Consider the following 54,598-nt stretch of genomic DNA (forward strand, 5'->3'; position numbering starts at 1 on the left):
GGCGACTGGGTCGCCGGCGAGGGGCGGGTCCACGCCGCGCTCGCGAACGGGCTCGACGTGGGCGAGCGGGTCGCCCGGGAGGTCTGAGTCGCCTACGATATCCGGTCACCGGACGAGGCCAGGTGTCGTCGAAACGCGTCCTCGGGGGCCTAGAGGCCGTACAGCTCGCCGTACTTCGCCTCGACGTAGTCGGTGAAGGCGTCTGCCGAGAAGTCCTCGCCGGTCGCCCGTCGCACCAGCTCGTTCGTCTCGTAGCGTGAGCCGTGTCGGTGGACGTTCTCTCCGAGCCACTCGCGGAGCGGGTCGAACTCGCCGTCGGCGATGGATCCCTCGAGGTCGTCGACGTCGTCCTCGGCTACGTCGTACAGCTGGGCGGCCATGACGGACCCGAGCGAGTACGTCGGGAAGTAGCCGAAGTTACCGTGGCTCCAGTGGATGTCCTGGAGACAGCCCTCTGTGTCGGTCTCGGGACGGACCCCGAGGTACTCCTCGTACTTGTCGTTCCAGGTCTCGGGCACGTCCTCGACGGCGAGGTCGCCGCGTATCAGGTCGCGTTCGATCTCGAAGCGGACGACGATGTGGAGGTGGTAGGTGAGCTCGTCGGCCTCGACGCGGATGAGGTTGTCCTCGTACACCTGATTTACGGCCTCGTAGGCGTCCTCGACGGTCGCATCGGCGGTCTCGGGGAAGCGGTCCTGGAACGTCGGGAGGAACAGCTCCCAGAACGCCCGGCTCCGGCCGACGTGGTTCTCCCAGAGCCGCGACTGCGACTCGTGGACCGAGAGGTCACGCGACTCGCCGAGCGGGGTCCCCCAGTGCTCCTGCGGGAGTCCGAGGCTGTACTGGGCGTGACCGAACTCGTGGATCGTCGAGCCGATCGCGCCGAGCGGCTCGGACTCGTCGAACCGCGTCGTCACCCGACAGTCGAACTGGTTGCCGGCGGTGAAGGGGTGCGAGGAGACGTCGAGCCGGCCGCGGTCGAAGTCGTAGCCGACGAGTTCCAGGGCGTCGCGTGCGAGCGCCTCCTGCTCCGCTGGGGGGAACGTTCCCTCGAAGGTGTCGACGGCGAGGTCGCGGTCGGATGCGCGGATCTCGTCGATCATGGGAACGAGCGTCTCCCGCAACTCTTCGAGGATCGCCTCGGTGCGCTCGATCGACAGGCAGGGCTCGTACTCCTCGAAGAGCACCGCGTAGGGGTCGCGGTCGGGGTCGACGTGCTCGGCGTACTCGCGTTTGAGCTCGACGTGTTTCTCCAGGTACGGCGCGAACGACTCGAAGTCGTCCTCGGCTTTCGCCTCCTCCCAGGCCGCGAGCGCCTCCGAACTCGTCTCTGAGATCTCCTCGATCAGTTCCCCGGGAACGGCGTCGGCGCGGTCGTACTCCCTGCGGACCTCGCGGACGACCGCCGCCCGTTCGTCGGCCAGCTCGGTCCCCTCGAGTTCGTCGAGGAGCTCGCCGGTCTCGTCGTCGGTCAGCATGTCGTGGCGGACCGACGAGAGCGTCGAGAGCTGTTTCGAGCGGGCGGGCGTGCCGCCCTCGGGCATCATCACCTGCTGGTCCCAGCCGAGCACGCCGGCAGCGCTGCCGACCGCGTTCCAGCGTCTCGCGCGCTCGAGGAGGGCGTCGTACGCGTCCGGCGCGTCGGACCCGTCGTCGGATACGGCTTCCGTTGCCATACCGCGTGGAACGGTCGGGTCCGTTAAGAAGGGACCGAACCCGGTAGCGCCGGTTCGGGCGGGTCGTCCGCTATGGGGTCGTCCTCAGCCCTCTCTCATCCATCCGTTCCCCCTCAATTCGTTCCGCCTCCATCCCCCTCCTTGCTCCGATCGACCTGTGGTCCGGCGCCATGTCCCGGCGCCGTGTCCGGGAAACGGTTCGCGGATCGAGAGCGACGAGTCGCGAGTAGAAACGGTCATTAGCGCGCGGATCCGACGCCGGGCAATGGCCGAGCGCGTTCACAGCGTCGACGCGATGCGCATCGTCGCGGTCGTGTTCGTCGTGTTGATCCACACCGACCCGTTCCAGGGGCTCGGGACCGCCGGCAACGCCGTCAACTTCGGGATCAAGACGACCGCGCGGTTCGCGGTGCCGTTCTTCTTCGTCGCGTCCGGCTACTTCTTCGCGCGCAAGGCGGCCGACCGTGATCCCCGCGCATATCTCGCCCGCCGAGCCGTCGCGCTCGGGTCGGTGTACGCCTTCGGGCTCGTCCTCGCTGTGCCGGCGTTCCTCGGGGGACGGATGGCGCGCGACGCGACGGCCGGACGCTCGATCGTCGACACCGCGTTGGGCGAACTCCCCGCGTTCTTCGACCCGGTCGAGTTCCTGTACTACGGAACCTCCGTCTCGGAGGTCCTCTGGTTCCTCCCGGCGCTCCTGTTCTCGCTCGCGTTCGTGGCCGCGTTCGCGGTGGCCGGACGAACGGACCTCGCCCTCCCGGTCGCGCTGTGTTTCCACCTCGTGGGCCTGCTCGGAACGAGCTACACGATGGTCGTCGACGTGCCCTTCGAGGTCCGCGACGGGTTGTTCTTCGGGTTCTTTTACGTGAGCCTGGGCTACACCGTCGGCAGGCGGGGATGGACCCCGGCGCGGGACCGGAGTCGGGCACTGCTCGGGCTCGTCGCGTGTTTCGCCGTCCTCCAGCTGGTCGAGTTCTCGTTGCTCGGGTATCCCCTACGTGGCGAGCCGTTCGGCTCGTACGTCTTCGCCCCGAGCTACGGGGTCTCGACGGCGCTTCTCACCGTCTCGTTGTTCCTGTTTCTGCTCTCGAGACCTCGGCTCGGGGCCGACACGCCACTCCCCTCGTGGGGCGTCTACGCCGTGGGGATCTACGTCGTTCATCCCGTGGTTTTGGAGGCGGTTCGGGCGCTCCGCGACGCGTTGACAGCGGCGGGATACGGGGTCGGCGCGGAGGTGTTCTGGCACCTGGGCGCAACGCCGGCGACGCTACTCGGCGCGCTCGCGCTCTACCGGCTCGCCCACCGGCTCCGGATAGTCGAGATCGGCGGGACCCACCTCCCGGGCGCGCCGCTATTGTCCTCGCGCTGGCCGCGGTAACGGGGCGCGGTCGTCGCTCGGAGGGACCGGCCTCGAGCGCGAGCTATTTCACGCCGGCCGCGAAAAGGCTCCCAAGGAATGTCCACCGACGACTTCATCGACATGCGATCGGACACCGTCACCCGACCGTCCGAGGCCATGCGCGAGGCCGCCCGCGACGCCGACGTCGGCGACGACGTGTACCGCGACGACCCGACGGTCAACGAGCTGGAGCGCCGCGCGGCCGAGGCCGTCGGCATGGAAGCCGCCCTCTACACTCCGTCGGGGACGATGGCCAACCAGATCGCCGTCAACGTCCACACGGAACCCGGTCAGGAGCTCCTCTTGGAGCGGGAGTCACACATCTACCGCTGGGAGCTCGCCGGCGCGTCGGCGCTCTCCGGGCTCCAGACCCGGACGATCGACGCCGGCGACCGCTGTGTTCCGACGCCCGAAGAGGTCGAGGAGGCGATCGTCGAGGAGGACCTCCACCGGCCGGGGACCGGTCTCCTGACGCTCGAGAACACGCACAACTACCGCGGCGGGAGGGCCGTGCCCAAAGACCGGATCGACGCCGCTGCTACCGCCGCACGCGACGCCGGAGTGCCGGTTCACCTCGACGGCGCGCGCGTGTTCAACGCGAGCGTCGCGCTCGACGAGCCCGCGCCCGCCCTCGTCTCCGAGATCGACAGCGTCACCTTCTGTCTCTCGAAGGGGCTCGGCGCGCCGGTCGGCTCGGTCCTCGCCGGCGAGGAGGCGTTCATCGAGGACGCCCGGCGGGTGCGCAAACTGTTCGGCGGCGGGATGCGGCAGGCGGGGATGATCGCCGCACCCGGACTGCTCGCGTTGGAGAACGTCGATCGGCTCGCCGAGGACCACGCGAACGCCGCCGACCTCGCTGCCGGACTCGACGACCTCCCGGGCGTCTCGGTTCCCGACCCCGACACGAACATCGTCGTCGCCGACACCGAGGCCGCCGGGATCGAGGCGAGCGACTTCGTCGATGCCTGTACCGACGCCGGCGTCGGCTGCGGGGAGTTCGACACGTACACGACCCGGTTCACGACGAACCTCGATATCGACGCCGAGGACGTCGCCGACGCGGTCGACCGCGTGAGCGCGGTCGTCGAGGACCTCTCGGCGTAGCCCACGGGGTCGTCCCGTTCTCGTCCCGCTCTCGTCCCGTTCACCCCGACCCGGTCGCGACCCACATCAGCCGGACGTTCGAGGCCGTGAGGTATAGCCCGACGGCGGTCAGGAGGACGGGTGGGAAGTAATACAGGAGCCCGTCGCCGTCGCGGGCGCCGACGACGCTGATCCACAACATGACGAGGTACACCGCGATCTTGAGCGCGACGAGCCCGGCGAGCCCGAAGGAATCCAGCGCCAGGGCGACGATCGGATTGGCCTCGTCGATCTCGGGAACGTACGTGAGGAAGGCGATCGTCGAGACGATGTCGCCGACGCCGTACGTCGACGTCGCGGCGATCCAGAGGGTGTAGAACTCCCTCGGCCGCCGCAGGTACGCGGGATGGCGCCGGCGCCGATCGCGGGATCGTGACACGTCGGCTCCTCCATCGGAGGGACCCTGAAAGTATCGCTCCGCGGGCGTGCCCGGACGCGTCCGTCTACCTGTTTGAACGACCCGGGACGGTTCCGGATCGTTTTATGTCGACCGGCGACTGCGACGCGTATGGGAACGCCGCTCGAACCGCGCGAGGCGCAAGTCGAGGAGGTTCTCGAGAGGCTGTACGAGGAGTACCCCGACTCCACCATCTCGCTGAACTACTCGAACCGGCTGGAACTGCTCATCGCCGTGATCCTCTCGGCACAGTGTACCGACGAGCGCGTCAACGCGGTCTGTGCCGACCTCTTCGAGACGTACCGGACGCCCGAAGAGTACGCGAACGCACCCCAGGAGGAGCTGGCCGAGGCGATCGACTCGATCACCTACTACAACAACAAGGCGAAGTACATCCGTTCGGCGTGTGCGGACATCGCGGAGAAACACGGGGGCGAGGTCCCGGACACCATGTCCGAGCTCACCGACCTCGCGGGCGTGGGACGGAAGACCGCCAACGTCGTGCTCCAGCACGGTCACGACGTCGTCGAGGGGATCGTCGTCGACACGCACGTCCAGCGGCTCACCCGCCGGCTGGGGATCACGGAGGCTGAGCGACCGGCGGCGATCGAGGAGGACCTCCTCGGGATCGTTCCGGAGGAGGACTGGCAACAGTTCACTCATCTCATGATCGACCACGGGCGCGCGACGTGTACCGCGATCAACCCCGACTGTGCGGACTGCGTGCTGGCCGACCTGTGTCCCTCCGCGAAACCCGACGCAGTCGTCGACCTGGCGAGCGGTGAGGAGTGGTGAACACGGGACACAGTGACTGGGGACGTGCGGGTGTGCCAATAAAGACCCCGCCGACCGGGGGAGTCGGCGGTTTCCTTCCCCGGACCGTGGAACCCGCTTCCCCCCTTATGTGTCCGTCCGGAGTATCCGGAACCGGAGAGAGACAATGTCCACGAAAACCACGAACGAGTTCGGTGGAGAGTTCGGCGGGATCACCCTGCTCGGGAAGGCCCACTCGCTTTCGGCGCTGTTCATCGTCCTGCTTCGGGCGGCCATCGGCGGAATGATCCTGTTCGCGGGGCTCGGCAAGGTGACGGAGTGGCCGTTCGACGCGGCCGGCTACCTCGCCAACGTCGACCCCGCGAGCCCGGTCAGCGGCCTCTACGCCTCGATGGCGTCGATGCCGGCGCTCATGGAGGTCGTCAACGTCGTCGTCCCGGTCACGCAGGTGCTCATCGGCGTGGCGCTCATCGCCGGGGCGTTCGTCCGGCTGGCCGCGCTCGGCGGGGCGCTCCAGATGACGATGTTCTACCTCGGCGGCTGGAGCGGCGACGCCATGGCGCTGTTCGACTCGACGCTGATCTACGCGGTCGTGTTCCTCACGGTCGCCGCGTTCGGCGCGGGTCGCGTGCTGGGCCTCGACGCGTACATCGAGCGGCTGAACGTCGGCGGACAGGCGCTCGTCGAGCGCGTCCCGAAGCTCCGGTACGTCCTCGGATAGCTCCGACTTCCCCCGGCAACACCGACGTCAGCCGGTTTCTATTCCGTTCTCGAGTGTGCATGTACTCCCGACACGTAGCTCGGGTATGACTCGATCTCTCGCGACACCCGGGATCCACCACGTGACCGCGATCGCCGGCGATCCGAACGCCACCCACACCTTTTATACCGAGACGCTCGGCGAGCGGCTCATACTCCCCGAGTGGTCGGAGGACCGACGCGAGGAGATCGAGGCGGGGCTCCCGGCGCTCGAAACGGAATCCCCCTCGGTGGAGTGACGGACGGTTTCACCGAGGGTCGGACGGTTTCACCGAGGGTCGGACGACTTCACCGAGGGCCGGACGGTTTCACCTAGCGCAGACACGCCCACCGCACGTCGACGAGTTGGTCGCGCTCTCCGCTTATCGTCGGCTGCGTGAGGTGGTCGTTGGCGTCGACGCCGCGCTCGGCGAGCCCCAGGAGGGCCTCCTCGAGCGAGCGGTCCGATCGCTCCACGCTGGCGTCGCGGACGTACGGCACGTCCCGCGGCTCGTCGACCGAGTTGGCCGTCTCTATCCGGTCGGTGAGCTCGCTACCGAACGCGTGGGGGGGCTGGTGGAACTCCCAGCCGTTGACGGTGACGAGCAACCAGACGTCGCCGTGGACCGCGTGGTACTCCCCGGAGACGGCGGCGGGGTCGCCGGCGACGATCCGGTTCAGTACCTCGGTTTTCGTCCGATACAGCGCGTCCTTTCGGGCGGAAGCGACGTTGCTGTCGGTGACGTCGTTGCGGTCGTAGGCGGCGGTCGCCTCGTTGGCGAGCCGTTTCGCGACCTTGTTCACGACGTAGAGCGATTCGAGCAGGTCGTCGTCGGGTTCGAGCGGTTCCACGGTCTCCCTCGGCGGATCGACGACAACTCCGCGCGTCGCGGGCAAATACGTTTCGGGCCGTCGAGATATCGGATACGTTTCGGGCCGTCGGGGTCACGGATCGACGGCAGTCGACCCACGATCGCGACCGCCGGTTCCCCGGATGGTTAATTCTTTAAGCACGCGGACGAAGGTGACTCCAAGAAATGTCGTCCGACTCCGTCAAACTGTACTCGGCGATATACGTCGCGCTCCTGTTCGCGGCGATCCTGAACTTCGTTCTCTTCGAGGTGGAGTTCTTCGGCTTCTCGTACTGGGAGGCGTTCGCCGGGACGATGATCATCTCCGTGGTCAAGACCGTCCTCATCGTCGCGTACTTCCAGCACCTGCGGTGGGAGAACCCCTCGTTGACGTACCTGATGGGACTGGCGCTCGCGTTGACCATGTTGCTCATGGCCGCTGCGGCGTACTCGATCTCCTAACCGGACGACGAGGCACGTGATCGTCCCGTCGCGGAACTTTTTGTAGTCGTAGCGACACGGGTCGGTATGGATCTGCGACCAGCCACCGCCGACGACGTCGGATCGATCCGTGAGGTAGCGTTAGCGTCGCTCACCGCCTCCTACGGCCACGCGGTCGACGAAACCTTGCTTTCGGAGGCCGTCGAGAACTGGTACGGCGCCGACGACGTGGGCGAGGACATCGCCGACCCGGACACCGTCTGTCCGGTCGCGGTCGTCGACGGCGAGGTCGTCGCGTTCGCGGAGAGCTACGTCGTCGACCGCCGCGAGCGAGTCGGCGAGATCGACTGGCTCCACGTCCACCCGGACCACCGCGAGTCAGGGATCGGCTCGGCGCTGCTCGAGCGCGTCGAGGACGAACTGCGCGACCGCGACGTCGACAGCATCGAGGCGAAGGTCCTCGTCGACAACGAGGCGGGGGCCGCCTTCTACGAGCGCGAGGGGTACGAGCTCTCGGGCGAGCGCGTCGTCGACATCGGCAGTGAGGAGTTCGACGAACGGCTCTACCGCAAGCGGGTCGGGACCGACGGAACCCTCCGCGAAGGGATCTACGAGACGGCCGACGGCGAGACGGTGTACGTCGCGTTCGACGAGGTCGAGCGCGGCTCGAAGGCGCCCTTCTACGTCGCGTACGCCGACGCCGACCACGCCGAGCGGTACGGCTACTTCTGTGGGAACTGCGAGGGGACGAACGTCGCGATCGACACGATGGACGCCATGGAGTGTCTCGACTGTGAGAACCGGCGGAAGGCGGCGCGGTGGGACGCGGCGTACTGAGGGACGGAACGACAGCGTACGGACGTCGCCCGCCTACAGCGTCTCTTTCACGCCCAACACGCGTTCTTCCGCCTCGCGTCCGGGATCCCACTCGCTCCCGTCGCGATCCGACTCGCGGTGGTCGGCGACGCTCCGTGCCATCGCCTCCTCGACGGCCGTCGACTCCCAGCCGAGGTCGGCGAGCGCGCAGGTGTCGAGCAGGTGCGGGTACTCCCGGTAGAGCGTGAAGTCGGTCGGCTCGAGCCCGCCCACTGCGAGCGCGTCCGCGCCCGCGGGGACGACGGTGACCTCGGTGTCCGCGACGTCGGCGATCGTCTCCAGCGTCTCTTCGAGAGTGAGCGCCCGGCGGTCGCCGACGTTGTACGCCGTGCCCGACTCGCCGCGCTCCGCGACGATCCGGAGCGCCCGCGCCACGTCCTCGACGTACGCCCGGTGCCAGAGGTTGTCCCCGTCGCCCGGAACGACCACCCGGTCGTGGGTGAGGACGCGGTCGATCCAGTAGTCGAGCCGCTCGGTGTAGTCGTGCGGGCCGTACACGATACACGGCCTGACGGACGTCGCGTTGACGCCCGCCTCGGCGGCAGTGAAGACCGCCCGGTCGCCCGCGGCCTTCCGGTTGCCGTAGGTCGCGCCGCTTTCGTCGACCGCCTGTTCGGGCGAACACGCCTCGAGGGGCGTCTCGCCCTCGCGTTTCGGGACGTGTTCGGCCGCGTAGGCGGCCCCGGAGGAGACGTACACGTAGCCGTCGACGTCGGCGAAGATCTCGGTCGCCGTCACGACGTCGGCGGGGTGGTATGCCACGCAGTCGATCACGACGTCGGGGTCGACGGACAGCTTCGCGGCCTCCAGGTCGCGGTCGTTCGTTCGGTCGCCCTCGACGTGTGAGACGCGCTCTTCGTCCGCGAACGGGTCCTCGCGGTTCCCGCGGGTCAAGGTCGTGACCCGGTAGCCGTTCTCGAGGAGGTCCGCGACCGTGTGCCGGCCGATGAACCGCGTGCCGCCGATGACGAGCGCCGTGTCGGTCATACCGGACCTCCGGCGGGGGACGTCAAAAGGGTAGTCGAAGCGGAAGCCGGGGGAGGCGGTCGTTCGCGGATCCGTGTTCGGCAGTCAGCGATCGTCGGCAGAGGGTCGGCAGTCGGCGGTCACTCGTCCGCCTCGCCGTCATCGTCGGTCTCGCGGGGTCCGTCGCCGCGCCACCGCCTGTACAGGAGGTACGCCACCACGAACCCGCCCCCCCAGTAGACGACGGCGAAGAGGGCGATCCGGAGCCCCGTCAGTAGCTCAGTCGTCGGGATCCCGGCCATGATTCGACTGTGTGTCTCGGAGGCATAAACGCTCCGAGGGAGGGACAACTACACGGGCCCGGAGTCCGTACCGCCGAGACATGAGCGAGATCCGTCGACGGCGGCCGTGGCTCGCCGTTCTGTTAGCGCTGTTGATATCCGGTCTCGGCCACGCCTATCTCCGACGGTGGGCCCGCGCGTTCGGCTGGTACGTGGCGATAACGGCGACGCTCGTCTTCCTCGTGCCGGACGCGGCCGTCGACAAGCTGTTGGCCCGTGAAGCGCCGCCGATCGCCGACATCGCGCCCGGGCTGCTCGCGGTCCTCGCCAGCGTCGTCGACGCGTACGTCCTCGCGGTCCGGAACAACCGGCGCTACGACCGCAAACAACGTACAGCCGACCGGCGCATGGACAGGGCGGGGACGAGGTCGGCCGGGACGGACGCGGTCGAGACGGGGGACCCGGGGGTGGACCCGACCGGCGGAGCCGACGCCGAGCCCGCCGTACGGGACGACGAGCGACCGGCCATGCGGACCGGGTCAGACGATACCGGCGGGAAACCCCCGGGGATGGCCCCGGACACGGTGGAGTGTCCACACTGCGGGAAACGTACCGACGCGGAACTCGACTTCTGTCACTGGTGTACCGAGCCGCTCGACGCCACGAACGGCTCGTTGGGGTGAGGCGGCGTCACACGTCTCCCGTCGCGTTTTCGCCGGCGTCCCGCGTTTTCGCCGGCGTCCCGCGTTCTCGGTGATCGCGGTCGCGTGCTCACTCGAGTCGCGCCTCGACGAACGCGACCACGTCGGCGAGCTCCTCCCGACCGATCCCGTGGCCGGTCGCGTACGTCCCGTAGGTCACGTCCGCGCCGAGTTCGGCGAACCGCTCGACGGCCGTCTCGGCTCTCGATTCGGGGATCACTCGATCGCCCGTGCCGGCACCGACGAAGACGGGCTTGCCCTCGATCCCGTCGGGGCTCAGATCGGCGTGTGAGTCGGCCAGGTAGCCGTGGAGCCCGACGACCCAGTCGTAGGAGCCGGGGTCCTCCACGAGCAGCGAGAAGCTCGTGATCGCGCCCTGACTGAACCCGAGCAACCCGATCCGGTCGGCGTCGAGGTCGTAGGCGTCGGTCGCAGCCGCGACGCTCTCTTCGACCAGATCGAGGCTACGCCGGAAGTCCGCGGGGTTCGGCTGGCTCTCGTGGAGCCCGCCGCCGGAGAGGTCGAACTCGTACCACGTGTAGCCGCCCTGGAGCCGGTCTGGAGCCCGGAGGCTGATCACGTGGAGATCGTCGGGGAGCGACTCGGCGACGGGGAGGAGGTCCTCCTCGTCCGCACCGCGACCGTGGAGCACGAAGACGGCCGGCGCGCCGTCGAGGTCGTCGCCGGGAGCGACGTGAACGTGTTCGAGCGGGATCTCGGTCATGGGGAGCCGTTCGCCGGCTCGGCGGTTGTATCCGTCGACCGCGGCAGTGGGAGGGGGGGTGGGATGAGGAGGAAGAACGTACGGCGCCGGTCGTCGGACCCTCACTCCTGATAGGCGACCCGAACCTGATCCCACTTGCCGACCTCCTCGAGGTGTACCTGGAGCTCGTCGGCGTACTCCTGGACGAGTCGTTCGGCCGCCTCCAGCTCCTCGTCGCTCACGCCGTCGTTTCCGCCGCCGAGCCCGAGCGCGCCCTTGATCGAGGCGACGATTCCCCCGCCGGAGCCTCCGGATCCCCCAGAGCGATCGCCACCCGAACCGCCACCGCCCATCGCGGCGACCTGCGATCGGACGTTCTCCAACTCCGGCATGATCGCCGGCAGGCTCGAGGTGTCGGCGACGATCCGTGCCGTTTCGGGGTCCTCGGAGTTCTCTATCTCGAACTCCGTCGCGGTCATGATGAGCCCCCACTCCTGGCTGGAGAACCGGGAGGCCATCACGCGGTCGTTGAACTCGTTGTCGACGGTCATCCGCTCGCCGACGATCGCGTCGGTCCACTCGCTCATGTGCCCCCTTCGACACAGCAGGTGAAAAACCCGTTCCCACCGCCGGGGAGTCTCCGAGACGTTTTACCGGATCCACACCCTCCGATCGACCACATGGTCGAACATAGCCGTCGCGCGCTCGTCGGGTCCTGTGGTGCCGCCTCGCTCGCCCTCCTCGCCGGCTGTGCCGGGCTGACCGGCGGATCGGGCGGGGGCGGGACCGACGCGGTCGACGCGGATCAGGTCGACCGGACCGGCCGGGAGGCGGTCGAGGTCGCCGTGGGGGCCGGCAACGGACTCGCGTTCGAGCCGGCGAACGTGCGGGTCGACCCCGGAACGACCGTCGTCTGGGAGTGGACCGGCGAGGGCGGCGGCCACAACGTCGCCGACGTCGACGGCGCGTTCGAGTCCGAGCTGACCGACGAGGCTGGCCACACGTTCGAGTACACGTTCGAGGAGGCCGGGACCGTCGAGTACGTCTGTACCCCACACCAGACGCAGGGGATGCGCGGGGTCGTCGAGATCGTGGAGTGAAACGCGCGGGGATCACGGGCTACCCGTCCGGCCCCATCTCGCCCCGCAACCGCGCCACGCCCCCCCGACCTCGTCGCCGGCGACGCCACCGCACGGATCCGACCGGTACCTGGGTCACGTTCGGATCGCCGGTTCGCCGGTGATCCGAGCCGCCGCCCGAACCGTTCCGAGACCCTGCCTACCAGTCGTACTCCTCGCGCGGGTCGACCGCGTCGCGCTCGCGGTCGAAGACGTGTTCGCCGTCGACGAAGACGTGTCGCGTCCGGCTGTCGGTCTCGTAGAAGACGCCGTCCCAGACCGCCACGTCGGCGTCGGTGCCGACCTCCAGGGTGCCCACGCGGTCGTCGATCCCGAGGATCTCGGCCGGGTACCGCGTGACCGCCTCCAGCGCCTCCTCGGCGGGGAACCCCTCGCGGACCGCGAGCCCGACGCAGACGTCGAGGTGCCGTTGGGGCAACACGGGCGCGTCCGTCTGGATGGCGACCTTCACGCCGGCCTCGTGGAGGATCCCCGGCGTCTCGAAGGTGATGTTGCGCAGTTCGTACTTCGCGCCGGAGTACAGCGACGGGCCGACGATCGCCGGCACGTCCCGCTTCGCGAACTCCTCGGCGATCAGGTGGCCCTCGGTGGCGTGCTCGATCGACAGCGACTCGATGCCGAACTCCTCGACGATCCGGAAGACCGTCATGATGTCGTCCGAGCGGTGGGCGTGAACCCGGAGCGGGAACCCCTCGGTGAGCACGCGCGCGAGGTTCTCCATGCCGAGGTCGCGCTCGAACGGCTCGCCCTCGTTGCGGGCGTGCTCGCGCCGGTCGACGTAGTCCTCGGCCTCCATCAACGCGGAGCGGAGGGTGGCCGCGACGCCGGGACGCGTCGAGGGCTGGCGACCCTGCTCCTCGCCGTGGAAGCGCTTCGGGTTCTCGCCCATCGCGGCCTTCATCCCGTCCTCGCGGATCAGCATGTCGTCGGCGGTCAGCCCGTGGGTCTTCATCGAGCAGATGACCCCGCCGATCACGTTCCCGGACCCCATGCGTGCCGACACCGAGGTCACCCCGTTCTGAAACGCGTGTTTCAGCTCCTCGTCGCGGGGGTGGAAGCCGTCGAGCGCGTTGACGTGGGGGGTGACCGACGACGTCCCCTCGTTGTAGTCGCGGTCCTCGGGCTCTCCCCACTCGGCCATGCCGGCGTGGCTGTGGGCATCGACGAGCCCCGGCGTGACGTGGAGCCCCTCGACGTCGACGACGCCCGCCTCCGCGGGCGGATCGACGTCGCCGAGGGCGACGATCTCGCCGTCGTCGATGACGACGGTCGCCTCGATCGTTCCCCGCTCCGTTGCCGTGTGGACGGTCCCGCCGACGAGGGCGTACATGGAACGGCGTTCGACGGCGCGGTACTAAACGGTTCAGGACGTGGACCGGCCGATCGGTGGACGCCACCGGGTTCCCGGAGCGTCGCGCACCGAGCCTTCGCATGCGAACTACCGAGCCTTCGCATGCGAACCACCGAGCCTTCGCATGCGAACCACCGAGCCTTCGCATGCGAACAGTACTCTCACACACGCGCTCCCTCTCGCGTCGCTTTTCACGTCGGACGGCTCACTCCGGGTAATGAGTTACCGGATCGGTCTCGTCGGTAAGCCCTCGGTGGGCAAATCGACCTTCTTCAACGCGGCGACGATGAACGACGTGCCCGAGGGAGCCTATCCCTTCACGACGATCGACCCGAGCGTCGGCGAGGCGTACGTCCGCGTGGAGTGTACAGCGCCGGAGTTCGACGAGACGTGTACCCCGAGCGTCGGCATCTGTCGCGACGGCACGCGGTTCGTCCCGATCGAACTCGTCGACGTGGCCGGGCTGGTCCCGGGCGCTCACGAGGGACGCGGGCTCGGCAACCAGTTCCTCACCGACCTCAACGAGACGGACGCGCTGGTCCACGTCGTCGACTTCTCGGGGACGACCGACATCGAGGGCGAACGAACCGAGGGCCACGACCCCCGCGAGGACATCGACTTCCTCGAAGCGGAGCTCGACGCCTGGTACCTCGACGTGCTCTCGAAGGGGATCGAAAAGTACGAGACGCGTTATCAAGGTTCCGAGGCCGTCATCGAGGAGGAGCTCGCCGAACAGATGTCCGCGTTCGGGACCACCAAAGAGGGGATGAAGCAGGTCATCCTCGCGCAGGGGCTCGAACTCGACCCCGAGACGTGGGACGACGGAGACCGCGAGGCGCTCGCCCGCGAGATCAGAAAGCGCACCAAGCCGATGGTGGTCGCAGCGAACAAGACCGACACCCCCGAGGCGCGGGAGAACTGGGAGGCGATCACCGCCGACCCCGACTACGACCACCTCTCGTTCGTCCCCGTGAGTGCCCACGCCGAGAAGGCGCTCAAGAACGCCCACGAGGCGGGCGTCGTCGACTACATCGCCGGCGACGACGACTTCGCGGTCGTCGGCGACGTCTCCGGCGAGCAGGCCGCGGGCCTCGACGCGATCCGCGAGCACATGACCGAGTACGGCGGGACCGGCGTCCAGACAGCGCTCGAGGCGGCCGTCTTCGACGTGCTCGGCTGTATCGCGGTGTTCCCGGGCTCGGCGAACGGGTCGAGAGACGAGAAGGGCGTCTTCCGCGACTGCTTCCTCCTGCCGGAGGGCGCGACGACGGAGGACTTCGCGTATCACATCCACTCGGACATCGGCGAGGGCCTGCTCCACGGCACCGACTGCCGGAGCGGACGACAGGTCGGGGCCGACCGCGAACTCTCCCATCGCGACGTGATCGAACTGATCTCGACGAAGCAGGCCGCGCCGTAGCCGCGCCGCCGACCCTCGTACGTCCGTCCCCGCACCCGGCCCGTCAGCTCAGTGCTCGTCGGGCTCCCCGGAGTAGACGTCCTCCTCCGCGAGTTCACGGAGATCGAGCCGGTCGAGGAGGTCGTCGGTCGGTCGCCCAGTCTCGTCCCACTCCCGAACCGCGTAGTACTCGTCGAGGAGGGCCTCGAACACGTCGGGATCGATCGGGTCCGCGGAGCCCGATCCATCGTCGTCGCTGGGGTTCGCCCCGGCGATCGCTGTCGGCAGCGCGTCGTCGTCGCGGTCGAACCCCTCCCGGACGTTGTACAGCCGGGTGAGCGTCCACACCCGCTCACCGAGGGTGGCGAGGTCCGCGGGGTCGTGGTCGTACCCGCGGGCAGCGAGCCACTCGGCGACGACCGCGGGGTCGAACACGTCCTCGAGGAAGTCGTCGGCGACGAGACACCACAGCCCGGCCCGGCGGTCCTGCTCGGCTGTGACCGCCGCTACGACGTCGCCGGGGTCGCGTGTACGGGGGGCCATCGCGTCCACCTCGACCGGCCGGGCCCGACGATGGCACGCGCCGCGGTCGCTGGTGGCGTACGCCAGGGCCATCGAGGTCGCGCCGCGCGGGTCGTACGAGGAGAGCTCCATGCCCTTCACCGTGGGGATCAGGTCGTCGCCGCCGAGACCCGTCGCGGCGGCTGTAACGCCGTCGGCGAGGGCGTCGCCCAGTCGGCCCTCCCGCCGTGCGATCTCCTCGATCAGCGATCGCGCGGCCGCTTCGTCGCCGAAGGCGACCTCGCGATCGATCAGTCCCTCCTCGCCGGCGCGGACCGCCCAGGCGACCGCGTTGCCCGCGGAGATGACGTCCATGCCGAGCCGGTCACAGACGCCGCCGAGCGCGGCGACCGCGTCGAAGTCGTCGATCCCGAGGCCAGCGCCGAGGACGATGGGGGTCGCGCCCCGCGGGACGCTGTCGGCGGGAGCGGCGACGTCCTCGCCGTCGTCGGTCCGCGCGTCCCCGTCGTCCGTCCGCGAGTCCCCGTCGTCCGTCCGCGCGTCCGTCTCACCGGCGTGCTCGGTGTCGGCGGGGATCCGGAACCCACCGGGAACCGAGTCATCCTCGCGTTCGCGGCCCGTCGCGCGCTCCCTCGCGCGTTCGATCCCGATCGCGTCCGCGCCCTCGAACCGTCGCTCCTGCCAGCCGCGGGTCGGGAGCACGCCCGCCTCGTTCGCGAAGTCGACCGTCTCGAGGGTGTCGCTCGCTGCCAGCCAGCGCCCCGCGTCGCTGTCGGCGAACGCCGCCCCGTCGCGCTCCCTGAGGGCTGCGAGCCGTCCGGAGGGCTCCGGCGGTGGGTCGCGTGCGACCACCGCCTTCAGGCGTTTCGACCCCATCACCGCGCCCGCACCGCCCCGTCCGGCGTGGTGGTCGCCGCCGTCGGAGGCGATCGTCGCGTACCGGACCGCGTTCTCGCCCGCCGGACCGATACAGGCGATAGCCGCGTCCGGGAACCGGTCGTCAGTCGACGCCGTGTCGAGTCCCCACAGATCGCCCGCGGGCTCGATCGTCGCCTCACCGCCCGAAAGCGAGAGGACGACCGGCTCGTCGGCCGTGCCGGTGACGAGCACGCCGAGGTGTGGCCCGAGGGAGACTGCGAGCCGTCCCGGAAACGTCCCGCCGCCGTAGGAGTCGAGGAACGCGCCCGTGAGCGGCGACTTCGTGATCGCCGCGTAGCGCTGCTCGCCGGGGGTGTAGCCGGTTAGCGGTCCGGTCATTAACGCGAGGGGGTTCGCGGGCGACTCCGGGTCGATCCCGCTACCGGCCGCGTAGAGGTAGCGGGCGCCGAGTCCCTTCCCCCCGACGTACCGCTCGAGCCACCCCTCGGGGACCGGGTCGCTGTCGATCCGACGGGCCGAAAGGTCGACGCGGAGGATCCGGTCCGGTGGGTCCATCACCCCCGTTAGCCGCCGAAACGGGATTAAACCCCACGGTGCCGACGGCGGGCCGAGCGACGGGGTGAGACGGCTCCGCGGTGTCGGAGCCCTCCTGCCGGGACCGACGTGTTTTCGACGTGGGAGCGTAAAACGGGAGGAACGTCATCATGAACGTCGTCGACGCGCTCGATGCGAGCGAGGGAACCACCTGCCTCGTCGGTGCCGGCGGGAAGAAGACGACGCTGTACGCGCTCGCCTCGCGCCTCGATCGGGCCATACTCACCGCAACGGTCCGGATCCCGATCTTCGACCGGCAGGTCGCGACGGTGCGGACGGCGGCGGATCCCGTCACAGCACTCGCCACGGTCCGCGAGGAGTACCACGATCGCGACGGGGAACCCGCGTTCCCGCTGGGGCTCGTCCCCGAACGGGAGCGCGACGACCGATACCGAGGATACGACCCGGAGACGGTCGACCGCCTCTCGGGGGCCCACGACGGCCCCGTATTGGTGAAAGCCGACGGCGCGCGGACGCGGCTCTTCAAGGCACCGAACGACCGCGAACCGCGGATCCCCGCCGGAGCCGACACCGTCGTTCCGGTGGCGAGCGTCCAGGCCGTCGGCGAGCCGCTCTCGGAGGCGGTCGTCCACCGCCCAGAGCGCGTCGCGGCGATCGCCGACGCGACCGTCGGCGACGAGATCACGCCGGAGCTGGTCGGGCGGGTCGTCGCCGACGAGGCGGGTGGGCTGAAGGGCGTCCCCCCGGACGCGACCGCGATCCCACTGGTAAACATGGTCGACGACGACGCGGACGAGGCGGTCGCCAGGGAGATAGCAACAGCGATCCACGAGCACGCGGACGTGCCGCGCGTCGTCCTCGCGCGGATGCACGGGCCGGCGATCGTCGCGGTCGTGACGTGATCGGGTACCGCCGGAGTCAGGTGCTCAACCGAGTCAGCTACCCAGCCGAGTCAGGTAATCAACCGTGTCAGTTTCCCGGCGGTCCGTGGACCGACGAGTCCGCCTCGGTTCCGTTCGTCTCGGTTCCGTTCGTCTCGGTCGTCTCGATCGCGTCGCCAGTCGCGGTCACGGCGACTGAGTCGGTCATCCAGCAGCCGTCGTACCCCGTGGAGGAACCGTCCGAGGCGTTCATCTTTCGCAGTCGGAACTCGTAGCGGCCGGTCGCGGAGCTGTCCTCGTACGTGACGACTCGCACCGTGGCACGGTCGCCATCGATGCCGAGCGGGGTGTACCGCACGGAGTCGTGGCTGAGCATGGGCGCGTAGCTCGTCCCGTCGAAGATCTCGACGAACCCCTCGAAGGTGCTCACAGCCTGGCGGTTTCGCGGCGACGCGAACCGTCTCGTCGTCCGGATCCCGTCGTTGGTCGCCGGGTCGTTGTACCGGAGCGCGTTCATCTGGATCTGGACGACGTGGAGCGGCCCGCGCTCGCAGGTCGGTTCGAGGGCGGTCGCGCGTTCGGCCGCCGACCCGTTCCGGTCGGTCTCCCCCGAATCGGCGAACGGTCCGCCCGAGTCCGTTACGCCGGTGTCGGTCCCGGAATCTCCCACGTCGACCGACCCGGTCGAGTCGGTCGAAGACGAGTCGCTCGACTCCCCCACCCCTTCACTCCCGTCGACCGTGTCCCCCCCGCTCGCCGGCATCGGCTCGCCGTCCGGGTCGAGTCGGTCGCCGACCCCGTCGGAGAGCGACTGATCGGTCAGCGACGCGGCACCCGCGATCGTCGCGAACAGGAGGACGACGACCACGGCGACCGCGAGTCGACCACGGCGGGCGTCGCCGTCGCGCTGGCGGGGTCGACTCGCGGCGATGTCGGGCCTCGGATCGGACGACGACACCGTCGATTCCTGCGCGGTCGAGACGGAACCGGTTCCCCGGTCCGCGGTCAGCCGATCGTCGGCAGTCCGACCCTCCGCGACTCGGTTCCCGGCCGCTCCCGCGGTCCCGTCGGTCTCCCCGGTCGATCCCCGACCGACCGGCCGCCGATCGTACGATCCCGACCGGGCCGGTACCCCGAGGAACCGCTCACACACCGACTCGGCGTCGGCCATCGGCAGGGCGTACAGGAGCCGCTCCCTGAGGTCGTCCGAGGAGACGGTCTCGGGACCGGCGTCGGGGGGGACGGAGCCCTCGTCTGGGAGCACGACCGTCTCGGGGGAGGCACCGGGGCCTCCCTCGTCGGCGGGACGGCTCGCGTCGATCGCGGCGTCCGACGCTGCGGGCGCGACGACGAGGTCGGTTCGACTGCCGTCGCTCCGTACCGTGACGATCGGCGGATCGACGTCGACGTCGTTGCCGGTCGCCGCCCACAACTCGCCGACGAACGCCACGAGGTCGTCCGGGTCGAGGGAGTCGAGCGCGGCTGTGAACTCGGCGGGCGGGATCGGCGCGGGATCGGTCACTGACGGGCCTCCATGCGTACTGATCGTACGGGTCGTGTTCACTTCCCGCTTGCGCCGCTCGTAGTGTCGTGTTCACTTCCCGCTTTCGCCGCTCATGGTGGGTTCACGGCGGGCCGTAACGGCGTCGTGCGCGCGACGGTGAGCCGGTCCCGGTCAGAGTCGGTCGATCGAGTGTGCCGAGACGTCGAGGTCAGTCCGGCCCTCGGTCGCGAAGTCCGCGAGGACCTCGCCGGTGGCGCTCGCGAACTTGAACCCGTGACCGGTGAAGCCGGTGCCGACGGTGACCGAGTCGTACCCCGGCACCCGCCCGAGCACGAAGTCCTCGTCCGCGGAGTACGACTGGAGGCAGGTCCGCAACGCCAGGGTGGGCCCCGCGCCGGCCGGGAAGAACTCCTCGGCGAAACGGCGGTGGAGCTCCTCCTCGGCCGCGGTCGGCTCCCGGTCCATCCGGTCCGGGTCGACGACCTCCCGCTGGTCGCCGGAGTAGCCGAACTTGAACCCCGGCACGTCGTGGACCGGGAAGCCGTAACCGCCGCCGTCCTCGCCGCGGAGCACGAAGACGGGGAACCGGTCCGGCGAGAACAGCTCTGGCTCCGTCGGCTGGAGCCAGGCCATGAGCGCGCGGACGGGGACCGCGTCGTCGGCGACGGAGGGGAGCAGTTCGGCGGTCCACGGCCCCGCCGTCACGACGAGCTCGTCCGCCTCGTAACGGCCCTTGTCCGTGCGGACCCGAACGCCCTCGCCGGTCTCCGACCAGTCGATGGCGCGCTCGCGGGCGCGGACCGTCGCCCCCTCGGCGTGGGCCGCCTCGACGTGGGCGCTCACGCAGCGCTCACAGTCGAGATAACCGCCGTCGGGCTGGAACACCGCCTCGAAGTCGGCCGGGAGGTCGTAGCCGGGGAATCGCTCGTTGACCTCGCCAGCGGAGAGGTCCTCGTAGTCGATGTCGTGGGTCTCACACGCCTCGCGGGCGTTCGCGACCACGTCCGTGCCCGGCGCGCCCGCGTGGACGGAGCCGGTGACGGTGAGGAGGTCTCGCTCCGTCCGCGCCTCCAACTCGCGCCAGCGCTCGTAGGCACGCTCGACGAGCGGCACGTACTCCGGCCCCTCCTGTTGGGCCTTCCGGATGATCCGGGTGCTGCCGTGGGAAGAGCCCATCGCGTGGGGCACGTCGTACCGCTCGATCCCGAGCACGTCGAGGCCGCGCCGTGCCAACTCGTAGGTCGTCGCGCTGCCGACGCCGCCGACGCCGACGACGATCGCGTCGTACCGGTCGTTGCCGTCTCCCGTCCTGCTCATGGTTCCAACAGATGGAGGAGGAGCAAAATCCCCCGAGATCCGGCGGTTCCATCCGGGAACCACGGGCGAACTCGGCGGGAACCACGGGCGAACTCGGCGGGAACCACGGGCGAACTCGGCGGGAACCGACGGACGACGACCCCGGACGCGCTCGGACGAGAGTATATTACCCGTCGTGCCGGAACGGGGGTATGGAACGGATCGTCGAGGTGGTGCCGGCAGCGGGGTTACACGCGAGACCGGCCTCGAAACTCGTCAAGACGGTCAACCGGTTCGACGCGGACGTCTCGGTCGGTCGCGCCGACGACGGCGAGGAGGGCGCCGTACGTGCCGACAGCATGCTCGCGGTGACCGGGCTCAACGTCCGGCACGGCGAGTCGGTCAGGGTCGTCGCCGACGGGCCGGACGCCGAGACGGCGCTCGACGCGATCGAGGACCTGCTGACGAGTCCGGTCGAGGGCGAAGGCGAGGGCGAACATATCGCGGACGACGCGGGAGACGACCCGACGTGACGGGGTCGACGACGCTGACCGGGAGCGGGAGCACCCCCCGCGCCGGGGTCGGGACCGCGCGGTGGTACCGTCCGGGGACGGACCTGACGCTGCCGGACCGGCCGGATCCCTCGACGGTCGATCCCGCGACCGAGCGCGAGCGGTTCGAGACCGCCAGAGGGGAGGCCCGCGAGGGGATCCGACGGGCACGCGAGCGGGCCGAAGCGCGCGTCGGCGATGAGGAGGCAGCCGTCTTCGACGCTCACGAAGCGTTCCTCGACGACCCGGGGATCGTCGACGACGTCGAGGCGGCCGTCGCGGACGGGGCTCCCGCCGAACACGCGGTTCACGACCGTTTCGAGTCGGCGATCGAGGGGTTCGAGGGCATGGACGGGCGGATGGCCGAGCGCGCCGACGACCTCCGAGACGTGCGCGATCGGCTGTTGCGCGCGCTGCTCGACGCCCCGGCATCCACCGACCTCTCGACGCTCCCGGCGGGCACGGTCCTGCTGGCCGAGCGGCTGACCCCCAGCGACACGGCCGAGTTGGACCCGGCGGCGGTCGCGGGGATCGCGACCGTCGCCGGCGGCCGCACCTCCCACGCCGCGATCATCGCGCGCTCGCTTTCGATCCCGGCGGTCGTCGGCGTCGGCGACGCGCTCGCGGAGGTGCCGGACGGAACCGTGGTCCTCGTCGACGGCGAGACGGGCGAGGTCGTCGTCGACCCCGACGATCGGCGACGGGCGACGGCGCTCCGTGGAGACGACGTGCCGGTGGTCCCCGAGCCGGTGTCGACCGCCGACGGCCGCGCGATCGAGGTCGCGGCGAACGTCGGGAGCGAGCCGGAGGTGTCGCCCGCGAGCGACCGCGGCGCGGACGGGATCGGGCTGTTCCGGACCGAGTTCCTCTTCCTCGACCGGGAGTCGCCGCCCGACGAGGCGGAGCAGTACGGGGCGGTCGTCGCCGCGCTCGAGGCGTTCCCCGACGCCCGCGTCGTCGTGCGAACCCTCGACGTGGGCGGGGACAAGCGGGTCCCCTACCTCGATCTGCCCGAGGAGGCCAACCCGTTCCTGGGCCGGCGGGGGATCCGGCTCTCGCTCGGGGACCACGCCGACCTCTTCGAGACCCAGCTCCGGGCGCTGTTGCGGGCGGCCGCACACGGGAGCGACGGCGACGGTGCTGGCGACGGCGACGGTGCTGGCGACGGCGACCGCGGCGACCTCGCAGTCATGTTCCCGATGGTCTCGCGAGTCGAGGAGGTCGAGGCCGCGCTCGACCGGGTCGAGTCGGTGGCCGACGACCTCACGGCCGAGGGGATACCCCACGCGGTCCCGGAGCTGGGCGCGATGGTCGAGACGCCGGCCGCGTCGTACCTCGCGGACGTGCTCGCCTCCCGGCTCGACTTCCTGAGCGTCGGGACGAACGACCTCGCCGGCTACGTGATGGCCGCCGACCGCGAGAACGACGCCGTCGCCGACTACCACGACCCGCTCCACCCGGCGGTGTTGCGGGCGATCGACCGGACGACGGCGGGCGCGGAGGGAACCGACGCCTGGGTCGGCATGTGCGGCGAGATGGCCGGCGACCCCGACCTGACCGAGCTACTGGTCGGCCTCGGGCTCGACGAACTCAGCATGAGCGCGGTGACCGTCCCGGCCGTGAAAGAGCGCGTTCGCGAGGTCGACTCGGCGGAGGCACGCGAACTGGCCGAGGCGGTACTCGCCCGCGAGACGCGCGCCAACGTCCGGGACACGCTGGGCCTCGACGGCTGACGCGTCCGGTCCGGTCACCGTCCAGCCCAACCCCCATCTGACCCGATCCCCATCCGGTCAGGTCCCGGGGATCTCAGACCTTCGATATCTCGCCCGCGGCCTCGGCCTGCTCGCGGACCGATTCGAGCGTGGCGTTCGGGTCGGTGGCGGCGACCGCGGCGTTGACTGCGCCCTCGAGCACGGGCGCGTCCGCGATGACCGCGTCGACGTCCGCGAGTTCGATGGCGACCTCGGCGTTCATCACCGCGCTCCCGAGGTCGACGAGGACGACGACACCCTCCCCGTCGTCGTCGCCCTCGTCTCCCGCGTCGCCGGCGGCGGTCACGAGGGCGTCCTCGATGTCGTCGGGGACGGTCCCGATCCCGCCTCGGCCGTCGCCGCCGACCGCCTCGATACGGGTCTCTCCCGCCATCTCCGCGGCGATCTCGACGATCCCCTCCGCAGCCCGCGCGCTGTGTGAGACCACCACGAGTCCGACGCTCACTCCGAACCCTCCGGGGCTGGACCGTCCGATCCCGCTCCGTCCGCCTCAACGTCTTCCACCTCCGCGTCGTCAGGGATCGTCGGCGAGGTCGCGTCCGTCTCGGGTACCTCGCCGTCGAGCCGGTCGGCCGCGACCTCGAGAACTTCCTCGAGGATGAACAGCGTGCTCGTCGCGCCGGGGTCCTGGTGGCCGACCGACCGCCAGCCGAGGTACGAGGCGCGGCCCTTCCGGGCCCGGATCGGGACCGTGAACGCGACGCCACGCTCGGCCGCGTCGACCGCCTTCGCGAGCGCCGAAAGCGGATCGAGGTCGTCGACCTCGATCGACTTCTTGAACGTGTGGACCGCCGGCGTCAGAGCGTCGACCATCGTCCCGTCGCCGAGTCGGGCGTCGCCACGGTCCTCGACCTTCGCGAGGTACGTCTCCGCGAACGCGACCACGGTCTCGGGGGTGACCCCGTCCGCGAGTTCCGCGCCCGCGAACACGAGCGAGCCGCCGAACAGCGGCCCTGACGCGCCGCCGACCTCGGACATGAGCGTCTTGCCGACGGTCTTCGCGACCGTCTCCGGGTCCGGGTCCTCGATGTCGCGCGCGGCGTCCACAGCCTTCGCCCACCCGCGGGCCATGTTGCCGCCGTGGTCCGCGTCGCCGATCGCCGAGTCGAGGTCGGTCAGGTGGTCGCGCTCCGACTCGATCCGCTCGGCGACGGCCTCGACGGCCGCGACGACCGCCTCGCCCTCCCCGCTCATTGGACGCCGAGCGCGGGGGTGTCGGCCGTCGCGTCGAACAGCTCCTTCAGCTCGTCGTCGACGGCGCAGACGGTGATCGAGACGCCGGCCATGTCCAGCGAGGTCATGTAGTCGCCGACCCAGGCGTCGTGGACCGCGAGTTCGTGGTCGCCGAGCAGTTCCTGGAGCTTGCGGTTGACCACGAACAGCTCCATCTGTGGCGTCCCGCCCATGCCGTTGACTATCGTGACGACCTCCTGGCCCGCGTCGATGTCGAGGTCCGCGAGGACCGACTCGGTCAGCTCCGCGGTCACGTCGTCGGCCGACATCACGTCGGTCCGCTCGGTCCCCGGCTCGCCGTGGATCCCGATCCCGAGTTCGATCTCGTCGTCGCCGAGGTCGAAGGTTGGCTCGCCCTTCTCGGGGGTGACACACGAGGTGAGCGCCATCCCCATCGTGGCGACGTTGTCGACCGTCTTCTCCGCGACCCGCTTGACCTCCGAGAGGTCGGCGCCCGTTGCCGCCTTCGCGCCGGCGGCCTTGTGGACGAGGATCGTGCCGCAGACGCCGCGGCGGCCGGAGGTGTAAAGCGAGTCCTCGACGGCCACGTCGTCGTCGACGACGACGCTCTCGACGGTCGCGCCCTCCATCTCGGCGAGTTCGATCGCCGTCTCGAAGTTCATCACGTCGCCCTCGTAGTTCTTGATGACACAGAGGACGCCCTCGCCCCCGTCACAGGCGGCGATCAGTTCCTCGAACTCGTCGGCGGTCGGCGAGGAGAAGACGCCGCCCGCGGCGGCCCCGTCGAGCATGCCGTCGCCGATGTAGCCCGCGTGGGTGGGCTCGTGTCCGCTCCCGCCGCCGGTGACGATCGCGACCTTCCCGTCGACCGGCGCGTCCTCGCGGACGAGCACCTGCGTGTCCGGGAGCCGGCGGAGCCTGTCGGGGTGTGCTGTGGTCATTCCGTCGAGCATCTCGTCGACCACGTCGTCGGGATCGTTGATGAGCTTCTTCATGATCGAATAGTACCTTACTCCGTGTTCAATTAAAGATAGTGGCGAGAACGCGGTTCACCGGCGTATGCGGGCGGTTTCTCCTGGGATGCGCCGACCCCTCGACCGAGTCCGTGTCCCTCCCCGGGATCACGGGGAGATATATATCCCCCGGACGCGTGGGTCATGATAACATTACTATGTACGACCGGATCCTGGTTCCGACCGACGGCTCCCCGAAGGGAAAACGCGCCGTCGAACACGCGCTCGCGCTCGCGGCGATCCACGACGCGGAGGTCCACGCGCTGTACGTGATCGACACGGCGAGTTACGCCGGGACCGGCATGGAGGCCACCTGGGCGGGGATCGACGACCTGCTTCGGGAGGAGGCCGAGGAGGCGGTCGACCAGGTCGCGGCGTTGGCCGAGGGGACCGACGTCGTCATCGAGACGAGCGTCGTCGAGGGGGCGCCGGGCCGGGAGATCGTCCGACACGCGACCGACCTCGGCTGTGACCTGATCGTCATGGGGACCCACGGCCGCGGCGGGATCGACCGGCTGTTGCTCGGGAGCGTCGCCGAGCGCGTCGTGCGCCGCTCGCCGGTCCCGGTGTTGACGGTCCGGCTGGCCGAGGGGGCGGAAGCGTCGGGGACGGTCGAGGACGGCTGAGCGAGTCGACGAAAGGCGATCCGTCTACCGAACGTCCGCGTCCCGCAGGTGCTCGCAGTCACCGGCGTGGACCCGCGTTCGTCCCTCGCCGGTGTCGACGACGAGCGTGCCGGGCTGTTCGACGTCGACCGCAGTCCCGACGACCGTTCCGCCCGGCGTCTCGACGCGCACCCGCCGTCCGAGCGTGCTCGTCCGCTCCCGCCATGCGGGGAGGACCGCATCGGGGTCGGCGGCCAGTTCGGCGTACGCTTCGAGGAGTCGAGCGAGGAACCGACGGCGGTCGACGTCCTCGCCGCGTTCGGCCCGTAGCGAGGTCGCGCCGGCCGGGAGCGTCTCCGGGTCGAGGTTCGCGTTGACCCCGATCCCGACGACGAGCCAGGAGACGCGGTCCGCCTCCCCCTCCATCTCGGTGAGGATCCCGGCGAGCTTGCGTCCGCCCCGGGCGGGACGGTCCACGAAACCGGGACGATCGCCGCTTTCGTCGCCGTCTCCCCCGTCGGATCGCTCCACGAGCACGTCGTTCGGCCACTTGATCGTCGCGTCGACACCGACCTCCCGGCAAGCGTCGGCGACGGCGACCGCGGCCGTGAGGGTGAAAAGCGGCGCGCGGGCCGGGGCCACGGAGGGTCTGGTCAGGACCGAGACCCAGACGCCGCCGCTCGGCGCGACCCACTCGCGATCCGACCGCCCGCGCCCGCCGGTCTGTGCGTCCGCCACGACGGCGACGTCGGCGTCGTCGTCCGCCGCCAGCGCCCGCGCCCGGTCGTTCGTCGAGGGGAGGCTCCCGTGGTACTCGACGGTGTACGGCGCGTCAAGTCCGAACTCGATGCCGGCCGCACGGTACGCGGGGTCGCCCGGCGCGACGTACCCGTCGTCCGTGGCCCTGATCGCGAACCCCTCGTCGCGGAGCCCCTCGACCGCCCTCCGGACGGCTGTGCGGGACACCCCGATCTCGTCCGCGAGTGCCGGCCCCGACACCGGTCCCGACTCGAGGGCAGTGAGAAGCGCGCGACGCGTGTCCATACCCGCCGAGTGCTGCCGACCCGGCAAAGCCGTTTCGGGTGGACCGCGTCGGCCGGACGGATCGCTTTTCTCCGGTGGGTCGCTACCTGCTCACATGCACGGACTCGTCCTCGGCGGGACCGCCTCGGGCGTCGGGAAGACCGTCGCGGCGCTCGCCGTCTCTCATGCGCTCTCGGACGCCGGCTACGACCCGGTTCCGGCGAAGGCGGGCCCCGACTACATCGACCCGAGCCACCACGCCGCCGCGCTCGGCCGTCCCTCCCGAACGCTCGACACCTGGATGCAGGGCGTCGAGGGCGTCCGGCGGAACCTCCACCGAGCAGTCGAGGACGGGAACGGTGGGTCGCCCGGACCCGTCTCCGCTCCCGACGACGATCCCGATCACGTCGCAGTCGTCGAGGGGATGATGGGGCTGTACGACGGCTCGGCCACGTCGACGGCGGCGACCGCGGCGGCGCTCGACGTCCCGGTCGTCCTCGTCGTCGACGCGGGCGCGGGGATGCAGAGCGTCGGCGCGACCGCCCTCGGGTTCCGGGAGTACGCGGCCCACGCGGATCTCCCGACACACGTACGGGAGGATGTCGACGATCCCCGTATCGACGTGGTCGGCGTGATCGCCCAGAAGGCACACAAGGGCCGCCACGCCGACGGGATCCGCGAAGCGCTCCCCGACGGGATCGCCTGGCTGGGCCACGTCCCGCCAGCCGAGGGGTTGACCGTCCCCGACCGGCACCTCGGGCTCCACATGGGCGACGAGACGCCGCTCCCCGAGCCCGCGATCGCGGAGGCCGCGGAGACGATCGACGGCGATGCGGTCGCGCGGGTCGCCGAGGCGGTCGCACGCCCGGAGCGTCCGGGCGGACCCGACCGGTCGATCCCCGGAACCGGCGGGATCGTCAGCGACGACCGACCGACCGTCGCGGTCGCCGTCGACGACGCGTTCCGGTTCGTCTACCCCGCGACGTGGGATCTGCTCCGCGAGCTGGCGACCGTCGAGCCGTTCGCCCCGGTCGCCGGCGACGATCTCCCCGACTGTGACGCCGTCTACCTCCCCGGGGGGTATCCGGAGAACCACGCCGCTGTGCTCTCGTCGTCGCCGGCGCTGTCGACGCTCGCCGACCGGGCTGTGGACGGGCTCCCGGTGCTCGGCGAGTGCGGCGGGTTGATGGCGCTGTCGGCGTCGTTGACCACCGTCGACGGCGAGACACACCGGATGGCAGGGGTCCTTCCCGGCAGCGTCCGGATGCACGACCGGTACCGCGCGCTCGACCACGTCGAGTTGCGCGCGACCGCCGACGGCGTCACCGCCGCGGCCGGCGAGCGCCACCGCGGCCACGAGTTCCACTACTCGAGTCACGCGCTCGGGGAGGACGGACGCGACCCCGAGACGACGCCCGACGCCGACGCCCGGTTCGCCTTCGAGGTCGCCCGAGGCGAGGGGATCGACGGCGACCACGACGGGCTCATCGCCCACCGAACCGTCGGGACCTACGCCCATCGTCACCCGGCGAGCAGTGCGTTCGACCGACTCGTGGCGGCGGCGGCGGCGTACGCCAGGGGACCATAGGGCATGACGGGTGGCGACGGCCCGAACGGTGGCAACGCGGTCGATCCCACCGGCGACGACGCCGACCCCACCGGCGACACCGACGGTGTCGGGAGCGTTCCTGTCGTCGTGATCGACGACGACGGCAAGCGCCACGAGCTTCCTGTCGAGCAGGGTCGAACCCTCAGGAACGTCCTCCTCGAGGCGCATCACTCGCCGTACACGGCGGCGACAGAGCGTCTCAACTGCGGCGGCCGCGGGCTCTGTGCGACCTGCGGCGTTCGGGTACGGGAGGGCCCCGCGCCGGACCACTGGCACGACCGACTCGCCGAGCGGTTCGGCTATCCCCGACTCTCCTGTCAGGTGGTCGTCGACCGACCGATGACCGTCGAACTCCTCGACAAGCGGGTCTGGGGTGGTCGCGAACGCGAGCGATAACTGTCGGGTGACCCTCCTGCCTCGATCCGGCACCCTCCCGATCGACACCGGGTTTCCGGTGAACCCACGGACGCCGAAGGCCCCAACACCGCTCGTCGTCCGGTGACTGAATCCGCCATGAGGCGACCGATTTCGGGCGACCCACATGCCGTTAGGCCATCCAACGCGCCGGTCGGCACAAGACACAAGTCCTCACGGCCGGGATCTGGAGTATGCAACCCTCCAAGGAGCGAGAGGCCGGGGAGACCGGAGATACCGGGGACGGCGACCCGCTCGACGACCTCGACGACCTCCTCGACGACGATCTGGCGGGCAGCGGGGAGTCCGACGTCGGCGCCGACGCCAACCCGGAGGCGTCCGCCGGCCCGACGGCGACACCCCGATCCTCGGCCGGTTCGGGAGGGAGTACCGGCCGGATCGGCGTCGACGGTCGCTGGTTCTCGCTCAAGAGCTTCGCGGTCACCGTACTCGCCGTCGCCGTCTCGAGCGTCCTCGTCGGATTGGTCCCGCTCGTCGGCGGGACGGTCGGTGCCGTGGCCGGCGTGCTGCTCGGGGCGTTCCTCGTCGGGCTGGTCTTCGCGTCGCCGAACTACGCCGAGGCGGGGCTCGCCGGGACGCTCGCGGGCGCCGGCACCGCCGTCTCGAGCGTGCTCGGCGTCGGGTTCCTCCCGATCGGGATCGACTACCTCGGCCAGTGGGGACTCCCGCTCCTCGCGGTCGGCGGCGGGGTGGGGCTCCTCTGCGGGCTCGTCGGCCACTACTTCGGTCGCGACCTGCGTGCGGGCGTCACCGGTGACCTCCCCGAGTGATCGGGCAACTCGGGGGAGGACGTCAGCCCTGAACGGAGACGGCACCTTTCGTTCCGACCGCCTCGTGGGACGTACAGACGTAGGGGTGGACGCCCGACGCCTCGAAGGTGTACTCGAACGTGCGTCCGGATTCGCCGACGGCCCCGACCTCGACGGCCACCTCGTCGACGTCGGTCCGGTCCAGGGTTCCCTCGTAGTCGCTCACGTCGTCGAACCAACCGTCGTAGTCCGGCTCCTCGGAGAGGTACTCGGCGTCGTCCTTCGTACGACGTCGCGTAGGTGTCGGGGGATGATACCCGTGAGGATTCCCGGAGGACGAGGTGGTCGATCGACCTGTTCGGGTCGGGATACGAAAGGGCGTTTCCGGTCGGCCGGGCCCGCCGGCCGGCCGATCACTCCCCGTCGAACTCCATCGCGACGGAGTTGATACAGAAGCGCTTGCCTGTGGGCTCCGGCCCGTCGTCGAAGACGTGCCCGAGGTGTGAGTCACAGGACGCACACCGGACCTCGGTGCGGCGCATGCCGTGGCTGGTGTCGAGCGTCGTCGTCACCGCGTCCTCCTCGGCAGCGTAGAAGGCCGGCCAGCCGCAGCCGGACTCGTACTTCGTCTCAGCGTCGAACAGGAGTTCCCCGCAGGCCCTACAGCGGTACTCGCCGTCCTCGGGCAGGTGGTCGACGTACTCCCCCGAGAACCGCGCTTCGGTGCCGCTCTCCCGGAGCACGCGATACTCCTCCGCGGAGAGTCGCTCGCGCCACTCCGCGTCGGTCAGCTCGGCGGGGTCGTCCGCGTCGGGCGAGGTCGGGTCGGTGTCGCTCGTGGAGTCGGTGTCGCTCATGGACCGCCCTACGGGCCGAGTCGGTAAGGCGGTTGTGGCGGCGTCCACGGCGAGCGAGGGGAGGGGACGGACCGCTCGCTACTCGACGATGACCGCACCCCGCATTCCGATCGCCTCGTGCGGCAGGCTGGAGTAGCGGTACGTCCCTGGCTCCTCGAAGGCGTGTTCGAACGTCGTCTCCGGGTCGGCGGTTGGATCGCCGGACCGGACGTCGAGGTCCTCGAACGCCACGTTCGTCGATCCGCCCTCACCGGTCCACTCCCAGACGACCGTCGTCCCGGGCGACACCTTGAGAACCGGCGGGTCGAACGCGAGGTGACCGCCGTTCCCCTCGGCACCGACGGCCACCGACGCGGCGTCGTCGTCGGTTTCGTCCGCGATGCTCCCGTCGAAGTTGTCGCTGTGGACGACCCACTCGTCGACGGCCTCGTACCCGGTTGAAGGGGGCTCTTTCACGACGACCGCGCCCTTCATGCCGTCTTCGCGGTCGGGCTCGGAGACGAACGGATACGTTCCGGGCTCCTCGAACACGTAGTGGTAGCTCGTCCCCGACTGCGCGTTCGGGCGACCGCTGTCGAACGTTCCGTCGAGCGCGGCGACGTTGTGTGCGCCACCGTGGCCGGTCCAGTTCCATCGAACGTTCGTCATCGGCGGTACCTCGATGACGACCGGACTGAACCCGAGGCCGTCGTCGTACTCGCGACCGAGTCGGAGTTCCGCACGCCCGTTCGTCCCGGTCCGTTTTCGTTCGCCCTCGTATCCGTTCGCGTCCGAAAGCCAGTCCTCGAGCGAGTCCGGGGGTGAGAGTTCACTCACCGGCGTGTACGTCGGCTCGCCGTCAGCAGTGGATTCGCCACTGCCGGATCCGTCGTCCGCCGTCGAGTCGACGCCGGTGACGGAGCTACAGCCGGCGAGCGTGGCGACTCCGGTGACGCTCATCGCGTGGAGGACGTCGCGTCGCGCGGGGGTGTGTCCCATACGCCCGCTTCCGTCGAGACGGAAATAACGGTGGTGTCGATGCCGACCTGGCAAAAAATGCCAGTAAATATAAGTATATTCCTCAGAAACGATTCGGATTCGGGTTCGAGATCGGTTCTGTCGCTACCCTCGCGCGTGAAGCCACTACCGGCGCCGTTTCGGATCTCGAAAGGCCCTCCATCCCCTCGATCCACGGCCGTGGATATCGTCTCTCCTCCGCGACCCGAGGGATTCAAGAGACTGCCGGACGCCTACTCCGACGATGCGTCAGGACCACCTCATCACCGCGACCCAGCTCTCGCGGGATGACATCGAGGCGGTGCTCGACCGGGCCCGCGAGGTCGCCGCCGACCCCGGAGCGTACGCGGGCCGACACGCGGGGACGATGCTCGCCCTCTGTTTCTTCGAACCGAGCACACGCACGCGGATGAGCTTCGACGCCGCCGCACAACGGCTCGGGATCGACACGATCGACATGGGCGACGTCGACTCCTCGTCGGTCTCGAAGGGCGAATCGCTCGCGGACACCGTCCGCGTCATCGAGGGATACGCCGACTCGATCGTTCTGCGACACCCCAGCGAGGGCGCGGCGACGCTGGCTGCGGAGTTCGTCGACGTCCCCGTGATAAACGCCGGCGACGGGGCGGGTCAACACCCTTCCCAGACCCTCCTCGACCTCCACACGATCCGGGAGAACCACGGCCTCGACGACCTCACCGTCGGGATCATGGGTGACCTGAAGTACGGCCGGACGGTCCACTCGCTCGCGACCGCGCTGACCAACTTCGACGCCCGCCAGCACTTCATCAGCCCCGAGTCGCTTCGGCTCCCGCGGTCGGTCCGGTTCGATCTCCACGAGACGGGCGCCCAGGTTCGCGAACACGACGACCTGGAGGCGGTCCTCCCCGAACTGGACGTCCTCTACGTCACCCGGATCCAGAAGGAGCGGTTCCCCGACGAGAACGAGTACCACCGCGTCGCGGGCCAGTACCGTATCGACGCCGACACGCTCGAGGCCGCCCCCGACGACCTCACCGTGATGCACCCGCTTCCCCGCGTCGACGAGATCGCCCCCGACGTCGACGACACCGACCACGCCCGCTACTTCGAACAGGCACACAACGGGATCCCCGTCCGGATGGCGCTCCTCGACACGCTCCTCGAGAACGCTGAGGCGGCCGAGGGGTTGGAGGTGGACCGATGAGCGAGCACGAACTCCGCGTCTCGAAGATCCGCGACGGGACCGTGATCGACCACGTCGAGGGTGGACAGGCGCTCAACGTGCTCGCGATCCTCGGGATCGACGGCTCGGAGGGACTCGGCGTCTCCGTCGGAATGAACGTCCCGTCCGACCGGCTCGGCCGGAAGGACCTCGTGAAGGTGGAAGGCCGGGAGCTCTCACAGTCGGAGGTGGACGTCCTCTCGCTTATCGCGCCGGAGGCGACTATCAACATCGTCCGGGAGTTCGAGGTGGTCGAGAAGAACCGCGTGACGCGACCCGACAGCGTCGTCGGGGTGCTCTCGTGTCCGAACCGGAACTGTATCACCAACGCCGAGGAACCGGTCGAGACGCGGTTCGAGGTGATCGCCGACGGCGTCCGCTGTGACTACTGCTCGACGGTCCTCCGGTCGGACATCGCCGAACACATCGACGTGTGACACATCGACGTGTGGCACATCGACGTGTGACACATCGACGTGTGGCACATCGGCGTGTGACACATCAACGTGTGATCGACCGTCCACGTGCGGGCGAACGTCGGTAGTTTTTAGCGGTCGCCGGTCGACAGTACGTCCATGGGAACGAAAGCGAAACTCGTCGTCGTACTGTCGCTCGTGGTCCTCGCGTACTTCCTCCTCGCCGGCGACAAACAGCCGGTCGAAGTGGAGTGACGCACGTCGGGGAACCGACCGCCGAGGGAGCGTAGCCGTTCGACCGGGGCTGCCCGGGCACCAAGCCCGCGGTTTTTATCCGTCACCCGCGTAGCGGTTCGCATGTACGGGGTCGTCACGCGGAACGCCGACGAGGTCGACATGGAGCCGTTCGACCTGGGCTGTTACGAGGTCAAGGACGTCACCGGACGGGCAGCCGCGCCCCTCCCGAACGCCGTGAACATGGTGTCGTGTTTCGGCGACAACGCGGCCGCGAGCGAGAACCCGGAGCTCGTTCCGGTCGACGATCGCGGGGAGCCGGCGACCCGCGACCGCGAGTACTTCGACTGGGCGTACGTCTGTCCGACCCACCCGGACTACCGCGAGGGACTCCTCGAGATCATCGAAGACTGCGCCGTCGAGAACGACGACGTTCGCCTCGACGACGTGGGGTTCCCGCGTGAGGGGTTCTGTCGGTGTGACCGCTGTGAGCGGCTGTTCGCCGGGAGCGACCACGACGAGTGGGCCGACTGGCGCGCCGACGTGATCACGGGGTTCGTCGCCGAGGCGGCCGAACGCGTCCCCGGCCGGACCCTCCTCACCCTCTACCCCGACCCGTATCCGGGGCATCTCCACGCGCGCTCCGGGCTCGACCTCGACCGGCTCACGGACCACGTCGACGAGTTCGTCGTCCCGCTGTACGACACCGAGTACGCGACCACCTACTGGCTGGAGGCGATCCTCCGCGGTTTCCGCTCGCGACTCGGCGGCGACTACGACGTTCACGGCGCGCCGCCGGAGACGCCCTTCTCGGCCGAACTCTACGCCGTCGACGTCGACGTCGACGACCTGATCCACGCCACGGAGGTCGCGGAGGCGTACGCCAAGGACGTGTTTTTCGGGTACGACGCCAACAACGCGGCGGCGGCGCTCCGTCGAAAGGACGCCGACGCACGGGAGGGAAAGGTCCACCGACCGGAGTGAGCCGCCGTGCGGCGGCTACCGGTCACCCGCCCCGTGGAGGAAGCAACGACTCGAGCCGGTCCGATAGCTCCGCCCTGTGGACCGTTTCGGTCGTGACGTCCGTCCCGCCGGTCCCCAACTCCTTGAAGCCTGTCCCGGTCGGAACGAGAACGACCGACTCCTCGGGGGAGACGTCACCCTGCTCCGCGAGCCGTGAGACACCCGCCAGCGGCGTCGCGGACGCCGGCTCGACACAGAAACCGCCCTCGACGGCGAACTGACGCTGTGCGGCGCGTATCTCGTCGTCGGTGACCGAGACGACGGCGCCGTCGGTGTCGCGAACCGCGGCGAGCGCACGGCCGCCGCTCGGGGGGTCCGGGTTCCCGATCGAGTGGGCGATCGTCTCGCCAGCCTCCTCGGGTGGGACGGGCGTCGGGTCAGTCGACCCGTCCTCGAACGCCCGCGTTATCGGGTCGGCGGCGGCGGTCTGGACGAGACACAGGCGCGGCGGTTCGTCGATCACCCCCGCACGCTCGAGCTCCCGAACGCCGAGCCAGACGCCCGATGCGAAGCCGCCGGAGCTCGCCGGGAGCGCGATCACGTCGGGCGTATCGGGGGCGAACGACTCGTAGATCTCGAACAGCGCCGTCTTGTACCCGCTGATACGGGTCGGCGCGTCGCTCACGAGGACGCTGATCGGCAGTCGCTCGGACAGCTCGAGCGCGTCCTCGTACAGCGCACCGTACTCGCCGCGGACCTGGACGATGGTCGGCTCGTACTGTGCGATGAGTTCCAGCCGGACCGACGAGATCTCTTCCGGGACGAACACGATACACTCCCGGTCGAGACTCGCCGCGTGGGCGGCGGTGCTGATCGCCATGTTCCCGTACGAGACCGTGCCGACGACGTCGTCGCCGGCCGCGACCGCGTGGGGAACCGCCACGGCACTCCCGCGGTCCTTGTAGGAACCGGTGGGGTTCTCGCCCTCGTCCTTGACGAACACCCGGCCGCCGGCGGCGTCGTCGAGGCCGGGGCTTCTGACGAGCGGCGTGCCCCCCGCCGCCCGCGCGACTCCGTCCGGTCGGTCGGTCGGTAACAGCGTCTCGTACCGCCACATCCCGGACGCGTCTCGACGCTCGTCCCACGCGAACGTCGTCGGGTCCGCGTCGATCCAGAGCGGTTCCCCACAGTCACACCGGACACGGATATCGTCGTATCGTCTTTCACAACGGTGACAGCTCAAGGCGACGGCCATGGCGGCTCTGTGACTGCGAGGTAGGTATTCGTTTTCGTTTCGACACCGAAGCCTTCCCGCCCCGAAGCGTTTCGACACCGAAGCCTTCCCACCTCGAAGCGTTTCGACAGCCAGCGACGGGTCTCCGCCGGCGTGAACGAGGGTTTATCCGTGAGGGCGGACGAGTCTCACGTGACCGGCCGCCGGTGTGTGACGTCGCTGGTCGTCCTGCGTTCGCGTGGGGCGGTCACCTTTCACGGTCCGCACCGTAGCGGCGGTCGCCCTACAGCCGCCAGCCGACGGCTCGTTCGGGATCGGGGGCGTTCGACGACCTCCCCGAGGAGGGCGGCTCAGCGGTCCACTTCCCCCATGATCGTGTCCAGGCTTCCGAGCGAGGCGACGAGGTCCGGGATCGACTCCCCGTTGGCCATCTCGGGTAGCGTCTGGAGGTTCGAGAACGACGGACCACGGATCTTGAAGCGGGCGGGTTTGTCGGTGCCGTCCGCGCGGATGTAGATGCCGAGTTCGCCCTTGGCCGCCTCGACGGCGCGGTAGATCTCGGTGTCGTCGTCCGGCCGCAGCGTCCGCGGGACGTTCGCCTGGATGGTTCGCTCGTCTTCGGGCCAATCTTCGAGCAGGTCGACGCACTGCTCGATGATCTTCGCGGACTCCTCGACCTCGCGCATCCGGACCAGCAACCGCGAGTAGTTGTCACAGCCGCCCTCGGTGACGACGTCCCAGTCCAGCTCGTCGTAGTAGCCGTACGGGTCATCGCGACGCAGGTCGTAGTCGACCCCCGACCCCCGGAGCACCGGTCCGGTCGCGCCGTACTCCTTCGCCACCTCCGGCGGCAGGGTCCCCGTGTCGATCGTCCGCATCTGGAGGATCTCGTTTCGAGTCAGGAGGTCGTGGTACTCCTCGAGACGACGCGGGAGGCCGTCGAGGTACGCACGGACCGCCGAGAAGAACTCCTCGCGGGGCTCGGGGAGGTCCCAGACGACGCCGCCGAGTCGGAAGTAGTTGAACATCAGCCGCTGGCCCGTCAGGTCCTCGAGGAGCTCTTGAACGCGCTCCCGCTCCTGGATGGCGTACATGAACGTCGCGGTGAAGTCGCCGATCACGTCGAGGGCGTACGCCCCCATCGCCAGCATGTGCGAGAGGATCCGGCACATCTCCGCGCCCATCGTCCGGATGGCCTGCGCGTACTCGGGGACCTCGATGTCGGCGAGGTCCTCGGCTGCCCGCGCGTACGCCCACTCGTTGAGCAGGCCCCCACCGCCCCAGTCCCAGCGGTCGGGGTACGGCATGATCTGGTGGCGGTAGGTGCCCGACTGGGCCATCTGCTCCTCACAACGGTGGATGTAGCCGATGTCCGGCTCCACGTCGATCACGTCCTCGCCGTCGAGGGTGACTTGCAGGTGGAGGACGCCGTGGGTCGCCGGATGGTGCGGCCCGATGTTGAGCAACATCGTGTCGCTGCCGGTCGCCGTCGACGAGCCCGGTTCGACGGGCTCGTTTTCCGAGAGCGCGACGATCTGCGGGCGGTCCTCGTCGTAGTCCATCGACAGTGGGTGACCCTGCCAGGTCTCGGGGAGGAGGATCCGCCGGAGGTCGGGGTGGTCGTCGTACTCGATCCCGATCAGGTCGTACGCCTCCCGCTCGTGCCAGTCGGCCGTGCGGAACACCGCCTCGCCCGACTCCGAAACTGGGTCGTCCTTGTCCGCGGGGACGACGACGCTGACCTCCCGGGTCGGGTCGTCGAACTTCTTCAGGTGGTAGATCGACTCGTAGCGGTTCTCGTACTCCTGGGCGGTCACGCAGGCCAAGTGGTCGTATCCCGCCTCCGATTTCAGCGTCGAGAGTGCTTCTTGTACCGTATCCGGGCGGATCCGAGCTGCGGGGGCGTTCAGGTGCGTCTCCCGTGCCGTGACCAACTCCCGGATCGACGAGAACGGGTCCTCCGCGTCGGCTCGTTCCCGTTCGATCGGTGCGTCCATCGACATACTCGGACGAACGTGACCGGACGACCCGACGCTTCTGCCGTATGGGGACGGGTTTTTATAAAGTACCCGCAGAACTGACCGACGTGAAATACCTCCGGATAGAGCTTCGGTACCCGCCGGACCTCAGGCATCCGATCCATCGGCTCGTCGACGGGTCGGACGCGGTGGATCGGGACGTGCTCCTCCACGGAACGGTCCTCGGCGAACCGGACGACACGTTCCTGTTCTACGTCGAAGGCGACATCGACGTGTACACCGAGGCGCTCCGATCGGTCGACCGGATCCGGGAGTTCGAGGTCACCCGGATCGACGAGACGGGACACTACGTCCTTCTCACACAGCGGCGGAACACGGTCGACGACGCGATGTTCGCTCCCCTCCAGCGAACCGGGGTCGTCGTCGTCCCGCCGATCGACTTCCGTCCGAACGGGATCGCCCGCCTGACGGTCATCGGAACCGTCGAGCCGCTACGTGACGCGCTCGCGGGATTTCCGGAGCGGATCGAGACCACGGTCCTCCGGATCGGCGAGTACGACTGGCGACAGGACCTCTTCGACCCGGGACTGACCGATCGACAGTTCGACGCGCTCGCGGCCGCCGTCGAGGAGGGATACTACGAATCCCCCCGGGAGACCACCGTCGAGGCGGTCGCCGAACGGATCGACGCCGCACCGAGCACCGCCTCGGAACACCTCCGGAAGGCCGAGTCGGCCGTGATGGCCGCGTTCATCGGGTTGCGCGAGGTGTCGTGAGCGACCCCGGGACGTCGTACGGACCCGGATCGGCGGCGGGCCCTCGAGTACGCCGTCGTTAGTGGACCGTTCGATCGTCGCTCGTGTCGATGTCCTCGATGGGGTCGGCGTTGCCGAACTCGGGCGTCGGTCCGTCGCCCGGCGTTGCCCACTCGACAGCGTTCCGGAGCACCTGCCGGACGTCGTCGTCGTAGTAGATCGGATAGGTCTCGTGACCCGGCCGGAAGTAGAACACCCGGCCGTTCCCCCGCCGGTAACAGCATCCGGAGCGGAAGACCTCGCCGCCCGCGAACCAGGAGGTGAACACGAGCGAGTCCGGCCGGGGGACGTCGAACCGCTCGCCGTACATCTCCGTCTCCTCGAGTTCGATATACTCGCCGACCCCGTCCGCGATCGGGTGGCCGGGCTCGACCGTCCACAGGCGCTCGGTCTCGGCGGCCTCGCGCCACTTGAGCGAGCAACTGGTGCCCATGAGCCGTTTGAACACCTTCGAGTAGTGCGCCGAGTGGAGAACGAGGAGCCCCATCCCGTCGAGAACACGCTCGCAAACGCGCGCTACGACCTCGTCTCCGACCTCGTCGTGGGCGGCGTGACCCCACCACGTGAGCACGTCGGTGTCCTCGAGGACCGCCGCCGAGAGGCCGTGCTCCGGACCCTCGTCGAGGGTGGCGGTTCGTACCTCGTGACCGGCAGCCTCGAACACGTCGGCGAGGACCGCGTGGATCCCGTCGGGGTAGACCTCCGCGACGTCGTCGCTCTCGCGTTCGTGCCGGTACTCGTTCCAGACCGTGACGTGTGCCATGCGGACCCTCCCGTCCGGACGGCCTTGTAGGCTCGTGTCCCGAGACGGCGCTCTCGCCGTGTCGCCGGGTCCGAACCCTCGTTCTCTCCGTCACCTAGTCCGAACCCTCGTTCTCTCCGTCACCTAGTCCGAACCCTCGTTCTCTCCGTCGCCCGGTCCCGCCAAGAGGTCGTCTTCGTACGCGGCGATCGCCCGAACGACGGCGTCCGCGTCCTCCTCGGGCACGTCGAAGGCATCCAAACTCTCGTACAGCAGTTCGACGGCTCGCTCGATGCGGTCGGGGGTGAACGGGACGTGGAGGTGGGCTTCCCGGACCGGTGCCGCGTCGTAGGTTTCCGGACCACCTGCCGCTTCGCACAGGAAATCAGTCTGTGTTCGTCGGAGTTTCTCCATGTCTGCTCCCTCGAAAAAGGGGCCCAATTCGTCGTCCGCGAGCAACCTATCGTAGAAGTCGTCGACGACCGCTCGAATCCCCTCGTTCCCGCCGAGACGATCGTACAGCGTCTCCTCAGTCATCGTTCGAATATCTACTGTCCCGGAGAAATGCGTTCCGCATCGACACAGCTCCCGGTCCGTTCCACACGACTACTCACGACTTCACACGACTTCCCGATCCCACCGCTCCCGAGGTTTCGACGGACTCGGCTACGACGGTCCGGGCGTGAGCCGATCGACGGCCGTCCCACAGGCTGAACACGAGAGGACGTAGTCGTCGCCGTCGACCGCGTACGTCCGATCGCTCTCCGCGCCGCAGGCCGGGCACGGCTCCTCGATTATCGCGCCGTCGCTGTCCTTGGGAGCGCCCACGGCGATGACGCGGGCGGGCCCCTCGCCGGTCGCCCGCGCCAAGTTCGTCGTGTCGGGCGGGACGAAGGCCGCCTCGCCGGCCGACACGGGGAGCACCCCGGCGGACGTCTCGACCTCGATCGTCCCGTCGAGGACGTAGAACAACTCCTCGTGGTCCGGGTGACGGTGGCCCCCCCACGGGAGCCGTTCGCCGGGGTCGGCGACGTAGTAGTTGAATCCGAACTCGGTCGCCCCGACCGCCTCGTCGACCTCCTTCTTGTGACGCGTCGGGTTCGGGGCGTCCGGCAGGTCCTCGACGGCGACCTTGGTGATGTCGGTCATGGTAGTCGGGTCGGCGTCCGACCGGTTAATCGGGTCGATCGGTCGGGGTGACAAGAATGAAGTAGGTCCTCGACCAGCGATCGGCAATGTATCGGGCGAAGATCCACCTCCGTCTCGACGCCGACTGCGTGTTGAGCCGAGTGACCGACGAGTGGAGCGTCTCCTTCCCGGTTAGCACCGAGGAAGTCATCGGCGACGACAGGGTACGGTTCGTGCTCGATGCGGGCGACCGCCTCGAGGAGATCTCGACCGCTTTCGAGGCGTCCGACGAGGTGACCGACCTAGACCGTGTCGAGGCGAACCGGCTGGTCGTCACCAAACACGCCTGTGGCGCGCTCCCGATCATCCGCGAGAACCACGGCATGTTACAGGGTCGCGACCGCGTCAGCGGCGACCAACGGGTGTTCGACGTGGTGGTGTTCCGGCGTGCGGACCTCCGGAACATGATCGAGGAACTCGCGGCGATCAGCACGGTACGACTGGACCGACTCACGCCGTACCTGGAGCCCGAGAGCATGCTCTCCGAACGCCAATCGGAGGTGATCACGGCGGCCCTGCGAGGTGGCTACTACGAGTGGCCGCGCGACGTCGACGCGGAGACGCTGGCCGCCGACCTCGGTATCGCCCACTCGACGTTCCTCGAACACCTTCGAAAGGCCGAACGGGCGTTACTCGAGGACGCGCTCAGTCGCGGGGACCGGAGCGCGAACCCCAGTCCGGACGAGGCCGCGTTCATGGACGACGCCGGTCCCGAACGACAGCCGAGGGAAGAGAGTATATAAAAAGCCTACAAGTGTGGGCGAGAGAACGAACCACCGGAACGATAATGATGTACAGGATGGCATACAACCGGTTCACACGCCGGCAGTTCCTCGGCACCGCGGGCGCGACGACGACCCTCGGAGTCGCGGGCTGTCTGGGTGGCAGTGGAGGCGATAACGGCGAGACGATCAGGTACCTCTCGGACCGCGGGGACTCGAGCGACGTCGTCGACGACATCATCGCCGAGTTCGAAGAGGAGTACGACTACACGGTCGAGGTCACCTACACCTCACGGGGGACGTCGACCGACGAGGAGTTGTCACAGATGCTCGCAGCCGGCGACCCGCCGGACCTGGTGTTCGACACGTCGGCAGACGCCTACCGCTACCAGCGTGACGGCGACCTCGCTCCCGTCACCGAGGCGGTACAGGACGTCGGCCTCCCGGACCCGGTCAACGTCGACGGAGACTCCTACTTCGCCCCGACGATGGTCGAACCGCTGATGGGCTGGTACCGCAGCGACCTCTACGAGGAGAACCCGACCACGTTCGAGACGTGGCAGAGCGAGGCACAACGCCTCTCCGAGGAGGAGGACATCGACGGGTTCGTCGTCCCGACCGGCGGGACCAACCACGCCGACACGTTCACGACACAACACCTCTGGCAGAACGACGTCGAGATCTACGGGGGCCCCTCCGACGACATCGAGGTGACCATCGACCAGGGGGACAACCGCGAGCGCGCGGAGGAGGCGTACGCGTGGCTCCAGTCGATGAACGAGTACGCGCCGAACGGCTCCGGGTGGGAGTGGGGCGACGGCACGCAGGCGCTCCAACAGGAGAACGCCGCGGCGCTGATGTCGGTGGGGGGCCTCCCGATCCTGACGATACGAGAGAACCGTCCCGACCTCGTGGAGAACCTCGCACCGACCGCGTATCCGATCCCGGACGGGAACGGTCAGGACGAGTGGTGGGCGTACATGGAGGGACACGTGGTCCGAAACGACGGCGAGGCCACGGAGGGCGCACAGGAGTTCGCGCGCTTTTTCAGCGAATCCGACCGGTTCTTCGACTTCGTGCTCTCGGCGCCGCTGTTCCAGTGGCCCCCGACCGAGGAGCTGATGAACGACGACCGGATGAGCGAAAACGAGATCCTCGCCGAGCACCAGGACGCCGTGGACCTCGTGCGAGACAACTGGGACGCGTTCACCACGGTTCTCGCGACGGGCGACGAGGGTGCCCCGAACATCGTCGCTGCCGACGCCTACAGCAACCAGCTGCTCGGCCAGTCCGCCGAACAGATGATCGTCGGGGGACAGTCGCCCGCGGAGACCGTCGACTGGATCGCCGAGGAGCTCCGCGGACTACAGGAGGAGTAGTACCGCTCGATGTCCGCAGTAGGCACGCTGGAGAGCCGACTCGGCGAGTTGGACGAGAAGCGGTTGCTGTTGGTCGCGACGTTCGTCCCGTTCACGCTGTTTTTCGTACTGGTCTGGGGGTTCCCCATCGGCTACGCCTTGGGGATGAGCCTGTTCGAGGACCCCACCGGTACGGCGGCGTTCGCGGGACTCGCGAACTACGCCGACGTCGTCACCGACGACCTGTTCGTCACGGCGCTGGTCAACAGCGTCGTCTACGCGCTCTCCTCGACGCTTCTGAGCCTCGTTTTAGGACTCGGGTTGGCGCTCGTCGTCAACCGTGAGATCCGCGGGGGCCACGCGCTCCGGACGATGATGATCTTTCCGTACCTGCTGCCGACGCTCGTGGTCATCTTCATGTGGACGTTCCTGCTCGACCCCAACGTCGGCGCGGTGAACGAGTTCCTGCTCGATAACGGGGTGATCGACGAACCGTTCGCGTTCTTCTCGTCGACGACGTGGGCGATGCCCGCCGTCGTCGTCGCGAGCGTCTGGAAATACGGCTCCTTCGCCTTCTTCATTCTGCTGGCTCGCCTCCAGGCGATCGATCCGAACCTCTACGAGCGCGCTCGCGTCGAGGGTGCCTCGACCTGGCAGGCGTTCCGTGACATCACCGTTCCCCAGCTCCGGGGGGCGATCCTGATCATCATCCTCGTGAGGGGGATCTGGATGTTCAACAAGTTCGACATCATCTACCTCGCGACGGGCGGCGGACCGTTGGATGTCACGACGACGCTACCGATCATGGTGTACGAGATGGCGTTCCAAGGGACGCCCGACTTCGGTGGCGCGACGGCGCTCGCGGGCATCATGTTCCTGCTTCTCGCCGTGGTGGCGGTGGTGTACTTCGTGGCGTTCAAGCCCGAGCGGGAGGTGGCGACGTGATCGATCTCGGAGGTGGTGCTGCGGGCAAGTACGTCAGTCAGCACACCCAGGAACGGATACGCCGAACGGCGGTGGTCCTCACGGCGCTACTCGTCGCGATCTTCGTCAGCATCCCGGTGTACGTGATGATCGCCATCGCGTTCCAGCCGTCGACGACGACGTTCCGCGGCGGGACGGTGAGCCTGCTGTTCGACTCGTTCACGCTCGACAACTTCGTACTGCTTTTCACCGACACCGGGACCCCGCGATACCTGTTCAACAGTCTGTTGGTCACGGCGTCGTCCACGTTGCTGGCGACGGCGCTCTCCGTGGCTGCGGGCTACGGGCTCACGCGGTTCGAGTTCCGCGGCAAGACCATGGCGGCGCGTGCGGTGTTGTTCGCGTACATGTTTAGCCCCATCGTACTCGCGATTCCGCTGTACGTGATCTTCTTTACGCTCGGATTACTGGACAGTTACTTCGCGCTCACGATGGCGCTGACCGGGATCTCCGCGCCCTTCGGCATCTGGCTGATGTGGCAGTACTTCCAGACGGTCCCCGAGGCGCTCGAGGAGTCGGCGTGGATCCGCGGTGCCGGTCGAGTGCGCACGCTCTGGGACGTGGTCCTCCCGGTCGCACGGCCTGGTACCATCGCCACGGCCATCTTCGCGTTCTCGGTCGCGTGGAACGACTTCACCATGGCCCGCGTCGTGATGAGCCAGGACGAGATGTACACGATCACCGTCGGCGCCAGCCTGTTCCTCGACCGCGCCTCGATCGGCTGGTCGGAGACGATGGCGGCCGCAGTCTTGATGTCCCTGCCGCCGTTCGCGATCGCACTGTTCCTCCAGAACTACCTATTACAGGGCTTCAACGTCGGAGGCCTCGAATAACCATGGCACGATCTATACGACTCGAAGACGTCCGAAAGGAGTATCACACAGCCGGCACGACCCACCTGGCCGTCGACGACCTCTCGCTCGAGATCCCGGAAGGGTCGTTCACGACGATCGTGGGGCCCTCGGGCTGCGGGAAGACGACCACGCTGCGGATGATCGCCGGCTTGGAGACTCCGACGTCGGGGTCGATCCACTTCGGCGACCGCGACGTGACCGACGTCCGACCGCAGGACCGCAACGCGGCGATGGTGTTCCAGTCCATCGCGCTCTACCCCCACATGACCGTGCGGGAGAACATCGCCTACGGACTGAAGGTCGCGGGGGTCCCCAAAGCCGAGCGTCGTGCCGCGGTCGACGAAGCCGCAACGACCCTCCAGATCGGCGAGCAACTGGAGAAGATGCCCGCGGAACTCTCGGGCGGCCAGCAACAGCGGGTCGCCCTGGGCAGCGCGTTCGTTCAGGACCCCGACGTGCTCCTGCTGGACGAGCCGATGTCCGACCTCGACGCCAAACTCAAAGCCGAGCTCCGCGTGGAGGTCCAGCGGCTCCACAAGGAGATGGACGCGACGATGGTGTACGTCACACACGACCAGACCGAGGCGATGACGATGAGCGACTACGTCCTGCTCTTGGAGGGCGGTCGGCTCGCGCAGTTCGCACCGCCCGGAGACCTCTTCGACCGGCCCGTCTCGCAGTACGTGGCGGAGTTCATCGGAACCCCATCGACGAACGCGTTGCCGGCGACCGTCGAGATCGGCGAGGGGGGTCCAGTCGTGGTCGGCGAGTGGTTCGAGATCCCGGCGCCACCGGACCCGTTCGAGGACCGGATCGGCGACGCGGTCACGCTCGGCATCCGGCCGCAGTACCTCTCGCCTGACGGCGGCGACCACCGCGTTCGCGTGGTCGTGGACGTGGTCGAACAGCTCGGCACCGAGTTCGTGATACACGGAACGGGCCTGGACGGCACCCACATCAACGTCGTCGACGAGAGCGTCGGGGACGCGACGGCCAGCGACGAACTCGACGTCGGCTTCGACGCTGCCGACGCGTTCGTGTTCGACGACGACGGTCGGACGATCTGCCACGGCGACCGTCTCGTCGCCGCCCGGTCGAGACCCAACCAATGACGGGGAAAGGAGAGACGACGAACGACGAGTCGAGCCGTACTGGCGGAACCGACGGCGACAGCCAGCGCATCGCCCCGAACCTGTTGCCCGGCACGGAGGGTCGGCCGCTCTCGGACGTGACCGTCCTGGAACTGGGCCACATCGTCGCCGGCCCGTTCTGCTCGATGGTGCTGGCGGACCTCGGCGCGGAGGTGATCAAGGTCGAACATCCCGAGCGTGGCGACGCGGTCCGGAACTCCTCCCCCGTGGGAAACGCCTCGTTCGACTACGTGAACCGCAACAAAATCGGGGTCTCCATCGACCTGAAGTCCGAGGAAGGAAGGGCGGTGTTCGAGGACCTCGTCGCCGAGGCCGACGTGCTCATCGAGAACTTCGCTGCGGGCACCGTCGACCGACTCGGCGTGGGGTACGACGACCTGTCGGCGCTCAACGACGAGCTGGTGTACTGCTCGATCAAGGGATTCAACGAGGGACCGTATCAGGAGTACCCGGCGCTCGACCCCGTTGCGGAGGCGCTTTCCGGTGTGATGAGCGTCACGGGACGACCCGGTCACCCGCCGGTGCGCTGTGGAACCAGTCTCGCCGACATGGCGGCCTCCCTGTACGGGGCCGTTTCGGTGCTCGCCGGCGTGCGACAGCGCGACGCCGACGGCGAGGGACAGCACATCACCGTTCCGCTCTACGGGAGTACCGTCTCGTTGATGGGGTACTGGCTCGCGTACACCCAGTCGTCGGGACACGTCGCCGAGCCCATCGGCGCCGGCCACCCGAACTGGGCGCCGTACGACGTCTTCCAGACGGCGGACGACGCGTGGGTTTTCGTCGGCCCGTCCTCCCAGCAGCAGTGGGAAGCGCTGTGTACGGCACTCGAGGTCGACCTCCATCGAACGGAGCGCTACGCCACCCTCGACGACCGACGCGCGAACCGCGAACGTCTCACCGAAGAGCTACAGACCGTCTGCGAGCGCTTCGACGCCGGGGACCTGATCGACCGACTTCGCGACGTCGGCGTCCCGGTCGCGCCCGTCAACGACACCAAGGACGTCGTCGAGGACCGCCATCTCCGGGAGACCGACGCGCTCGGAACGATCCGGGCGACGGAGGGCGGTGGTGGCGACATCGACGTGCCGCGGTACCCCGCACGGTCGAACGCCTTCCGACGCGTCGAGAACGCCGACCCACCGGAGCTCGGCGAGGACACGGACGCCGTGCTCGAAGCGCTGGGATACGGAGAGGAGGAACGCGAACGACTCCGGCAGCGGGGGGCGGTATGAAGCTGCTCGATCTCACCCTCAGGGAGGGCGAGCAACGCCCGGGGATCGAGTACACCGTCGAGCAGAAGGTCGAGGCGGCCCGCGAACTCGACGCGCTCGGTGTCGACTACCTCCAAGTCGGGTTCCCGATCGCCGACGAGGACGTGCGAACCGTCTGTGAGCGTCTCGACGTCGACGCCGACGTCACGGGTATCGCGCGGGCCATCCCGGGCGACGTCGAGGCTGCCCTCGATGCCGGCGTCGACGTGGTGGACCTGTTCGCCCCCACGAGCGAGGCACATCTCGAGGCGGTCCTCGGCACCACCCGCGCGTCGATGGTCGAGTCGGTTCGGGAGGCCGCGGCGCTGGCTCGGGAGGGTGGTGTTGCGGTACAGTTCACCGCGATGGACGGCTTTCGTACCGAGCCCGCCGCCCTCGACGAACTGTTCGCAACCGTCGACGCCGACTGGTACACGATCGCGGACACCGTCGGCTCGCGGACCCCGGCCGGAGTGGAACGGTTCCTCGAGTCCCTCGAGAGCGACCTCGCCGAGGTCGGCGTCCACTTTCATGAGGACCTCGGTGTCGGCACCGCGAACGCGCTGGCAGCGGGTCGTGCGGGTGCGGGCAAGGCCGACGTCTCGGTCGGCGGTATCGGCGAGCGTGCGGGCAACACGCCCGCGGAGGCGTTCGTCGCCGCGGCGACGGTCGGCGCGGAGCCGATCGATCTCGCGGTCGACGAGCGGTCGCTGATCCCCGTCGCCGAGCGCGTGCTCGACGTCCTGGACGAGGACGTGGGGACGGCGAAGCCGCTCCTCGGAGACGAGGCGTTCGCCCACGAGTCCGGGATCCACACGGCCGCGATGCTTGACGACCCCTCGACGTTCGAACCGTTCGATCCCGCACGGTTCGGCGGGACGCGACGACTCCTGTTCGGACCGGGAACCGGCGCCGGCACAGCACGTAAACTGCTCCGCCGCGCCGGGATGGAGCCGACGGACGAGCGCGTCGCGGCGCTGCTCTCACGACTCGCGGACGTGGACGAGGAGGTCGACGTCGAGGAAGCCGTGGCACTGGCGACGACGGTTGGAGACCGGTTCAGGTAGCCGAAACGGTCCACGGAGACGGGTTTCACGCGCACCCCGACCGCGTTCGAGACGGTCGATGACGCCCGACCTCGGCCACCGGGTTTAAAAAGATCCGGCCGAAAGGATGGGCCATGCCGACTTTCGAACTGAACCTCTCGGACGACGTGTACGCCGAGTTCCAGCAGCTCGCCGACTCCGAGTTCGTCACCGAAGAGCAGGCTGTAGAGGAACTGATCGCCTCCGGGATCGAGGCGTACAACGTCAACGTCGTCGACGACGACCCTCGCGACGAGATGCTCGACGGCGCGGAGAACAACATGTTCGACACGGCACAGGACCCGGGGAGCCTCGAGGACGACCGGCTGTAGTCGCCCCCGTCCTGCGGTCGATCGTTCCTCAGTACCCCAGTCCGAGCAGACGGTTCGTCACCAGCACGATCAACCCGAGCGCCATCACCGCCGTGAGCAGGCCGAACGCGGCGGTCCATCCCGCGACATCGGAGACCGCTCCGACGACGACGCTACCCGACGCGCCGACAACCATGTACACGGTGCGGACGAGTCCGAACCCCGCGCCGCGTTCGGCGTCGGAGAGCAGGTCCATGAACCGCGACTGGAGCGGCGCCCCCCACGACATCGCCAGTCCGACGAGGAGAACGCCCACGACCGTCGTGGGGAGTCCGAGCCCCTCTTGCGCCCCGAATACCAGGGTTCCGTACCCGAGGACGCCGGCGGCCATGGTGAGGATCACCGTCGGGTCCCGACCGATCCGGTCGGAGAGCGACCCCGTCAGCGGTTGTATCCCGCCGTGGACGAGGAAGTACAGCGAGAACAACAGCGCGGACAGCGCGGACGAGAACCCCCCGCCGACCTCGAGGAACGTCGGCAGGAAGGAGGCGGTGGCCTGCCAGGTGAACGCCCCGAGCGTCGCCAGACCGGTTGTATAGCGGATCGACGGCCGGGAGAGCAGTTCGGCGAGCGGCCCGAACGCGAACCGTTCGCGCATCGCCTGGTCCGGTCGGCGCGGCTCGGTCGGCCGGATCCGCCACGCGAACAGCGCGAAGGCGGGAACGGCGACGACGGTTCCGAGCAGGATCCCCGCCCGCCAGCCGTAGCGCGCGCCGACGAGGGTCGCTACCGGCGGGGCGACGAGCCCCGCGACCGGCCCGCCGGCGATGTGGACGCCGATGGCGCGCCCGATGTCGTCGAACTGCCGGGTCAGGAAGGTGGTCGCGACGGTGTAGTGGAGGCCCGCACCGGCGCCCAGAACGACGGTGAACAGCATGAACGCGAGGATGGACGGTGAGGCAGCGATGAAGAGCGTGGCGACCGCGGTCGAGCCGACGGCGACGAGTATCACCCGTCTCTCGCCGTAGCGGTCGCCGAGGATCCCGGAGGGGAACTGGGAGAACGCGTACGCGACCCACATCCCCGAGAGCGCGAGTCCGACCGTCGCGTTCGAGACGTCGAAGGCCGCCGTGATCTCCGGGACGAGGGGGCTGATCGTCAGCCGCGCGACCATCGTCGCGGTGAACGCGAGGGTACAGAGTCCGAGCGCCGTGTGTGCGTACCGCCAGTTCACGCCCGGTCTATCGGAGCCGCCTCAAAGCGGGTTCCGATCCCGGCTGCCGTCGCCGCGTTCGTCGCGACGGCGGCGACCCAGGGCTCAGACCACGAACTCGAGCGGGTACTCCGTGAGGTTCTCGTGGCCGTCCTCGGTGACGACGACGAGGTCCTCGAGCCTGACGCCGCCGACGGCCGGGTCGTAGAGGCCGGGTTCGACGGTGACGACGTGGCCGGGCTCCAGCTCGCCGGCACCGCTCGCGAGCCGGGGCGACTCGTGGACGTCGAGGCCGATCCCGTGGCCCGTCGAGTGGATGAACCCCGTCTCCGTCTCGGGGTCGGTCCGGAACGTCGGCTCGCCGGCCGCCTCGTACACCTCGCAGGCGGCTGTGTGGACCTCCTCGCCGGTCGCGCCCGGTGCGACCGCCTCGAGGGCGGCCTCGAGCGCCCGCTTCGTGAGGTCGTACCACTCACGGGCAGCGGGGTCGGGCTCGCCGACGCAGAACGTTCGGGTCATGTCGGCGTGGTACTTGGTCGCCTTCGACCGGGGGAAGACGTCGACGATGATCGGCTCGTTCGCCCGGAGCGGGCCCGAGCCGCGGTCGTGCGGGTCGGCCGCCTGCGCGCCGCCGGCGACGATGGTCTCGTCGAGCGCGCAACCACGGCGCAACAGCGCGACCTCGATCTCCTCCGCGACCCGCTCGCTGGTGAGCGGCGCTCCCTCGTACAGGAGCGTGCCAGGCTCGACGTCGTGGTCGCCCATGCTGTCCCCTTCCTCCGCGACGTCGCCGGCTACCTCCCCGTCGCCCGCGACGTCGGCCTCGGCGAGCAGCGACTCCGCGGCGCGCATCGCCGCCTCGTTCGCCCGTTGAGCCTCCCGGATCGCGTCTATCTCCTCGTCCGTCTTGACCGCCCGGACCGTCCCGAGGACGTCCTCGTCGTCGACGACGACGCCGACGCCGCGATCGCGAAGCGCGTCCGCGGTCCCGACCGGCCCGCGCGGCGGCACGGAGACGGACTCCACGCCCTTCCCCCGGACGAACCGCGCGTACATGTCGTACCGGTCGTCGCGCCCGCCGTACTCGTAGTCGTAGTCGGCGTGGCGTTCGACGGTGTCGGCTGTGGCCTCGGACCGGGCGCGGCCGTACTCGAGTCCGGAGACGAGCACGTGGACCTCGCCGTCGGCATACAGCGTGAGGAAGGGGTCGGGGCCGGTGAACCCGGAGAGGTACAGCTGGTTCGCGTCCTCCTGTGAGGCGTCGAGCAGGTATCCGTCGGTGTCGATCCCGTCGAGCAGTCGGTCGAGCCGCGTCCGGTTCATGTCGATCCCCTGGCACGGAGCACCAAATCGGTTGTCCTCGGCGGACGGAGCAGTTGTCCTCGGCGGACGGAGCTGTTGTCCTCGGCGGACGGAGCGGTCGGTCTCACCGAGCGGGACGAACCGACCGTGGGAGACGGAACTCGGACGAAAACAATATATATTCGATCCCGACTTCCCGACCCGGCGATAGGTCATGAAGAACCGTGACGAAATCTCGTCGGTAGATCTCGGGCTACTAGCGACCTATACCGGATCTATCGGCGTATTTCGAATCCTCAGATCGTCCCAAATGTTTAAATGTATCGCGCCCTTACCGATAGGTGAGGAAAGCCGAAAGCAGACTCATCTTTCGGTCCCGCGGTCGGTCCCCCCCAAACCAACACAATGAGCGACAACGTTCGAACCTACACGACGGAACACGCCGACGACGAACGAGAGAGCGAGTCGGCGGCGGACGAGGAACTACGCTGCCCCGAGTGCGACGGCCAACTCGCTACCGACACCGAACACGGCGAGACGGTGTGTGCTGACTGCGGGCTCGTCGTCGAGGAGGACGAGATCGACCGCGGGCCGGAGTGGCGCGCGTTCGACTCCCGCGAGAAGGACCAGAAGTCCCGCGTGGGCGCGCCCACGACGAACATGATGCACGACAAGGGGCTGTCGACCAACATCGGCTGGCAGGACAAGGACGCGTACGGCAAGTCCCTCTCGAGCCGCCAGCGCGAGAAGATGCAGCGACTCCGCACCTGGAACGAGCGGTTCCGGACGCGCGACTCGAAGGAGCGCAACCTGAAGCAGGCGCTCGGCGAGATCGATCGGATGGCCTCGGCGCTCGGACTCCCGGACAACGTCCGCGAGACCGCCTCCGTCATCTACCGCCGCGCGCTCGACGAGGACCTGCTTCCCGGCAGGTCCATCGAGGGCGTCGCGACCGCCTCGCTGTACGCCGCTGCCCGGCAGGCCGGGACTCCCCGGAGCCTCGAGGAGATCGCGGGCGTCTCTCGTGTGGAAAAAGACGAGATCGCCCGGACGTACCGCTACGTCGTCCGTGAACTCAAACTGGAGATCCGACCGGCCGACCCGGGGAGTTACGTGCCGCGGTTCGCCTCCGATCTCGGTCTCTCGGACGAGTCGGAGCGTCGTGCCCGACGGCTCCTCGACACCGCGAAATCCCAGGGGATCCACAGCGGGAAGTCGCCGGTCGGGCTCGCGGCTGCCGCCGTCTATGCCGCCGCCCTCCTCACCAACGAGAAGGTGACCCAGAGCGAGGTGAGCGAGGTCGCGAACATCTCCGAGGTCACCATCCGCAACCGCTACCACGAACTGCTCGAGGCCGAGGACAGCATCGCCGTCAACTAGTCGGCTCGACGCCGACGAGGCCGTCATATCCGGAGGGCCGACCACGGTGGCGAACGGACTCGACGGACGCGTCGGGCGCGTCCCGAACACACAAATCGTGTCGAGCCGAGAGGGTCGGTATGGAGACGACCCGTCACTTCACGGCGACCACCTACGTCGTCAACGACGGCGCGACGGCGCTTCACAAGCACGACCGGTTGGGGATCCACCTCCCGCCGGGCGGACACGTCGAGCGCGACGAGCTGCCGCACGAGGCGGCGATACGGGAGGTTCGCGAGGAGATCGGACTCGAGGCCGAGCTCGTCGCCGACCGCGCCGACGTCGAGACGCCGAACGGTCGGCCGTTGCCGGAGCCGGCTCACCAGCTACTCTACGACATCGACGTCCATCCCGACGGGTCAGTGAGCCACCAGCACATCGATCACCTCTATTACGCGCGGGTTCCCTCCCGCCGGATCGATCCGAACGGGGACGGCGAGGCCGACGCCGAGGCGTGGTCGTGGTACACCCCCGAAGAGCTACGGGCGGGCGGCTTCGACGCGGACGTGATCGCGCTGGGTAGTGAGGCGATAGCGACGGTGGACGACACGGCCGGATCCGGCCGATCCGGCGTCTGACGGTCCGGAAAGTATTTGGGTCGGTGTCGGGGAATACCGGTAAGATGGACGCACAGCGAAGGGAGGAGATCACCGGGTGGGACACACGGGAGTTCGAGGGGGGCTTCGACGGGCTCCGCCGGTTCGCGGACCGTGGCTTCTCGGGCGCGGCGACCGACGGTACCGGGTGGTTGTTCATGCTCGAGGGTCGCGTCGTCGGGACCGTCGACGCGACCCTCGACGCGTTCGTGGACGCCGCCGGAACGATATACCAGGCGCCCCACGAGGCGCTTCCGGTGCTTTTCGCGATGCAGGAACGGGGAGGCGAACAGCGGGCACGGTACTACACGAAGGACACGCCGCTCTCGGAGGCCGACGACAAACTCTCACAGGGTGGGTTCACCGGCTACGTCGAACTCGCCGAGAACGTGCTCTCCGGCGACTACTACGTCGCCTACACCGCCGGTGAGTCGATGGCGGCCGCGTTCGTCGGGAACTCGCGGCGGCTCGAGACCGGCGAGGACGCCTTCGCGCTGGCGAACGACGAGGTCGGGATCTACACCGTCTACGAGGTCGACCTCGACGTCAGGGAGATCCCGGAGGCCGCGGGCGCCGCCGGGAGTAACGCGGAGAGCGAGGTGGACCGATCCGACGACACCGGGTCCGCCGTCGGCGGCGTTGGCACGGACGGAGTCGAAGCGGAAGGGGAGACTGTAGACGGCGAGGAAGCAGTGACGGTAGACGACGAGGAAGCAGTGACGGTAGACGACGAGGAAGCAGTGACGGTAGACGACGCGAAAGCAGTGACGGTAGACGAGGAAGGAGACACTGTAGACGACGAGGAAGGGGAGACTGTAGACGAGGAAGGAGACACTGTAGACGACGAGAGCGAAGGGACGGATCGGGAGGGGCGGTCCCGCCCGGCAGTCGGATCGGACGACACCGAAACTGGGAGGAGCGACGCTGTGGCGGCGGAGCGAAACGCCGCGACAGCGGAGCGAAACGCCACGGGACAGCCGACCGCCCAGGAGTCGGGAACGCGAACCGACAGCCGGACCGGGACGTCGGCCGGGTCGGACAGGCCGTCGGCCGGGTCGGACGGCGCCTCCGAGGACGTCTTCTCGGAGGAGGCGCAGTGGCGCGAGACGAAGTCGATCCCCGCGCTCGACCCGTCCGAGACCAGCGAGCGCGGCGAGAACCCGTCGTCGGGGCGTGCGAATCGGCGACAGGGGACCGCCACGGGACGGACCGGTAGGTCGCCCGGAGCCTCGAGCCCGTCACGAACCGACGGGGCCGTATCCGAGGGATCGACGTCCGGGGAGAGTTCCGCCGGAGGATCGTCGCCGAGCCCGCGCTCGACGGAGCGGGCCGGCTCGGGGCGGGCCGCCGTCTCGGGACGGACTCCGGACGGGGTTCGCGAACGGATCGAGGAGCTCGAGTCGGCGCTCACGACGGCCGAGGACGCCCGCGAGGAGGTGGCGGCCGAGCGCGACAGACTCGAGGCCCAACGCGACGAACTCCGCGAAGAACTGGACGGGGTGACGACCGAGCGTGACGAGATTGAAGCGGAGCGGGACCGCCTCGAGGGGGAACTCGAACGGCTCCGTTCGGAGGCCGATCGCCTCCGCGAACAGCTCGATCGGGCGGAGTCACGTCTCCCGGACGGCGACCGGAGCCTGCCACCTGTCGAGGCGCGCGCCGGGACCAACCTGTTCATCAGATACGATTCGAAGGGCGGCGCGACGCTCGAGGACGCCCACGACGGGGCAGTCGACCGCGAGGAGCTCCGGCAGAACCTCCGGATCGAACACCACACGAGCTTCGAGACCGAGGGACTGCTCGTCGACGGCGAGCCGTTCGAGTCGTTCCTCCGGGGGACGATGGAGTACGGGTTCACCCGATGGCTCGTCGAGGAACTCCCCTTCGAGATCGGCGAGACGGGCAACGGGAGCGCGCTACGCGAACTCTACGACGCGCTTCCCGAGATCGACCGCGCCGAGATCGGCGGCAGTGTCTCCGTCGTGATCCGGGAGAACGGCGAGGAGACCCGCGAGCAGCGCGAGTTCGACCTGGTGTTGCGCGACCGGATGGGCAACCCGCTCTTCGTCGCCGAGCTCAACGACTCGCGCGCGCCGACTGCGGGCGCGACCCTGGAGTCGCTCGTCGCGAACGGCGGCGTGATCGCGGAGTCGAACGAGGGGTTCGCCGCGGCGTTCGCGGTGACGGCGAGCTTCTTCGAGCCCGACGCGTTGGAGGCCGCGAGCGACGCGGTCGGCGGGGGGCTGTTCAGCCGCTCCAAGCGGAAGAGCTTCGTGAAGCTCTCGCGCAAGCGTGGGTA

The 54,598-nt window shown here is 69.0% G+C and carries 58 protein-coding genes (2 of these 58 cut by a window edge); 33 read left to right on the forward strand and 25 right to left on the reverse strand.

Going from position 1 to position 54,598, the window contains the following annotated elements; genetic code table 11:
- Window positions 1-87: the 3' portion of an NAD(P)/FAD-dependent oxidoreductase gene (locus DQW50_RS06615; RefSeq protein WP_112078500.1), read on the forward strand. The gene continues 1,008 nt to the left of window position 1, outside the view; 87 of the gene's 1,095 nt are visible here — the last part of the coding sequence; the start codon falls outside the window, past its left edge; its stop codon occupies window positions 85-87.
- Window positions 88-149: 62 nt separating this feature from the next.
- Here DQW50_RS06615 and DQW50_RS06620 read toward each other — a convergent pair whose 3' ends face one another.
- Window positions 150-1,676, reverse strand: a complete 1,527-nt coding sequence (locus DQW50_RS06620) for a carboxypeptidase M32 (RefSeq protein WP_112078501.1) — start codon at window positions 1,674-1,676, stop codon at window positions 150-152.
- Between the two features lie 265 nt (window positions 1,677-1,941).
- Here DQW50_RS06620 and DQW50_RS06625 point away from each other — a divergent pair, with 265 nt between their 5' ends.
- The gene (locus DQW50_RS06625; protein ID WP_112078502.1) at window positions 1,942-3,054 is read left to right on the forward strand and encodes an acyltransferase; all 1,113 of its coding nucleotides are present in this window, start codon (window positions 1,942-1,944) and stop codon (window positions 3,052-3,054) included.
- A 78-nt stretch (window positions 3,055-3,132) separates the two neighbouring features.
- On the forward strand, window positions 3,133-4,179 hold the full coding sequence (locus tag DQW50_RS06630) for a low specificity L-threonine aldolase (RefSeq protein ID WP_112078503.1): 1,047 nt from the start codon (window positions 3,133-3,135) through the stop codon (window positions 4,177-4,179).
- A gap of 40 nt (window positions 4,180-4,219) precedes the next feature.
- Here DQW50_RS06630 and DQW50_RS06635 read toward each other — a convergent pair whose 3' ends face one another.
- A complete protein-coding gene (locus DQW50_RS06635) occupies window positions 4,220-4,597 on the reverse strand; it encodes a hypothetical protein (RefSeq protein ID WP_112078504.1) in 378 nt (125 codons plus the stop codon).
- 129 nt (window positions 4,598-4,726) lie between these two features.
- Here DQW50_RS06635 and nth point away from each other — a divergent pair, with 129 nt between their 5' ends.
- From nth to DQW50_RS18710, 3 genes are all read left to right on the forward strand, one after another.
- The gene (gene nth / locus DQW50_RS06640) at window positions 4,727-5,410 is read left to right on the forward strand and encodes an endonuclease III (protein WP_112078505.1); all 684 of its coding nucleotides are present in this window, start codon (window positions 4,727-4,729) and stop codon (window positions 5,408-5,410) included.
- A 145-nt stretch (window positions 5,411-5,555) separates the two neighbouring features.
- Window positions 5,556-6,110 (forward strand): DoxX family protein, encoded by a 555-nt coding sequence (locus tag DQW50_RS06645; protein ID WP_112078506.1) that lies wholly within the window; start codon window positions 5,556-5,558, stop codon window positions 6,108-6,110.
- Window positions 6,111-6,195: 85 nt separating this feature from the next.
- Window positions 6,196-6,387: a VOC family protein gene (locus DQW50_RS18710; RefSeq protein ID WP_112078507.1), complete on the forward strand. Its 192-nt coding sequence runs from the start codon at window positions 6,196-6,198 to the stop codon at window positions 6,385-6,387.
- A gap of 73 nt (window positions 6,388-6,460) precedes the next feature.
- On the opposite strand, the gene DQW50_RS06655 is transcribed toward DQW50_RS18710, so the two are convergent.
- Window positions 6,461-6,979, reverse strand: coding sequence for a hypothetical protein (locus DQW50_RS06655; protein ID WP_112078508.1), 519 nt, complete (start codon window positions 6,977-6,979; stop codon window positions 6,461-6,463).
- A 185-nt stretch (window positions 6,980-7,164) separates the two neighbouring features.
- Between DQW50_RS06655 and DQW50_RS06660 the strand changes: the two genes are divergently transcribed.
- A complete protein-coding gene (locus DQW50_RS06660) occupies window positions 7,165-7,440 on the forward strand; it encodes a cytochrome C oxidase subunit IV family protein (RefSeq protein WP_112078509.1) in 276 nt (91 codons plus the stop codon).
- A gap of 66 nt (window positions 7,441-7,506) precedes the next feature.
- Complete coding sequence (locus DQW50_RS06665) at window positions 7,507-8,256, forward strand: GNAT family N-acetyltransferase (protein ID WP_112078510.1); 750 nt, start codon at window positions 7,507-7,509, stop codon at window positions 8,254-8,256.
- Between the two features lie 33 nt (window positions 8,257-8,289).
- Here the strand turns inward: DQW50_RS06665 and DQW50_RS06670 are convergent, their stop codons facing one another.
- Both DQW50_RS06670 and DQW50_RS18135 read right to left on the reverse strand, forming a co-directional pair.
- Window positions 8,290-9,282 carry an NAD-dependent epimerase/dehydratase family protein gene (locus tag DQW50_RS06670; RefSeq protein WP_112078511.1) on the reverse strand — a complete coding sequence of 331 codons (993 nt, stop codon included), beginning with the start codon at window positions 9,280-9,282 and terminating at the stop codon, window positions 8,290-8,292.
- A 119-nt stretch (window positions 9,283-9,401) separates the two neighbouring features.
- Entirely contained in the window at window positions 9,402-9,563 is a 162-nt protein-coding gene (locus DQW50_RS18135; protein WP_198664626.1) for a hypothetical protein, read from the reverse strand.
- Window positions 9,564-9,643: 80 nt separating this feature from the next.
- Here DQW50_RS18135 and DQW50_RS06675 point away from each other — a divergent pair, with 80 nt between their 5' ends.
- Window positions 9,644-10,225 carry a DUF6677 family protein gene (locus DQW50_RS06675; protein ID WP_112078512.1) on the forward strand — a complete coding sequence of 194 codons (582 nt, stop codon included), beginning with the start codon at window positions 9,644-9,646 and terminating at the stop codon, window positions 10,223-10,225.
- Window positions 10,226-10,313: 88 nt separating this feature from the next.
- Here DQW50_RS06675 and DQW50_RS06680 read toward each other — a convergent pair whose 3' ends face one another.
- On the reverse strand, window positions 10,314-10,967 hold the full coding sequence (locus tag DQW50_RS06680) for an alpha/beta hydrolase (protein ID WP_112078513.1): 654 nt from the start codon (window positions 10,965-10,967) through the stop codon (window positions 10,314-10,316).
- A gap of 101 nt (window positions 10,968-11,068) precedes the next feature.
- On the reverse strand, window positions 11,069-11,533 hold the full coding sequence (locus DQW50_RS06685) for a DUF5799 family protein (protein ID WP_112078514.1): 465 nt from the start codon (window positions 11,531-11,533) through the stop codon (window positions 11,069-11,071).
- 93 nt (window positions 11,534-11,626) lie between these two features.
- Between DQW50_RS06685 and DQW50_RS06690 the strand changes: the two genes are divergently transcribed.
- Window positions 11,627-12,046, forward strand: a complete 420-nt coding sequence (locus DQW50_RS06690; protein ID WP_112078515.1) for a halocyanin domain-containing protein — start codon at window positions 11,627-11,629, stop codon at window positions 12,044-12,046.
- 178 nt (window positions 12,047-12,224) lie between these two features.
- Here the strand turns inward: DQW50_RS06690 and DQW50_RS06695 are convergent, their stop codons facing one another.
- Window positions 12,225-13,415: an amidohydrolase gene (locus tag DQW50_RS06695; RefSeq protein ID WP_112078516.1), complete on the reverse strand. Its 1,191-nt coding sequence runs from the start codon at window positions 13,413-13,415 to the stop codon at window positions 12,225-12,227.
- A gap of 238 nt (window positions 13,416-13,653) precedes the next feature.
- Between DQW50_RS06695 and DQW50_RS06700 the strand changes: the two genes are divergently transcribed.
- Window positions 13,654-14,856, forward strand: coding sequence for a redox-regulated ATPase YchF (locus DQW50_RS06700; RefSeq protein WP_112078517.1), 1,203 nt, complete (start codon window positions 13,654-13,656; stop codon window positions 14,854-14,856).
- Between the two features lie 48 nt (window positions 14,857-14,904).
- Here DQW50_RS06700 and DQW50_RS06705 read toward each other — a convergent pair whose 3' ends face one another.
- Entirely contained in the window at window positions 14,905-16,791 is a 1,887-nt protein-coding gene (locus DQW50_RS06705) for an aldehyde ferredoxin oxidoreductase family protein (protein WP_112078518.1), read from the reverse strand.
- 149 nt (window positions 16,792-16,940) lie between these two features.
- On the opposite strand from DQW50_RS06705, the gene yqeC reads away from it, so the two are divergent.
- The gene (yqeC, locus tag DQW50_RS06710; RefSeq protein ID WP_112078519.1) at window positions 16,941-17,693 is read left to right on the forward strand and encodes a selenium cofactor biosynthesis protein YqeC; all 753 of its coding nucleotides are present in this window, start codon (window positions 16,941-16,943) and stop codon (window positions 17,691-17,693) included.
- Between the two features lie 67 nt (window positions 17,694-17,760).
- Here yqeC and DQW50_RS06715 read toward each other — a convergent pair whose 3' ends face one another.
- Both DQW50_RS06715 and solA read right to left on the reverse strand, forming a co-directional pair.
- Window positions 17,761-19,194, reverse strand: coding sequence for a hypothetical protein (locus DQW50_RS06715; RefSeq protein WP_112078520.1), 1,434 nt, complete (start codon window positions 19,192-19,194; stop codon window positions 17,761-17,763).
- Window positions 19,195-19,347: 153 nt separating this feature from the next.
- Window positions 19,348-20,493 (reverse strand): N-methyl-L-tryptophan oxidase, encoded by a 1,146-nt coding sequence (solA, locus tag DQW50_RS06720; protein WP_112078521.1) that lies wholly within the window; start codon window positions 20,491-20,493, stop codon window positions 19,348-19,350.
- A gap of 191 nt (window positions 20,494-20,684) precedes the next feature.
- Here solA and DQW50_RS06725 point away from each other — a divergent pair, with 191 nt between their 5' ends.
- Window positions 20,685-21,005 carry an HPr family phosphocarrier protein gene (locus DQW50_RS06725; protein WP_112078522.1) on the forward strand — a complete coding sequence of 107 codons (321 nt, stop codon included), beginning with the start codon at window positions 20,685-20,687 and terminating at the stop codon, window positions 21,003-21,005.
- The gene (locus DQW50_RS06730; RefSeq protein ID WP_112078523.1) at window positions 21,002-22,756 is read left to right on the forward strand and encodes a phosphoenolpyruvate--protein phosphotransferase; all 1,755 of its coding nucleotides are present in this window, start codon (window positions 21,002-21,004) and stop codon (window positions 22,754-22,756) included. The genes DQW50_RS06725 and DQW50_RS06730 overlap by 4 nt, the downstream gene beginning before the upstream one ends.
- A gap of 73 nt (window positions 22,757-22,829) precedes the next feature.
- Here DQW50_RS06730 and DQW50_RS06735 read toward each other — a convergent pair whose 3' ends face one another.
- From DQW50_RS06735 to dhaK, 3 genes are read right to left on the reverse strand one after another with little or no spacing between them, the layout of a single operon-like run.
- Window positions 22,830-23,240, reverse strand: a complete 411-nt coding sequence (locus DQW50_RS06735) for a PTS-dependent dihydroxyacetone kinase phosphotransferase subunit DhaM (RefSeq protein WP_112078524.1) — start codon at window positions 23,238-23,240, stop codon at window positions 22,830-22,832.
- The gene (gene dhaL, locus DQW50_RS06740) at window positions 23,237-23,989 is read right to left on the reverse strand and encodes a dihydroxyacetone kinase subunit DhaL (protein ID WP_112078525.1); all 753 of its coding nucleotides are present in this window, start codon (window positions 23,987-23,989) and stop codon (window positions 23,237-23,239) included. Before dhaL ends, DQW50_RS06735 begins: the two co-directional genes overlap by 4 nt.
- Entirely contained in the window at window positions 23,986-24,984 is a 999-nt protein-coding gene (dhaK, locus tag DQW50_RS06745) for a dihydroxyacetone kinase subunit DhaK (protein ID WP_112078526.1), read from the reverse strand. The genes dhaL and dhaK overlap by 4 nt, the downstream gene beginning before the upstream one ends.
- A gap of 176 nt (window positions 24,985-25,160) precedes the next feature.
- Here dhaK and DQW50_RS06750 point away from each other — a divergent pair, with 176 nt between their 5' ends.
- Window positions 25,161-25,628: a universal stress protein gene (locus tag DQW50_RS06750; protein WP_112078527.1), complete on the forward strand. Its 468-nt coding sequence runs from the start codon at window positions 25,161-25,163 to the stop codon at window positions 25,626-25,628.
- Between the two features lie 24 nt (window positions 25,629-25,652).
- Here DQW50_RS06750 and DQW50_RS06755 read toward each other — a convergent pair whose 3' ends face one another.
- On the reverse strand, window positions 25,653-26,651 hold the full coding sequence (locus tag DQW50_RS06755) for a biotin--[acetyl-CoA-carboxylase] ligase (protein WP_112078528.1): 999 nt from the start codon (window positions 26,649-26,651) through the stop codon (window positions 25,653-25,655).
- A 94-nt stretch (window positions 26,652-26,745) separates the two neighbouring features.
- Here DQW50_RS06755 and DQW50_RS06760 point away from each other — a divergent pair, with 94 nt between their 5' ends.
- The 3 genes from DQW50_RS06760 (at window position 26,746) to DQW50_RS06770 (ending at window position 29,444) form a co-directional block, all read left to right on the forward strand.
- Window positions 26,746-28,218, forward strand: coding sequence for a cobyrinate a,c-diamide synthase (locus tag DQW50_RS06760; protein WP_112078529.1), 1,473 nt, complete (start codon window positions 26,746-26,748; stop codon window positions 28,216-28,218).
- Window positions 28,219-28,221: 3 nt separating this feature from the next.
- Window positions 28,222-28,635, forward strand: coding sequence for a 2Fe-2S iron-sulfur cluster-binding protein (locus DQW50_RS06765; protein WP_112078530.1), 414 nt, complete (start codon window positions 28,222-28,224; stop codon window positions 28,633-28,635).
- A gap of 212 nt (window positions 28,636-28,847) precedes the next feature.
- Window positions 28,848-29,444 (forward strand): hypothetical protein, encoded by a 597-nt coding sequence (locus DQW50_RS06770; RefSeq protein ID WP_112078531.1) that lies wholly within the window; start codon window positions 28,848-28,850, stop codon window positions 29,442-29,444.
- A gap of 22 nt (window positions 29,445-29,466) precedes the next feature.
- Here DQW50_RS06770 and DQW50_RS06775 read toward each other — a convergent pair whose 3' ends face one another.
- From DQW50_RS06775 to DQW50_RS06785, 3 genes are all read right to left on the reverse strand, one after another.
- Window positions 29,467-29,649, reverse strand: a complete 183-nt coding sequence (locus DQW50_RS06775) for a plastocyanin/azurin family copper-binding protein (protein ID WP_198664627.1) — start codon at window positions 29,647-29,649, stop codon at window positions 29,467-29,469.
- Between the two features lie 187 nt (window positions 29,650-29,836).
- A complete protein-coding gene (gene msrB / locus DQW50_RS06780) occupies window positions 29,837-30,280 on the reverse strand; it encodes a peptide-methionine (R)-S-oxide reductase MsrB (protein ID WP_112078532.1) in 444 nt (147 codons plus the stop codon).
- A 78-nt stretch (window positions 30,281-30,358) separates the two neighbouring features.
- Window positions 30,359-31,258 carry a halocyanin domain-containing protein gene (locus DQW50_RS06785; protein ID WP_112078533.1) on the reverse strand — a complete coding sequence of 300 codons (900 nt, stop codon included), beginning with the start codon at window positions 31,256-31,258 and terminating at the stop codon, window positions 30,359-30,361.
- Between the two features lie 262 nt (window positions 31,259-31,520).
- Between DQW50_RS06785 and pyrB the strand changes: the two genes are divergently transcribed.
- From pyrB to DQW50_RS06800, 3 genes are all read left to right on the forward strand, one after another.
- Window positions 31,521-32,462, forward strand: a complete 942-nt coding sequence (pyrB, locus tag DQW50_RS06790; protein ID WP_112078534.1) for an aspartate carbamoyltransferase — start codon at window positions 31,521-31,523, stop codon at window positions 32,460-32,462.
- The gene (gene pyrI / locus DQW50_RS06795; RefSeq protein ID WP_112078535.1) at window positions 32,459-32,917 is read left to right on the forward strand and encodes an aspartate carbamoyltransferase regulatory subunit; all 459 of its coding nucleotides are present in this window, start codon (window positions 32,459-32,461) and stop codon (window positions 32,915-32,917) included. The genes pyrB and pyrI overlap by 4 nt, the downstream gene beginning before the upstream one ends.
- A 336-nt stretch (window positions 32,918-33,253) precedes the next feature.
- Window positions 33,254-34,114 carry a hypothetical protein gene (locus tag DQW50_RS06800; protein ID WP_112078536.1) on the forward strand — a complete coding sequence of 287 codons (861 nt, stop codon included), beginning with the start codon at window positions 33,254-33,256 and terminating at the stop codon, window positions 34,112-34,114.
- A 22-nt stretch (window positions 34,115-34,136) separates the two neighbouring features.
- Here the strand turns inward: DQW50_RS06800 and DQW50_RS06805 are convergent, their stop codons facing one another.
- Complete coding sequence (locus DQW50_RS06805) at window positions 34,137-35,348, reverse strand: threonine synthase (RefSeq protein WP_198664628.1); 1,212 nt, start codon at window positions 35,346-35,348, stop codon at window positions 34,137-34,139.
- A gap of 329 nt (window positions 35,349-35,677) precedes the next feature.
- Window positions 35,678-37,330 (reverse strand): NADH-quinone oxidoreductase subunit C, encoded by a 1,653-nt coding sequence (locus DQW50_RS06810; protein WP_394338574.1) that lies wholly within the window; start codon window positions 37,328-37,330, stop codon window positions 35,678-35,680.
- A gap of 83 nt (window positions 37,331-37,413) precedes the next feature.
- Here DQW50_RS06810 and DQW50_RS06815 point away from each other — a divergent pair, with 83 nt between their 5' ends.
- Complete coding sequence (locus tag DQW50_RS06815; RefSeq protein WP_112078538.1) at window positions 37,414-38,082, forward strand: helix-turn-helix domain-containing protein; 669 nt, start codon at window positions 37,414-37,416, stop codon at window positions 38,080-38,082.
- A 58-nt stretch (window positions 38,083-38,140) separates the two neighbouring features.
- Here DQW50_RS06815 and DQW50_RS06820 read toward each other — a convergent pair whose 3' ends face one another.
- From DQW50_RS06820 to DQW50_RS06830, 3 genes are all read right to left on the reverse strand, one after another.
- Window positions 38,141-38,884, reverse strand: coding sequence for a ThuA domain-containing protein (locus DQW50_RS06820; protein ID WP_112078539.1), 744 nt, complete (start codon window positions 38,882-38,884; stop codon window positions 38,141-38,143).
- 123 nt (window positions 38,885-39,007) lie between these two features.
- Window positions 39,008-39,400: a truncated hemoglobin gene (locus DQW50_RS06825; RefSeq protein ID WP_112078540.1), complete on the reverse strand. Its 393-nt coding sequence runs from the start codon at window positions 39,398-39,400 to the stop codon at window positions 39,008-39,010.
- 129 nt (window positions 39,401-39,529) lie between these two features.
- A complete protein-coding gene (locus tag DQW50_RS06830; RefSeq protein WP_112078541.1) occupies window positions 39,530-40,012 on the reverse strand; it encodes a cupin domain-containing protein in 483 nt (160 codons plus the stop codon).
- Window positions 40,013-40,098: 86 nt separating this feature from the next.
- Here DQW50_RS06830 and DQW50_RS06835 point away from each other — a divergent pair, with 86 nt between their 5' ends.
- From DQW50_RS06835 to DQW50_RS06870, 8 genes are all read left to right on the forward strand, one after another.
- Window positions 40,099-40,794: a helix-turn-helix domain-containing protein gene (locus tag DQW50_RS06835; protein WP_112078542.1), complete on the forward strand. Its 696-nt coding sequence runs from the start codon at window positions 40,099-40,101 to the stop codon at window positions 40,792-40,794.
- Window positions 40,795-40,850: 56 nt separating this feature from the next.
- Window positions 40,851-42,152: an ABC transporter substrate-binding protein gene (locus tag DQW50_RS06840; protein ID WP_112078543.1), complete on the forward strand. Its 1,302-nt coding sequence runs from the start codon at window positions 40,851-40,853 to the stop codon at window positions 42,150-42,152.
- A 9-nt stretch (window positions 42,153-42,161) separates the two neighbouring features.
- Window positions 42,162-43,076: a carbohydrate ABC transporter permease gene (locus tag DQW50_RS06845; RefSeq protein WP_112078544.1), complete on the forward strand. Its 915-nt coding sequence runs from the start codon at window positions 42,162-42,164 to the stop codon at window positions 43,074-43,076.
- Window positions 43,073-43,948: a carbohydrate ABC transporter permease gene (locus tag DQW50_RS06850; RefSeq protein ID WP_112078545.1), complete on the forward strand. Its 876-nt coding sequence runs from the start codon at window positions 43,073-43,075 to the stop codon at window positions 43,946-43,948. Before DQW50_RS06845 ends, DQW50_RS06850 begins: the two co-directional genes overlap by 4 nt.
- Window positions 43,949-43,950: 2 nt before the next feature.
- Window positions 43,951-45,081 (forward strand): ABC transporter ATP-binding protein, encoded by a 1,131-nt coding sequence (locus DQW50_RS06855; RefSeq protein WP_112078546.1) that lies wholly within the window; start codon window positions 43,951-43,953, stop codon window positions 45,079-45,081.
- Entirely contained in the window at window positions 45,078-46,355 is a 1,278-nt protein-coding gene (locus DQW50_RS06860; protein ID WP_112078547.1) for a CaiB/BaiF CoA-transferase family protein, read from the forward strand. Before DQW50_RS06855 ends, DQW50_RS06860 begins: the two co-directional genes overlap by 4 nt.
- Window positions 46,352-47,440 carry a LeuA family protein gene (locus DQW50_RS06865; protein WP_112078548.1) on the forward strand — a complete coding sequence of 363 codons (1,089 nt, stop codon included), beginning with the start codon at window positions 46,352-46,354 and terminating at the stop codon, window positions 47,438-47,440. Before DQW50_RS06860 ends, DQW50_RS06865 begins: the two co-directional genes overlap by 4 nt.
- 113 nt (window positions 47,441-47,553) lie before the next feature.
- Complete coding sequence (locus DQW50_RS06870) at window positions 47,554-47,790, forward strand: hypothetical protein (RefSeq protein ID WP_112078549.1); 237 nt, start codon at window positions 47,554-47,556, stop codon at window positions 47,788-47,790.
- A gap of 28 nt (window positions 47,791-47,818) precedes the next feature.
- On the opposite strand, the gene DQW50_RS06875 is transcribed toward DQW50_RS06870, so the two are convergent.
- Window positions 47,819-49,003, reverse strand: coding sequence for an MFS transporter (locus DQW50_RS06875; protein WP_112078550.1), 1,185 nt, complete (start codon window positions 49,001-49,003; stop codon window positions 47,819-47,821).
- Between the two features lie 84 nt (window positions 49,004-49,087).
- On the reverse strand, window positions 49,088-50,305 hold the full coding sequence (locus tag DQW50_RS06880) for a Xaa-Pro peptidase family protein (RefSeq protein ID WP_112078551.1): 1,218 nt from the start codon (window positions 50,303-50,305) through the stop codon (window positions 49,088-49,090).
- 384 nt (window positions 50,306-50,689) lie between these two features.
- Between DQW50_RS06880 and DQW50_RS06885 the strand changes: the two genes are divergently transcribed.
- The 3 genes from DQW50_RS06885 to DQW50_RS06895 form a co-directional block, all read left to right on the forward strand.
- Window positions 50,690-51,664: a transcription initiation factor IIB family protein gene (locus tag DQW50_RS06885; RefSeq protein WP_112078552.1), complete on the forward strand. Its 975-nt coding sequence runs from the start codon at window positions 50,690-50,692 to the stop codon at window positions 51,662-51,664.
- Between the two features lie 119 nt (window positions 51,665-51,783).
- Window positions 51,784-52,281, forward strand: coding sequence for an NUDIX hydrolase (locus tag DQW50_RS06890; RefSeq protein WP_112078553.1), 498 nt, complete (start codon window positions 51,784-51,786; stop codon window positions 52,279-52,281).
- A 44-nt stretch (window positions 52,282-52,325) separates the two neighbouring features.
- Window positions 52,326-54,598 carry the 5' portion of a hypothetical protein gene (locus tag DQW50_RS06895; protein ID WP_112078554.1) on the forward strand. 61 nt of this gene lie beyond the right edge of the window, so only the first 2,273 of its 2,334 coding nucleotides appear in the window; its start codon is at window positions 52,326-52,328; the stop codon falls past the right edge of the window.

The organism is Halorubrum sp. 48-1-W (genome assembly GCF_003287355.1).
In the GTDB taxonomy this organism is placed as follows: Archaea; Halobacteriota; Halobacteria; order Halobacteriales; family Haloferacaceae; genus Halorubrum.

Coding starts and splice junctions, on each gene's coding strand:
- DQW50_RS06785 (WP_112078533.1), bottom strand. CDS start 31,258: ATGGGACACACCCCCGCGCGACGCGACGTCCTCCACGCGATGAGCGTC.
- DQW50_RS06645 (WP_112078506.1), top strand. CDS start 5,556: ATGTCCACGAAAACCACGAACGAGTTCGGTGGAGAGTTCGGCGGGATC.
- DQW50_RS06695 (WP_112078516.1), bottom strand. CDS start 13,415: ATGTACGCCCTCGTCGGCGGGACCGTCCACACGGCAACGGAGCGGGGA.
- pyrI (WP_112078535.1), top strand. CDS start 32,459: ATGAGCGAGCACGAACTCCGCGTCTCGAAGATCCGCGACGGGACCGTG.
- DQW50_RS06825 (WP_112078540.1), bottom strand. CDS start 39,400: ATGACTGAGGAGACGCTGTACGATCGTCTCGGCGGGAACGAGGGGATT.
- DQW50_RS06755 (WP_112078528.1), bottom strand. CDS start 26,651: ATGGACACGCGTCGCGCGCTTCTCACTGCCCTCGAGTCGGGACCGGTG.
- DQW50_RS06830 (WP_112078541.1), bottom strand. CDS start 40,012: ATGACCGACATCACCAAGGTCGCCGTCGAGGACCTGCCGGACGCCCCG.
- DQW50_RS06625 (WP_112078502.1), top strand. CDS start 1,942: ATGGCCGAGCGCGTTCACAGCGTCGACGCGATGCGCATCGTCGCGGTC.
- dhaL (WP_112078525.1), bottom strand. CDS start 23,989: ATGAGCGGGGAGGGCGAGGCGGTCGTCGCGGCCGTCGAGGCCGTCGCC.
- DQW50_RS06765 (WP_112078530.1), top strand. CDS start 28,222: ATGACGGGTGGCGACGGCCCGAACGGTGGCAACGCGGTCGATCCCACC.
- DQW50_RS06855 (WP_112078546.1), top strand. CDS start 43,951: ATGGCACGATCTATACGACTCGAAGACGTCCGAAAGGAGTATCACACA.
- DQW50_RS06800 (WP_112078536.1), top strand. CDS start 33,254: ATGTACGGGGTCGTCACGCGGAACGCCGACGAGGTCGACATGGAGCCG.
- DQW50_RS06700 (WP_112078517.1), top strand. CDS start 13,654: ATGAGTTACCGGATCGGTCTCGTCGGTAAGCCCTCGGTGGGCAAATCG.
- DQW50_RS06870 (WP_112078549.1), top strand. CDS start 47,554: ATGCCGACTTTCGAACTGAACCTCTCGGACGACGTGTACGCCGAGTTC.
- DQW50_RS06750 (WP_112078527.1), top strand. CDS start 25,161: ATGTACGACCGGATCCTGGTTCCGACCGACGGCTCCCCGAAGGGAAAA.
- DQW50_RS06620 (WP_112078501.1), bottom strand. CDS start 1,676: ATGGCAACGGAAGCCGTATCCGACGACGGGTCCGACGCGCCGGACGCG.
- DQW50_RS06665 (WP_112078510.1), top strand. CDS start 7,507: ATGGATCTGCGACCAGCCACCGCCGACGACGTCGGATCGATCCGTGAG.
- DQW50_RS06810 (WP_394338574.1), bottom strand. CDS start 37,330: ATGTCGATGGACGCACCGATCGAACGGGAACGAGCCGACGCGGAGGAC.
- DQW50_RS06840 (WP_112078543.1), top strand. CDS start 40,851: ATGGCATACAACCGGTTCACACGCCGGCAGTTCCTCGGCACCGCGGGC.
- DQW50_RS06890 (WP_112078553.1), top strand. CDS start 51,784: ATGGAGACGACCCGTCACTTCACGGCGACCACCTACGTCGTCAACGAC.
- DQW50_RS06860 (WP_112078547.1), top strand. CDS start 45,078: ATGACGGGGAAAGGAGAGACGACGAACGACGAGTCGAGCCGTACTGGC.
- msrB (WP_112078532.1), bottom strand. CDS start 30,280: ATGAGCGACACCGACTCCACGAGCGACACCGACCCGACCTCGCCCGAC.
- DQW50_RS06880 (WP_112078551.1), bottom strand. CDS start 50,305: ATGAACCGGACGCGGCTCGACCGACTGCTCGACGGGATCGACACCGAC.
- DQW50_RS06770 (WP_112078531.1), top strand. CDS start 28,848: ATGCAACCCTCCAAGGAGCGAGAGGCCGGGGAGACCGGAGATACCGGG.
- DQW50_RS06725 (WP_112078522.1), top strand. CDS start 20,685: ATGGAACGGATCGTCGAGGTGGTGCCGGCAGCGGGGTTACACGCGAGA.
- DQW50_RS06820 (WP_112078539.1), bottom strand. CDS start 38,884: ATGGCACACGTCACGGTCTGGAACGAGTACCGGCACGAACGCGAGAGC.
- DQW50_RS06845 (WP_112078544.1), top strand. CDS start 42,162: ATGTCCGCAGTAGGCACGCTGGAGAGCCGACTCGGCGAGTTGGACGAG.
- DQW50_RS06685 (WP_112078514.1), bottom strand. CDS start 11,533: ATGAGCGAGTGGACCGACGCGATCGTCGGCGAGCGGATGACCGTCGAC.
- dhaK (WP_112078526.1), bottom strand. CDS start 24,984: ATGAAGAAGCTCATCAACGATCCCGACGACGTGGTCGACGAGATGCTC.
- DQW50_RS06670 (WP_112078511.1), bottom strand. CDS start 9,282: ATGACCGACACGGCGCTCGTCATCGGCGGCACGCGGTTCATCGGCCGG.
- DQW50_RS18710 (WP_112078507.1), top strand. CDS start 6,196: ATGACTCGATCTCTCGCGACACCCGGGATCCACCACGTGACCGCGATC.
- DQW50_RS06835 (WP_112078542.1), top strand. CDS start 40,099: ATGTATCGGGCGAAGATCCACCTCCGTCTCGACGCCGACTGCGTGTTG.
- DQW50_RS06680 (WP_112078513.1), bottom strand. CDS start 10,967: ATGACCGAGATCCCGCTCGAACACGTTCACGTCGCTCCCGGCGACGAC.
- DQW50_RS06660 (WP_112078509.1), top strand. CDS start 7,165: ATGTCGTCCGACTCCGTCAAACTGTACTCGGCGATATACGTCGCGCTC.
- yqeC (WP_112078519.1), top strand. CDS start 16,941: ATGAACGTCGTCGACGCGCTCGATGCGAGCGAGGGAACCACCTGCCTC.
- DQW50_RS06760 (WP_112078529.1), top strand. CDS start 26,746: ATGCACGGACTCGTCCTCGGCGGGACCGCCTCGGGCGTCGGGAAGACC.
- DQW50_RS06705 (WP_112078518.1), bottom strand. CDS start 16,791: ATGGACCCACCGGACCGGATCCTCCGCGTCGACCTTTCGGCCCGTCGG.
- pyrB (WP_112078534.1), top strand. CDS start 31,521: ATGCGTCAGGACCACCTCATCACCGCGACCCAGCTCTCGCGGGATGAC.
- DQW50_RS06630 (WP_112078503.1), top strand. CDS start 3,133: ATGTCCACCGACGACTTCATCGACATGCGATCGGACACCGTCACCCGA.
- DQW50_RS06865 (WP_112078548.1), top strand. CDS start 46,352: ATGAAGCTGCTCGATCTCACCCTCAGGGAGGGCGAGCAACGCCCGGGG.
- solA (WP_112078521.1), bottom strand. CDS start 20,493: ATGAGCAGGACGGGAGACGGCAACGACCGGTACGACGCGATCGTCGTC.
- nth (WP_112078505.1), top strand. CDS start 4,727: ATGGGAACGCCGCTCGAACCGCGCGAGGCGCAAGTCGAGGAGGTTCTC.
- DQW50_RS18135 (WP_198664626.1), bottom strand. CDS start 9,563: ATGGCCGGGATCCCGACGACTGAGCTACTGACGGGGCTCCGGATCGCC.
- DQW50_RS06805 (WP_198664628.1), bottom strand. CDS start 35,348: ATGGCCGTCGCCTTGAGCTGTCACCGTTGTGAAAGACGATACGACGAT.
- DQW50_RS06690 (WP_112078515.1), top strand. CDS start 11,627: ATGGTCGAACATAGCCGTCGCGCGCTCGTCGGGTCCTGTGGTGCCGCC.
- DQW50_RS06675 (WP_112078512.1), top strand. CDS start 9,644: ATGAGCGAGATCCGTCGACGGCGGCCGTGGCTCGCCGTTCTGTTAGCG.
- DQW50_RS06885 (WP_112078552.1), top strand. CDS start 50,690: ATGAGCGACAACGTTCGAACCTACACGACGGAACACGCCGACGACGAA.